At 37.7% G+C, this 57,671-nt stretch carries 56 protein-coding genes and 4 tRNA genes (1 of these 60 running past the window's edge); 34 read left to right on the top strand and 26 right to left on the bottom strand.

Going from position 1 to position 57,671, the window contains the following annotated elements:
- The 6 genes in view from ESZ26_RS10690 to ESZ26_RS10665 are tightly spaced (at most 32 nt apart) and all read right to left on the bottom strand, a layout consistent with a single transcriptional unit that may run on beyond the window.
- On the bottom strand, window positions 1-218 hold the start of the coding sequence (locus ESZ26_RS10690) for a lipoprotein intramolecular transacylase Lit (protein WP_146799617.1). It extends 526 nt beyond the left edge of the window; only the first 218 of its 744 coding nucleotides appear in the window; the start codon lies at window positions 216-218; its stop codon lies off the left edge, out of view.
- Window positions 218-922, bottom strand: a complete 705-nt coding sequence (locus tag ESZ26_RS10685; RefSeq protein WP_146799616.1) for a hypothetical protein — start codon at window positions 920-922, stop codon at window positions 218-220. Before ESZ26_RS10685 ends, ESZ26_RS10690 begins: the two co-directional genes overlap by 1 nt.
- Window positions 919-1,716 carry a hypothetical protein gene (locus ESZ26_RS10680; RefSeq protein ID WP_146799615.1) on the bottom strand — a complete coding sequence of 266 codons (798 nt, stop codon included), beginning with the start codon at window positions 1,714-1,716 and terminating at the stop codon, window positions 919-921. Before ESZ26_RS10680 ends, ESZ26_RS10685 begins: the two co-directional genes overlap by 4 nt.
- Complete coding sequence (locus tag ESZ26_RS10675) at window positions 1,716-2,090, bottom strand: cupredoxin domain-containing protein (RefSeq protein ID WP_146799671.1); 375 nt, start codon at window positions 2,088-2,090, stop codon at window positions 1,716-1,718. Before ESZ26_RS10675 ends, ESZ26_RS10680 begins: the two co-directional genes overlap by 1 nt.
- Before the next feature lie 32 nt (window positions 2,091-2,122).
- Window positions 2,123-3,538, bottom strand: coding sequence for an ATP-binding protein (locus ESZ26_RS10670; RefSeq protein ID WP_146799614.1), 1,416 nt, complete (start codon window positions 3,536-3,538; stop codon window positions 2,123-2,125).
- Window positions 3,538-4,197, bottom strand: coding sequence for a response regulator (locus ESZ26_RS10665; RefSeq protein WP_146799613.1), 660 nt, complete (start codon window positions 4,195-4,197; stop codon window positions 3,538-3,540). The genes ESZ26_RS10670 and ESZ26_RS10665 overlap by 1 nt, the downstream gene beginning before the upstream one ends.
- Window positions 4,198-4,750: 553 nt before the next feature.
- Here ESZ26_RS10665 and ESZ26_RS10660 point away from each other — a divergent pair.
- Both ESZ26_RS10660 and ESZ26_RS10655 read left to right on the top strand, forming a co-directional pair.
- Window positions 4,751-5,242 (top strand): hypothetical protein, encoded by a 492-nt coding sequence (locus ESZ26_RS10660; RefSeq protein ID WP_146799612.1) that lies wholly within the window; start codon window positions 4,751-4,753, stop codon window positions 5,240-5,242.
- Window positions 5,243-5,337: 95 nt separating this feature from the next.
- On the top strand, window positions 5,338-5,847 hold the full coding sequence (locus tag ESZ26_RS10655) for a YchJ family protein (RefSeq protein WP_146799611.1): 510 nt from the start codon (window positions 5,338-5,340) through the stop codon (window positions 5,845-5,847).
- Window positions 5,848-5,917: 70 nt separating this feature from the next.
- Here the strand turns inward: ESZ26_RS10655 and ESZ26_RS10650 are convergent, their stop codons facing one another.
- Window positions 5,918-6,463: a VC2046/SO_2500 family protein gene (locus ESZ26_RS10650; RefSeq protein ID WP_146799610.1), complete on the bottom strand. Its 546-nt coding sequence runs from the start codon at window positions 6,461-6,463 to the stop codon at window positions 5,918-5,920.
- 207 nt (window positions 6,464-6,670) lie between these two features.
- On the opposite strand from ESZ26_RS10650, the gene xthA reads away from it, so the two are divergent.
- Complete coding sequence (gene xthA / locus ESZ26_RS10645) at window positions 6,671-7,477, top strand: exodeoxyribonuclease III (protein ID WP_146799609.1); 807 nt, start codon at window positions 6,671-6,673, stop codon at window positions 7,475-7,477.
- Between the two features lie 16 nt (window positions 7,478-7,493).
- A complete protein-coding gene (gene rlmA, locus ESZ26_RS10640; protein ID WP_146799608.1) occupies window positions 7,494-8,309 on the top strand; it encodes a 23S rRNA (guanine(745)-N(1))-methyltransferase in 816 nt (271 codons plus the stop codon).
- 30 nt (window positions 8,310-8,339) lie between these two features.
- On the opposite strand, the gene yfbV is transcribed toward rlmA, so the two are convergent.
- Entirely contained in the window at window positions 8,340-8,771 is a 432-nt protein-coding gene (gene yfbV / locus ESZ26_RS10635) for a terminus macrodomain insulation protein YfbV (RefSeq protein ID WP_146799607.1), read from the bottom strand.
- Window positions 8,772-8,961: 190 nt separating this feature from the next.
- Between yfbV and ESZ26_RS10630 the strand changes: the two genes are divergently transcribed.
- The 7 genes from ESZ26_RS10630 to ESZ26_RS10600 all read left to right on the top strand — a co-directional run bounded on the left by ESZ26_RS10630 (window position 8,962) and on the right by ESZ26_RS10600 (window position 15,706).
- Window positions 8,962-10,176, top strand: a complete 1,215-nt coding sequence (locus ESZ26_RS10630; protein ID WP_146799606.1) for an acetate kinase — start codon at window positions 8,962-8,964, stop codon at window positions 10,174-10,176.
- A gap of 4 nt (window positions 10,177-10,180) precedes the next feature.
- A complete protein-coding gene (pta, locus tag ESZ26_RS10625) occupies window positions 10,181-12,304 on the top strand; it encodes a phosphate acetyltransferase (protein ID WP_146799605.1) in 2,124 nt (707 codons plus the stop codon).
- Window positions 12,305-12,849: 545 nt separating this feature from the next.
- Window positions 12,850-13,230 (top strand): ACT domain-containing protein, encoded by a 381-nt coding sequence (locus tag ESZ26_RS10620; protein WP_146799604.1) that lies wholly within the window; start codon window positions 12,850-12,852, stop codon window positions 13,228-13,230.
- A 14-nt stretch (window positions 13,231-13,244) separates the two neighbouring features.
- Window positions 13,245-13,592, top strand: coding sequence for an arsenate reductase (locus tag ESZ26_RS10615; protein WP_146799603.1), 348 nt, complete (start codon window positions 13,245-13,247; stop codon window positions 13,590-13,592).
- Entirely contained in the window at window positions 13,589-14,752 is a 1,164-nt protein-coding gene (dapE, locus tag ESZ26_RS10610) for a succinyl-diaminopimelate desuccinylase (RefSeq protein ID WP_146799602.1), read from the top strand. Before ESZ26_RS10615 ends, dapE begins: the two co-directional genes overlap by 4 nt.
- Window positions 14,753-14,757: 5 nt before the next feature.
- A complete protein-coding gene (locus ESZ26_RS10605) occupies window positions 14,758-15,450 on the top strand; it encodes a M15 family metallopeptidase (protein WP_146799601.1) in 693 nt (230 codons plus the stop codon).
- On the top strand, window positions 15,443-15,706 hold the full coding sequence (locus ESZ26_RS10600) for a hypothetical protein (RefSeq protein ID WP_146799600.1): 264 nt from the start codon (window positions 15,443-15,445) through the stop codon (window positions 15,704-15,706). The genes ESZ26_RS10605 and ESZ26_RS10600 overlap by 8 nt, the downstream gene beginning before the upstream one ends.
- A gap of 150 nt (window positions 15,707-15,856) precedes the next feature.
- On the opposite strand, the gene bamC is transcribed toward ESZ26_RS10600, so the two are convergent.
- A complete protein-coding gene (gene bamC, locus ESZ26_RS10595; protein ID WP_146799599.1) occupies window positions 15,857-16,942 on the bottom strand; it encodes an outer membrane protein assembly factor BamC in 1,086 nt (361 codons plus the stop codon).
- Window positions 16,943-17,297: 355 nt separating this feature from the next.
- On the opposite strand from bamC, the gene ESZ26_RS10590 reads away from it, so the two are divergent.
- The 4 genes from ESZ26_RS10590 to ESZ26_RS10575 all read left to right on the top strand — a co-directional run bounded on the left by ESZ26_RS10590 (window position 17,298) and on the right by ESZ26_RS10575 (window position 19,555).
- On the top strand, window positions 17,298-17,825 hold the full coding sequence (locus ESZ26_RS10590) for a glycine cleavage system transcriptional repressor (RefSeq protein ID WP_146799598.1): 528 nt from the start codon (window positions 17,298-17,300) through the stop codon (window positions 17,823-17,825).
- A 22-nt stretch (window positions 17,826-17,847) separates the two neighbouring features.
- On the top strand, window positions 17,848-18,321 hold the full coding sequence (gene bcp, locus ESZ26_RS10585) for a thioredoxin-dependent thiol peroxidase (protein WP_146799597.1): 474 nt from the start codon (window positions 17,848-17,850) through the stop codon (window positions 18,319-18,321).
- A gap of 62 nt (window positions 18,322-18,383) precedes the next feature.
- Entirely contained in the window at window positions 18,384-18,893 is a 510-nt protein-coding gene (locus ESZ26_RS10580; protein ID WP_146799596.1) for a YgjP-like metallopeptidase domain-containing protein, read from the top strand.
- Window positions 18,894-18,952: 59 nt separating this feature from the next.
- Window positions 18,953-19,555 (top strand): AAA family ATPase, encoded by a 603-nt coding sequence (locus ESZ26_RS10575; RefSeq protein ID WP_170246360.1) that lies wholly within the window; start codon window positions 18,953-18,955, stop codon window positions 19,553-19,555.
- A 21-nt stretch (window positions 19,556-19,576) separates the two neighbouring features.
- Here ESZ26_RS10575 and ESZ26_RS10570 read toward each other — a convergent pair whose 3' ends face one another.
- Complete coding sequence (locus tag ESZ26_RS10570) at window positions 19,577-20,650, bottom strand: AI-2E family transporter (RefSeq protein WP_146799594.1); 1,074 nt, start codon at window positions 20,648-20,650, stop codon at window positions 19,577-19,579.
- A 9-nt stretch (window positions 20,651-20,659) separates the two neighbouring features.
- Window positions 20,660-20,905 carry a sulfurtransferase TusA family protein gene (locus tag ESZ26_RS10565; protein ID WP_146799593.1) on the bottom strand — a complete coding sequence of 82 codons (246 nt, stop codon included), beginning with the start codon at window positions 20,903-20,905 and terminating at the stop codon, window positions 20,660-20,662.
- A 153-nt stretch (window positions 20,906-21,058) separates the two neighbouring features.
- Here ESZ26_RS10565 and ESZ26_RS10560 point away from each other — a divergent pair, with 153 nt between their 5' ends.
- The 5 genes from ESZ26_RS10560 to ESZ26_RS10540 all read left to right on the top strand — a co-directional run bounded on the left by ESZ26_RS10560 (window position 21,059) and on the right by ESZ26_RS10540 (window position 25,972).
- A complete protein-coding gene (locus tag ESZ26_RS10560) occupies window positions 21,059-21,694 on the top strand; it encodes a hypothetical protein (protein WP_146799592.1) in 636 nt (211 codons plus the stop codon).
- A 5-nt stretch (window positions 21,695-21,699) separates the two neighbouring features.
- Window positions 21,700-23,169 carry a beta-barrel assembly-enhancing protease gene (bepA, locus tag ESZ26_RS10555; protein ID WP_223271613.1) on the top strand — a complete coding sequence of 490 codons (1,470 nt, stop codon included), beginning with the start codon at window positions 21,700-21,702 and terminating at the stop codon, window positions 23,167-23,169.
- 97 nt (window positions 23,170-23,266) lie between these two features.
- Window positions 23,267-23,605 (top strand): arsenate reductase (glutaredoxin), encoded by a 339-nt coding sequence (arsC, locus tag ESZ26_RS10550; protein ID WP_146799591.1) that lies wholly within the window; start codon window positions 23,267-23,269, stop codon window positions 23,603-23,605.
- Between the two features lie 64 nt (window positions 23,606-23,669).
- Window positions 23,670-24,068, top strand: coding sequence for a DUF2069 domain-containing protein (locus tag ESZ26_RS10545; protein WP_146799590.1), 399 nt, complete (start codon window positions 23,670-23,672; stop codon window positions 24,066-24,068).
- 53 nt (window positions 24,069-24,121) lie between these two features.
- Window positions 24,122-25,972: a hypothetical protein gene (locus tag ESZ26_RS10540; protein ID WP_146799589.1), complete on the top strand. Its 1,851-nt coding sequence runs from the start codon at window positions 24,122-24,124 to the stop codon at window positions 25,970-25,972.
- Here the strand turns inward: ESZ26_RS10540 and hda are convergent.
- The gene (gene hda, locus ESZ26_RS10535; RefSeq protein WP_146799588.1) at window positions 25,964-26,680 is read right to left on the bottom strand and encodes a DnaA regulatory inactivator Hda; all 717 of its coding nucleotides are present in this window, start codon (window positions 26,678-26,680) and stop codon (window positions 25,964-25,966) included. The two genes, ESZ26_RS10540 and hda, sit on opposite strands and share 9 nt — an antisense overlap.
- Window positions 26,680-27,852, bottom strand: coding sequence for a DUF2066 domain-containing protein (locus tag ESZ26_RS10530; RefSeq protein ID WP_146799587.1), 1,173 nt, complete (start codon window positions 27,850-27,852; stop codon window positions 26,680-26,682). The genes hda and ESZ26_RS10530 overlap by 1 nt, the downstream gene beginning before the upstream one ends.
- Before the next feature lie 159 nt (window positions 27,853-28,011).
- Here ESZ26_RS10530 and purM point away from each other — a divergent pair, with 159 nt between their 5' ends.
- The 3 genes from purM to ESZ26_RS10515 are packed head-to-tail and all read left to right on the top strand — an operon-like array spanning window position 28,012 to window position 30,509.
- Window positions 28,012-29,058 (top strand): phosphoribosylformylglycinamidine cyclo-ligase, encoded by a 1,047-nt coding sequence (purM, locus tag ESZ26_RS10525; RefSeq protein WP_146799586.1) that lies wholly within the window; start codon window positions 28,012-28,014, stop codon window positions 29,056-29,058.
- 4 nt (window positions 29,059-29,062) lie between these two features.
- Window positions 29,063-29,734 carry a phosphoribosylglycinamide formyltransferase gene (purN, locus tag ESZ26_RS10520; protein WP_223271612.1) on the top strand — a complete coding sequence of 224 codons (672 nt, stop codon included), beginning with the start codon at window positions 29,063-29,065 and terminating at the stop codon, window positions 29,732-29,734.
- Window positions 29,735-29,768: 34 nt separating this feature from the next.
- A complete protein-coding gene (locus ESZ26_RS10515; protein ID WP_146799585.1) occupies window positions 29,769-30,509 on the top strand; it encodes a DUF3108 domain-containing protein in 741 nt (246 codons plus the stop codon).
- On the opposite strand, the gene ESZ26_RS10510 is transcribed toward ESZ26_RS10515, so the two are convergent.
- The gene (locus ESZ26_RS10510) at window positions 30,506-31,207 is read right to left on the bottom strand and encodes a class II glutamine amidotransferase (RefSeq protein WP_146799584.1); all 702 of its coding nucleotides are present in this window, start codon (window positions 31,205-31,207) and stop codon (window positions 30,506-30,508) included. The two genes, ESZ26_RS10515 and ESZ26_RS10510, sit on opposite strands and share 4 nt — an antisense overlap.
- A gap of 184 nt (window positions 31,208-31,391) precedes the next feature.
- Here ESZ26_RS10510 and ESZ26_RS10505 point away from each other — a divergent pair, with 184 nt between their 5' ends.
- The 5 genes from ESZ26_RS10505 to ESZ26_RS10485 all read left to right on the top strand — a co-directional run bounded on the left by ESZ26_RS10505 (window position 31,392) and on the right by ESZ26_RS10485 (window position 35,683).
- Window positions 31,392-31,595, top strand: a complete 204-nt coding sequence (locus ESZ26_RS10505; protein ID WP_146799583.1) for an antitoxin Xre/MbcA/ParS toxin-binding domain-containing protein — start codon at window positions 31,392-31,394, stop codon at window positions 31,593-31,595.
- A 73-nt stretch (window positions 31,596-31,668) separates the two neighbouring features.
- Window positions 31,669-31,941 (top strand): hypothetical protein, encoded by a 273-nt coding sequence (locus tag ESZ26_RS10500; RefSeq protein WP_146799582.1) that lies wholly within the window; start codon window positions 31,669-31,671, stop codon window positions 31,939-31,941.
- Window positions 31,942-32,085: 144 nt separating this feature from the next.
- Window positions 32,086-33,222 carry an ABC transporter substrate-binding protein gene (locus ESZ26_RS10495; protein WP_170246359.1) on the top strand — a complete coding sequence of 379 codons (1,137 nt, stop codon included), beginning with the start codon at window positions 32,086-32,088 and terminating at the stop codon, window positions 33,220-33,222.
- Window positions 33,223-33,284: 62 nt separating this feature from the next.
- Window positions 33,285-35,279, top strand: coding sequence for an EAL domain-containing protein (locus ESZ26_RS10490; protein ID WP_170246358.1), 1,995 nt, complete (start codon window positions 33,285-33,287; stop codon window positions 35,277-35,279).
- 164 nt (window positions 35,280-35,443) lie between these two features.
- A complete protein-coding gene (locus tag ESZ26_RS10485; RefSeq protein WP_146799579.1) occupies window positions 35,444-35,683 on the top strand; it encodes a DUF3108 domain-containing protein in 240 nt (79 codons plus the stop codon).
- Here the strand turns inward: ESZ26_RS10485 and ESZ26_RS10480 are convergent.
- The gene (locus ESZ26_RS10480) at window positions 35,680-36,480 is read right to left on the bottom strand and encodes a class II glutamine amidotransferase (protein WP_146799578.1); all 801 of its coding nucleotides are present in this window, start codon (window positions 36,478-36,480) and stop codon (window positions 35,680-35,682) included. The two genes, ESZ26_RS10485 and ESZ26_RS10480, sit on opposite strands and share 4 nt — an antisense overlap.
- Before the next feature lie 157 nt (window positions 36,481-36,637).
- On the opposite strand from ESZ26_RS10480, the gene fadE reads away from it, so the two are divergent.
- From fadE to ESZ26_RS10465, 3 genes are all read left to right on the top strand, one after another.
- A complete protein-coding gene (fadE, locus tag ESZ26_RS10475; RefSeq protein WP_146799577.1) occupies window positions 36,638-39,067 on the top strand; it encodes an acyl-CoA dehydrogenase FadE in 2,430 nt (809 codons plus the stop codon).
- A 213-nt stretch (window positions 39,068-39,280) separates the two neighbouring features.
- Window positions 39,281-39,994: a TetR/AcrR family transcriptional regulator gene (locus ESZ26_RS10470; protein ID WP_146799576.1), complete on the top strand. Its 714-nt coding sequence runs from the start codon at window positions 39,281-39,283 to the stop codon at window positions 39,992-39,994.
- Between the two features lie 112 nt (window positions 39,995-40,106).
- A complete protein-coding gene (locus ESZ26_RS10465) occupies window positions 40,107-41,474 on the top strand; it encodes an aldehyde dehydrogenase family protein (RefSeq protein WP_146799575.1) in 1,368 nt (455 codons plus the stop codon).
- A gap of 547 nt (window positions 41,475-42,021) precedes the next feature.
- Here ESZ26_RS10465 and ESZ26_RS10460 read toward each other — a convergent pair.
- From ESZ26_RS10460 to ESZ26_RS10420, 9 genes are all read right to left on the bottom strand, one after another.
- Window positions 42,022-43,842 carry an acyl-CoA dehydrogenase C-terminal domain-containing protein gene (locus ESZ26_RS10460; RefSeq protein ID WP_146799574.1) on the bottom strand — a complete coding sequence of 607 codons (1,821 nt, stop codon included), beginning with the start codon at window positions 43,840-43,842 and terminating at the stop codon, window positions 42,022-42,024.
- Window positions 43,843-44,354: 512 nt separating this feature from the next.
- Window positions 44,355-44,431: transfer RNA gene (locus tag ESZ26_RS10455), tRNA-Asp, on the bottom strand.
- Window positions 44,432-44,572: 141 nt separating this feature from the next.
- Window positions 44,573-44,649: transfer RNA gene (locus ESZ26_RS10450), tRNA-Asp, on the bottom strand.
- 89 nt (window positions 44,650-44,738) lie between these two features.
- Window positions 44,739-44,815: transfer RNA gene (locus ESZ26_RS10445), tRNA-Asp, on the bottom strand.
- A gap of 53 nt (window positions 44,816-44,868) precedes the next feature.
- Window positions 44,869-44,945: transfer RNA gene (locus tag ESZ26_RS10440), tRNA-Asp, on the bottom strand.
- A gap of 167 nt (window positions 44,946-45,112) precedes the next feature.
- Window positions 45,113-46,441: a TIGR03503 family protein gene (locus ESZ26_RS10435; RefSeq protein WP_146799573.1), complete on the bottom strand. Its 1,329-nt coding sequence runs from the start codon at window positions 46,439-46,441 to the stop codon at window positions 45,113-45,115.
- A complete protein-coding gene (gene dnaQ / locus ESZ26_RS10430) occupies window positions 46,429-47,154 on the bottom strand; it encodes a DNA polymerase III subunit epsilon (protein WP_146799572.1) in 726 nt (241 codons plus the stop codon). Before dnaQ ends, ESZ26_RS10435 begins: the two co-directional genes overlap by 13 nt.
- On the bottom strand, window positions 47,151-47,666 hold the full coding sequence (locus ESZ26_RS10425; RefSeq protein WP_146799571.1) for a DUF2919 family protein: 516 nt from the start codon (window positions 47,664-47,666) through the stop codon (window positions 47,151-47,153). Before ESZ26_RS10425 ends, dnaQ begins: the two co-directional genes overlap by 4 nt.
- Window positions 47,659-48,393 (bottom strand): DUF599 domain-containing protein, encoded by a 735-nt coding sequence (locus ESZ26_RS10420; protein WP_146799570.1) that lies wholly within the window; start codon window positions 48,391-48,393, stop codon window positions 47,659-47,661. Before ESZ26_RS10420 ends, ESZ26_RS10425 begins: the two co-directional genes overlap by 8 nt.
- Window positions 48,394-48,643: 250 nt before the next feature.
- On the opposite strand from ESZ26_RS10420, the gene ESZ26_RS10415 reads away from it, so the two are divergent.
- A complete protein-coding gene (locus ESZ26_RS10415) occupies window positions 48,644-51,040 on the top strand; it encodes a carbohydrate binding family 9 domain-containing protein (RefSeq protein ID WP_146799569.1) in 2,397 nt (798 codons plus the stop codon).
- Between the two features lie 171 nt (window positions 51,041-51,211).
- Window positions 51,212-53,521 carry a carbohydrate binding family 9 domain-containing protein gene (locus tag ESZ26_RS10410; protein WP_170246357.1) on the top strand — a complete coding sequence of 770 codons (2,310 nt, stop codon included), beginning with the start codon at window positions 51,212-51,214 and terminating at the stop codon, window positions 53,519-53,521.
- 310 nt (window positions 53,522-53,831) lie between these two features.
- Here ESZ26_RS10410 and ESZ26_RS10405 read toward each other — a convergent pair whose 3' ends face one another.
- Complete coding sequence (locus ESZ26_RS10405; protein WP_146799567.1) at window positions 53,832-54,884, bottom strand: hypothetical protein; 1,053 nt, start codon at window positions 54,882-54,884, stop codon at window positions 53,832-53,834.
- 79 nt (window positions 54,885-54,963) lie between these two features.
- Window positions 54,964-56,016 (bottom strand): hypothetical protein, encoded by a 1,053-nt coding sequence (locus ESZ26_RS10400; RefSeq protein ID WP_146799566.1) that lies wholly within the window; start codon window positions 56,014-56,016, stop codon window positions 54,964-54,966.
- A gap of 524 nt (window positions 56,017-56,540) precedes the next feature.
- Between ESZ26_RS10400 and cysK the strand changes: the two genes are divergently transcribed.
- Entirely contained in the window at window positions 56,541-57,509 is a 969-nt protein-coding gene (gene cysK / locus ESZ26_RS10395) for a cysteine synthase A (RefSeq protein ID WP_146799565.1), read from the top strand.
- Window positions 57,510-57,671: the final 162 nt, after the last annotated feature.

Below are 57,671 nucleotides of genomic sequence, written 5' to 3'. Positions count from 1 at the left end.
GTCTGGGCAAAGTCTCTTTTACCTTGCGTATTTTCAGGCGCATAGGTTTTTATTGTTTGCTCAATATTAAGTGGCGAATACCAAAAGCTATAAAAAAAATTAGCACTTTTATTTATCTGCCAACTTAAGCCTAGCGAAAAGAGTAATAAGAAACAACAACAACAAAGCCATAATAACGTTGCTGTATAGCGTCTACTTAGCGGTAAAGTGCTGTTCATTAGAATTCAAACTCAATAGCCGCACGTAAAATATGATCTTTGCTTTCACCATTCAATCCGGTAATAAAGCCAAGTTCCCACTTTAACTGTTTTTGTCTGTCAAAGCGTTGTATCCCCATAAACGCTGGCCCAATACCAACATAATCTTCACCTGAATATAACTCAATTGCGGGTTGAAATTGTGGTCGCCAGCGATAACGATATTGAGCACGGAATTCCATTTCTAGCTCATTTTGAATATCATTACCCCACTCGTAAATCAAAAGTGCATTAATACTTAAACTGGTCCGCCCTATTTCTTTCTCAAACAACAAGCCCGAAGTCACTTCCCAGCTATCTTTATTATGTTCTTTTTCAAATTCAAAAAGCATGCCCCAATCCGCCCAATACTGACCTTGCTCCGTTAACATCCAACGCGTTTCTATTTCGTAAGCAGACAAACCAAAATTTCCATCGATATCGCGTTCACCGACGATATAAAATTCTACCATCACATTGTCAAGTACCGATTGTCCATAGGCAAAGCGCTGCGCTAAATCATTACTCTTATCCGTTTGATGAGACAATAACCGCCATTCAACTTCTTTCTCATTGGGTAAGACATGCGGATGATATACTTTATCAACCACGACCCCATCTGCAAAGACAACCACACTGTAAAGACTGTGCAACAATAACACTAAAACATAAAATATTTTTTTCATGATATAACCTGCTTAACACGAGTGAATCGCCAAGGTTTTTCGGGGAACAGACACCAAAAAAATGCGATGAGCAAAGCGCTAAGATATAGTCCAATTTGTAACAAGGTCGGACTTGCATCGTAACCAAATAACGCTTTCAAAAAATGTCCTAATTCAGACTTTTCTCGAACAATAAAGTTAACATCAAAAATCATATGACTACTGGGTAAGAAATCAATTTGTAGTAATAAATCGCTGGTTTTATTAAATAACCCACAAGCAAAGAGGATAAAAATAACTTCTGTGCTGCGACCATAAAAACGTTCATTAAGAAATATACAGAAAAAGTACAATAATATACTGATGCTAATACAAATTCCTGTTCCTAAAACGACGCCAATAAAAAGCGCATTAGCCACATCGGTTTGCGACCAATATCCAACAAAGTAGATAAGGAAATTAGTCCCCTGTAGCATAATAACGAACGCCAGTATTGCGCCCGCATACCAAGATTGCTTATTGTTATTGGCGATATTTACGCTGGTATTTGAATGATGAATAAAATGTAAAATTAAAATATAAACAAGAATATGTATACAGGCATAGAACCATTCAAGTCCGGTATCATCAAACAACTGACTGATCTCGTCAATGTAAAGCCAAAGCAGTGACATAAAACTAACACCCACTAGCGCACCACATATCAGAGTAATACCACAGAGTTGTAACTTATTTTTAATCGATAACAACAAAGCTAACACCATAAAAATAACTAAACTGTTACTCAAAAATAAAAGCACAGTATTAATCAACATTAAGCACCTCCTACGCTATTTTTAACAATAACTTTGATTGCTTTTTTACGCTTGGGCATGGGGGTAACGATAATAGTCCCTTTGGCACTATTAGGATTAAACTCACCAAAAAAGTGATATTTACCTTCGGGTAATGGACCAATAAAAATAACGGCTCTTTTATTGGGGAAAATAACCTTTTCTCGATTTAAATCAAAACTATCAAACTCTTCAGGTGTTGTATCGCGATTATAAATTATAAGTTTAACTTTTTCGTTAGGTGGAATTTTTATAACCGCTGGAAAAAACAAGTGATCTTTCAATTCTACCACATACTCAGTTCGTTCAGCCCAAACACTTGGGCTAAAAATTAAAGAGATAAAGAGGCTAATAATGTGGGTTCTTTTTATAAAAACAGTGGCTGTTTTCACCTATTATCCTCCCGTTCTTTTTCACACTGATTTAAATATAAGTCAACCGCTTGAGTTTTTTGTGGAAAAGTTACTGACACGCTAAGTCCATTTAATTGCATAGATTTTGCTAACGTTATTGTCGCATGATGTAATTTAACAATATGCTGAACTATCGCTAACCCTAAGCCGCATCCTACCACAGTTGACTGATGGCCATCACCACCTACACGATAAAAACGGTCGAAAACTCGCTGGTATTCACTCGAGTCAATACCCGGTCCTGAGTCTTCAACAGTCAGGGTAAAACTGTGGTCATCAACCACGGTTCTGACCAAAATCTGGCCACCATTGGGGGTATATTTGCAGGCATTACCAATTAAATTTTTCACTAAGGTCAGTAAGGCAAATTCATTGGCATAAATAGTTGTGGCTTGGCTTTCTAAAGAAATATCGTGTTGGTGTTTCATTATTTCAGGGTATAAATCGCTGATCACTTGTTGCAACAATACCTGCAATTCAAGCTTAGTGACTGTCATGGTCAGTTGATCTGGGTTGGTACGATTTAACGTTAATATTTGATCAACCACATGTGCCATGCGGTCGACACTCTGCCCCAGTTGCATTAAAGAAGCCTGCCCAGTGGCGTCAAGCTTTTCACTTTGGGTCATTTGCAAATTATGAACATTAATTTTAAGTACACTTAATGGTGTTCTTAGTTCATGAGCGGCATCAGAAGCAAAATAACGCTCCCGTGAAAAAGCCGCAGATAAACGTTCAAATAAAAGATTAAGTGTTTGAATAACAGGTTGTAATTCTTTCGTTGACGTTTCACTGGTTAGTTGTGATAAATCATTAATTTTTTTTTCAGAAAGTTCTCGTCGTAAAACGGTTAACGGCTTTAAACCTTGACGAATCGCCATAAAAATAAATAAAGCAATCACAGGAATAATTAAAATAATAGGAGTCACCGCAGACAATATAACTTGTTCAGCCAGTGAAAATCTTTGCTCGAGGGGTTGAGCAATCAGCACCTTTAGCTGATTTATTTGCGTTGGTTCATCGGGTAATGTTTCGATATAGACCCGCCAGCGCTGGCCAATAAAATTAAGGTCAATAAACCCTGCCGGTAACTCAGTTATTAACTGCTCGGGGGCATTATCCGTCCGTAATAATAAGGTGTTATTCCTAAATACTTGGTAAGCGATATGGTTAGAGGGGACCACTGTTACTGCACTTAATCGATTTTCGGTAGCTTGATCAGGATAAGTCGCCGAGGTCGCTAATAACGTTTTACCAACAAGAACCAATTGCTCATCAAATAAGCTAGTTGCTTGTTCCATACTTGCTTTATAACCTTGTATGGCAGCAAAAAATGTCATCAAGGTGATAATTGACAGTAAAATAAGCACTAAGTAGCGACGAATCGACATTAAGTTTTATTAACCGTATAACCTACGCCTCTGACTGTTTTTATAAATTGTTCTGGCAATTTTTTTCTTAAGTTATGTATGTGTACCTCAACAGCATTACTGGCGACTTCTTCTCCCCATTCATATAAACGCGATTCAATTTGTTGCCGAGATTGAATTCGACCGGCATTTTCCATCAGTGCTTTTAATACCATATACTCTTTTTTTGAAGCTATTAGTTGTTCATCTTTAATAAGAATTTTATGAGCTGCGGTATCAATTGCCACGTCTGAGCAAATAATCAATGCCGACTTCGCCGTTCCTAAACGACGTTCAATGACTCGAAGACGCGCTAACAATTCGCTAATTTCAAAAGGTTTGACCAGGTAATCATCTGCGCCAATATCTAAACCCTTAACTTTATCTTCAAGAGAATCTCTTGCGGTTAGAATGATGACTGGAATACCAAGCTTACGATCGCGGGTACGCTTAAGCACTTCCAAGCCGTCGATATCAGGTAAACCCAGATCAAGAATAACCAAGTCTTGGTCAGGCACAGACAATGCTGAAATTGCGGTTTTACCATTAGTAACATGATTAACAACAAAGCCTTCATGGCGAAGTGATTGCTGTAACCCTAAAGCCAAGGGTATGTCGTCTTCAACTAACAAGATACGCATATTTTTCCTTAAATATTCAACATCACTATTGATGATTTTATATTCTTTAGCCCATTACAAAGCGTGCAGCCATACTGTATCGACGAAACTGTCATCAGTCACCCTACGGCTTATTAATGCACTTGTTGTGGTCGACTCAAAGTATTTTATCTTAAAGGTATTTTATCTTACAGGTATTTTCGGTCATCAGAAAAGTATTCGCTATAGAATAATCACTATTAGTCGCGGTTATCCATCGAGTTGCCTGTTTTATTCTTGAGTTGATTATTTTCATTGAACATTTGCTGAGCGAACATAACAAGCTTTTCTTAAGTAAAGCTTAAGGACTAACAAGATTATAAAAATTGTTTCTCTATGATGATCAATAGTATGCCACCAAGTTAATAAATAGTGAGAACATCGGGCACACTGCTAGCGCTACTTGCCAGCATTTATTGCCCGTTATCAAAGGAGATCCTTTAATAGGATCAATTAATATTAATTATAAATAGTGCTTGAATAAACACCAAAAACGATATACTGTATGTTTATACAGTATATCGAGGTTTTAAAAATGAATTCAACAAATCACATTAATACCAATACTTTAGCTTTAAAAACCACAAATTTAGCGATCAAAAAACACCGGTGGTGCGATGTTAGAAGTATTACTAATACCGTTGAACTATCTCAACAATATACTGAAATTTTCGAAAATCATGATTTAGATAACAAGTGGATCCTGATGATAAACCCTGAAGAGAAGCCACTTCAGCTATTGTCTGAACAAGGAAAGATCGATCCTAAGAAAATACTCAAAGTTAATCTTCATCAACGTAATATCTCACTAAAAACGATTAAAGATGCCTTAGAAAAAGGTCATTGTTCGGCGGTTATTTTATGTAATGCCACCTTAGATAAATCACAATTAAGCCAGTTAACTCAATTCGCAGAGAAAGGACAAACTCAATGCATTATTTTGACCAAGCAAACTCAAAACCGTTTAAGTCAGCAACGACTAAAAAATTACGTCACTCTTTCGGACTCTTCTTTATTGTTGCATTAATTGAGTTTGAAGCGATTATGGCGTTATTAAAACAGAAAATTAATTTTTGCTCTGCTAAAATAGATCAACTGCTTTTTTAGAATGATGCCGATTGTATGCAATGCCCATGTGGTTCAAGTATTAGTTTTCAACAATGTTGTTTGTTGTTAATAAATCAAGATAACAATGCTCAATCACCTGAGCAGTTGATGCGTTCTCGCTATAGTGCCTATGCAACAGAGGCGGCTGATTATATTTATCAGACTTATGCTCAAGCTAGCAGAGCTTTGCAAACAATCGCTGATATATCAGCATGGGCCAAAGAAACAAAATGGTTAAAACTGACCATTCATGCTGCCAGTGATCATACCAAGCATAATAATCAAACGGCTGTAAGCGATGGCAATAAAGAACATAACTTGCCAACTGTGTGCTTTTCAGCTTATTACCAACATCAAGGTGAATATTTTCTGATGAAGGAAACATCACGCTTTGTTGTCGAAAAGGGTCAATGGCGATATTTAGAGGGTGAAGTCAGTAACAATGAAGCGCTGATTGCGCCAAAAAGAAACCAAGCTTGCTTTTGCGATAGTAATAAAAAATTTAAACAATGCTGTGGCCGGTAAACTGAAATAGTTAATCACAAATAACGCCAACACAAACGAACGACTTTATTAGCAAGCTATTGCTATAACCTTATGCAATAGCATCAAGTAACGGCGCTTTAACGATCGTGTTATGAACAGCGTTAAGCCAACCTTTAGCATCAAATGATAACCTTGAACTGTCAGTGTCATGCTGCGTATTATTCTTTTTTTGATTAAATTTTTTCTGGCAATAAAGCGAGGTATTATTTAAGACTTCTTGTCTGATATGCTTTTTATCATCTCGAAAAGCCAGCGGTTTAGGCAACAAAGCATTTGATAAACGTAATTCTGCTAGCTTATTCTGCTGAATGAGTTCTGCTTGATCAAACATTGCCGTGCTGTGATTTTCACTCAAAGATAAAGGCGCTTTATCAGGAAGTTCAAATTCTTTGCGTAAACTTGCTTCATTAGTCGTTTTACTATCAGCGATAGATTTCGGCAAAGAAAATTGACTATGGCTTGGCACATCATCACTTAGCATTGCCAATAATAGAGAGAAGTCAGCTCGTCGAGCGCTGTGCACACTTACATTAAGTTGTTCACCTAATTGTAATTCGTGTACCAGAATTTGACTGTCAACTGACTCTGTAAGCAATGTACTTCAACTTTATTATTTTCTCTAAAGCTTATATCGGCAATACTTTAATTTAATTGAGTTTAATTTTTATTTATTTACCCATTTACCTCTCTATTAAAAATAGTTAATGTTAATAGGTCCCTAATTCACTTCACTAGCAATTAATAATAACCTTCTCTGATAACTTCTGGTAGCATGTGGAAAAAATCAATATCGAGTCTTCTTATGAAAATCATTAGCTTTAACATTAACGGCCTTCGTGCGCGTTTACACCAACTTCAAGCCATCATTGATAAGCACCAGCCTGATATTATTGGCTTACAAGAAATCAAAGTTCATAATGATGCCTTTCCCGTTGAAGCCGTTGAAGCTATGGGTTATCACGTTTATTTTCATGGTCAAAAAGCACATTATGGTGTAGCTATGTTATGTAAAAAGCCAGCCAACATTGTTAAAATGGGCTTTGCTAGCGATACTGAAGAATCTCAAAAACGTATGGTCATGGTTGAGACTACCAATGAACAAGGTGAAAAAGTAACCGTATTAAATGGTTATTTCCCGCAAGGCGATAACATTGCTCATGAAACAAAATATCCCTATAAGCGTCAATTTTATAAAGACTTGATGACCCATTTAAATGATAACCATACCCCAAATGAGCACGTTGTCATTATCGGTGATATTAATATTTCTCCTGCTGATTTAGATATTGGTATTGGTGAGCCTAACCAAAAACGTTGGTTAAAGACCGGTAAGTGTAGTTTTCAGCCAGAAGAAAGAGAATGGCTTGCGACCTTGATGGATTGGGGATTTAAAGATACTTTTAGAGAGTTACATCCTACAAAAGCGGAACGTTATTCTTGGTTTGACTATCGTTCTAAAGGTTTTGTTGATAATCGTGGTTTACGTATTGATGTTGTTCTAGCAACGCATAAAATGGCGGCAACGTGTATCGAAGCTGATATTGATTACGAACTACGTGCAATTGAAAAACCTTCAGATCACGCGCCAATTTGGTCTACTTTTAAGTAGCTGTTGAGTAAATACTATGTTCCTTGCTCAATACGTTTGCCCCATTTGCAAAATGTCATTAGTGTTAAATAGCAAAAGCTATCGTTGCCAAAGCAATCATAGCTTTGATGAAGCTAAAGAAGGTTATGTAAACTTATTACCCGTTCAACATAAACATTCAAAAGATCCTGGTGATAACAAAGCAATGGTTAACGCACGTCGTCAGTTTTTGGATAAAGGCTTTTATCAACCGCTCGCTGATGAATTACAATCTCTATATCGGCAATATGGCGATTTAACAAAGCCGGTATTTGATGCTGGCTGTGGTGAAGGTTTCTACACTCAGCAGTACGTAAAGCCTACCAACCGTGTTTATGGTATTGATATTGCAAAAAATGCCGTTAAGAATGCCGCGAAAAAATATAAAGATTGTCAATTTAGCGTTGCCACCTTGTCACAATTGCCTTTTAGTGAAAATTATTTTGCTTGGATCAATTCTATTTATGCGCCAATTCTTGAAGAAGAATTCACCCGTGTATTAGCTAACAATGGCTATTTAGTCACGGTAACTCCGGCAAAAAATCATTTAATTGAACTAAAAGCATTAATATATCGAACCGCAAAGCAGCATGACATCACTAAAAGCCCGATTGAAAATTTAACGTTAATTGCGCAAAAAGAAGTGAACTATGTGATGGAATTTACCAAAGGTGAAGACATTATTAACTTATTAGCAATGACCCCTTTTGCCTTTAAAACAACAGAAACCTTACTTAACGACTTAAAAGCTAGAAATAGCTTCAGTTGCCAAGCTGACTTTTTGATACGTCTTTATAAAAACAACGCCGGCTAAGACTTAACGGTTAACTGAAGCGTTAATCGTTTAAAAGTGAGAGTTTTGTGACTGATGACTGATATTAAGTAATTTGGCTAAATCAATAAAACGTGGTTTATGTAGCGATAACTTTATCGAGCCACCCGCCTCATTAACTCTAGCAACACTTTCTTTATACCAAGAAGCAAGCGCTACCGGTAAAAACTTATCGGCTTTAACACCGAGCATTAACAATGCCTGTAGCGGAATACTTAAAATAAATAAGCTGTAAATTAACGCTTGTGGTAATAAAGTGATCGGACCTAGGTAAAGTTGCATGATAAAAGAAAACAACGCAATACCTGGTAAATAGCGCAAAGCCAAACGGCAAATTTGAACAGCTTGGTACTCGGCAAAATAATTACCTAATTCTGCTCGCTGCGGCCAAAGTCGCATATACTCTCGACCCAGTTTAATTAGTTCTACTACACTTATATTCATAACAACACACTATAACAACTGTTATTTAAAAGATAGTAGAAAATTGTAACTAGTTTTAATGAAGTCTGCGTAACGTTAACTTCCTTAGTTCATATCAATATTTTAACGCTATATTTGGTCTATAATCATTGCAATTAACGTATTGTAATAAAACAATTAACCTCCAAATATATGAGCATTAAATAAAGCCATGAAAAAAAATCTAATTTTAGTGTTAAATTGCGGTAGTTCATCCTTAAAGTTTTCTTTGATCAGACCTGAAAACGGCGAAACATTGCTGTCAGGATTAGCTGAACGCTTATTATCTGAGCAAGCAAGCATCAAAATTAAAGTTCGGGGTCAAAAAAATCACAGGGCTTTACCTCGCCCATTCGATCATCAAACAGCGATAATGACTTTAGTTGAAACATTAGCGTTACAGCAACTGAATTTACAAATATTTGCCATAGGCCACCGAGTAGTCCATGGCGGTGAGCACTATTGTATGCCAACGTTAGTTACCGAAGAGGTAAAAAACACCATCAACAATTTATCTCAGCTTGCACCATTGCATAACCCGGCAAATTTAATCGGTATTAACGCCGCAGAAGCAGTTTTTAATGATGTACCGCAAGTCGCCGTTTTTGACACAGCTTTTCACCAAACGATGCCAGAAAAAGCTTATATTTATGGTATCCCTTACTCTCTCTATCAAGAGCATGGTATTCGGCGTTATGGCTTTCATGGTACGAGCCATTATTTTGTTGCACAACAAGCCGCCAAAATACTAGATAAAGCCATCAATAAAAGTAACTTTATCAGTGCTCATTTAGGTAATGGTTGCAGTGTTACTGCGATTAAAAATGGCGAGAGTGTCGATACCAGCTTAGGCTTAACTCCGCTCGAAGGAGTGATGATGGGCACCCGCAGTGGCGATGTAGACCCTGGCATTATTTTTCACTTAATTAATCAGTTGGGTTATACCGCAGCACAAGTGAGTCACTTATTACATAAAGAAAGTGGCCTGTTAGGCGTTTCAGGTTTAAGCAACGATTGTCGTGAAATTGAAGAGTCTTGGTTAACGAATAAAAATCCACGAGCAAAGTTAGCATTAGATATATTTTGCTACCGTGTTGCAAAGTCAATTGCTTCTTTTACTGCCAGCTTAACGTCAATCGATGCTTTAATATTTACTGGCGGTATTGGCGAGAATTCAACATTGATTAGAGCCGGTATTATTGGACAATTGAGCCTACTCAACTTTTTTGTTGCAAACGATAAAAATCAAGCATGTTGCTTTGGCAAAGCCGGCAATATAAATACTGATATCTCGCGTCCTATTTTGGTCATTCCAACGAATGAAGAGTGGGTTATTGCCGAGCAAACTTCACAACTTTTATCCAATAACACCTCAATTAAGGAATAAAGTCATGTCACATAGAATCATGTTGATCCCAGTAGGTTTTGGCGTTGGGCTTACCAGTGTTGTACAAGGCTTACTCCATGCTTGCCAGCAAAAAGGCATTAATGTTGGTCATTTTAAACCGATAAGCCAGCCCTCTCGTAATTTATTAGCCCACAAAAAAAAGGCGGATGAAGCCAAACATAACACGGAGAATATAGGGACTTCGATATCATTAGCTTATGTTGAGCAACAAATGGCTGACGGTAAGCATGATATTGTTTTAGAAAAGATTGTTGGTGATTTTAATCAATTTGAAAAAAAACATGATGTGATTATTATTGAAGGACTAAGACCAACGACGCGTCAACCTTACGCGGGGAGGATCAACCGAGATGTTGCTCAAGCCCTTTCTGCAGATATTGTCTTGGTAGCTGCGCCCGATAACGACAGCGCTGAAGAGTTTGAAGACCGTTTAGAAGTCAGTGCTGAAACCTTTGGCGGAATAAAAAACAAACGTCTTATTGGTTGTATTATCAATAAGATTAATAGTCCTGACAAAGATGAGTATGGATTATTACCACGTGAAAGTGAATTTAACAGTGAATTTGATCTCGCCTCGTTGGTTAATTTATCGATATTTAAAAATCGTCATTTTGACTTATTAGGCACCGTATTATGGGAAATGGACTTAATCGCGCCACGCGTTATGGATATTTGTAATTATCTTAATGCCGAAGTTTTAAATGCGGGTGATATGTCTCATCGCCGTATTCGTAGTATTAGTTTTTGTGCACGTAGCGTTGGTAACTTAATGAGCCATTTACAACCAAGTCGATTAATTGTTACTCCTGGTGACAGAACCGATATTATTATCGCCACTTGTTTATCGGCATTAAATGGTACGAAAGTCGGCGCGTTATTATTGACTAATGGTTACAAACCAAATGAACAAGTAATGACACTGTGTCAACAAGCCTTAGACGCCGGCCTGCCGATGCTTTCTGTACCTTGGGATACTTGGCAAACGTCTCGTCATCTAATGAACTATAACCCAGAAACCCCTGCAGATGATATTCAACGTCATGAAAAGGTAAAAGAATATATTGCTGACAACTTATCTGCAACTTGGTTACAGCAACTGTCAGAAAATGTCGCGCAAAGTAGTCAAATGTCTCCACCGGCATTTAGGCATAAACTCACTGAACTTGCTCGTAGTGCTAATAAACTGATTGTTTTGCCTGAAGGTAATGATATTAGAACCATTAAGGCTGCCGCGATATGTGTTGAACGTGGCATTGCCCGTTGTCAATTACTGGGCGATAAAGAAAGTATTTTATTGATTGCAGAGCAACAGGGTATTCAATTACCAGAAGGTTTATTAATCACTGACCCAGAATTAATTAGAGACAACTACATTGCTCCTTTAGTTGAGTTAAGAAAACACAAAGGGTTGACTGAAGTGGTCGCAAAGCAAGAGCTAAAAGATAACGTGGTCTTAGCAACAATGATGTTGCAAATGGGTGAAGTCGACGGTTTAGTCTCAGGCGCTATCAATACCACCGCGAATACCATTCGCCCCGCCCTACAACTAATTAAGACGGCGGAAGGAAGTTCATTAGTTTCATCTATCTTCTTTATGTTATTACCAGAGCAAGTGCTTGTTTATGGTGATTGTGCAATTAACCCTGAGCCTACTGCTGAGCAACTCTCTGAGATAGCGATACAATCAGCAGACTCAGCAATAAAATTTGGTATTGACCCTAAGGTAGCGATGATAAGTTACAGCACCGGCAGTTCTGGTGTTGGCGCCGATGTGGAAAAAGTCGCAAAAGCAACCAAACTCGCCCAAGCAAAACGACCTGATTTGATCATTGATGGTCCGCTACAATATGATGCCGCCATTATGGAAAATGTTGCTAAGAAGAAAGCCCCTAACAGCCCAGTTGCGGGAAAAGCCAATGTCTTCATTTTTCCTGATTTAAATACCGGCAACACCACCTACAAAGCGGTGCAACGTTCTGCACATTTAGTGAGTATTGGGCCGATGTTACAAGGAATGCGAAAACCGGTTAATGATCTGTCTCGTGGTGCTTTGGTCGATGACATCGTCTATACGATTGCCTTAACAGCCATTCAGGTAAAAGTATAGTTTACTTAGCTAAAAGGTTAACCTATTAACCTTTTAGCTTGTATTTTTATTGGGTTGAGACTGATTTTATATACAGTTGACTATTTTAATAACTATTTATAATTCACTCAATTTTTAGCCACTAGACAAAAAACAACCAGCAAAAAATATCCTTTTAAAACAATTAGGTAGCTACCAAAGCAATAGTTACCCACAATGATACCCACAGCTTTTGTGGATATCATTAATAACTACTTATGATGATTTAACAGGTTAACCAGCAAGAATACAGTAACTTTTCTACGTTTGACGCTGCTTTTACAAATAACAAGTAATTATTAGCATAAAGTACAAATAAAAGTAAATAAAAACATATTATTTATCTACAGGTAAGCGAGGTATAGCTGTTAGACACAGTCAAGCAAACTCGCTTTATTTTATTAATATCTCGTATTCATTGCTAAAGCAGGTCATTGTCGATATTTAATCTCTTTAAGATAACTATCCTTGCTTTAACAATTAGCCAGTAAACGCTATAGTGACCTTTTTCCCAAAGGTAACTTGCAATGAGTACACTTACCCTCAAATTACTTGAAGAAACGTTTGCTATTCATAGTTTAGCCAGCGATATCGAGATCCCCAAAGCAGTGTTTGCTGCACCCATCTTTTTTATTGCAAAAACCTATGAAGAAACATCCATTGTCATACCTCAAAATATCAGTATTGACAGTGATGAAGTAGAAAAAGACTGGCAAGCACTTGAAGTTGTCGGTCCATTGGATTTTACGCTGACTGGGATTTTATCGAAAATATCAACAATATTAGCTAATGAACAAATCAGTATTTTTGCTATCTCCACTTTTGATACTGATTATATTTTAGTAAAATCAAATAATGTATCTTTAGCAACCACTGCATTGATATCTAATGATTACCAAATAATTTAGTTTAAAGGACTTTTATGACCACTATTTACGGTATAAATAATTGCGACACGGTTAAAAAGGCGACAAAATGGCTTGATAAGCAAGGCATTGAGTACACTTTTTATGATTTTAAGAAACAACCATTAACGCCTGAGTTACTCAATGAATTTGTCAGCAACAGCTCTTGGGAGGTTTTACTTAATAAACGTAGTACCACCTTTAGAAACCTGCCTGAAGCGCTTAAAAACAATTTAACCGATGACGTTATTTTTCAAGCGGTTTTAGCTCAACCGACTTTACTAAAAAGACCTTTAGTGGCTCACGACAACTCCTTTCAAGTGGGTTTTAAAGAACCGCTATACCAAGCACTTTTTTTATCATGAGTAAGCTAAAAACAGAACATGACGTTATCACGTTAGCGAAAGACTTAATCGCCCGTCCTTCGGTGACCCCTGAAGATTTTGGCTGTCAAAAAATGATGTCAGAGCGTTTAGAGACTTTGGGTTTTAACAATGAAAGCATGGTTTTTGAAGATACCACCAATCTCTGGTCAAGACGTGGCACAACTAAGCCCGTATTTTGTTTTGCTGGCCATACCGATGTTGTCCCCGCTGGAAATTTAGCGCTTTGGCATACTCCCCCTTTTGAGCCAACCATTATTGATGGCATGCTATACGGACGTGGTGCTGCAGACATGAAAGGCAGTTTAGCGGCTATGCTAATTGCTACAGCACGCTTTGTAGAAGACCATCCCGATCATTACGGCTCAATAGCTTATCTTATTACCAGTGATGAAGAAGGGCCTTTTATCAATGGCACCACACGTGTTATCGATACACTTGAAGCTCGTCATGAGAAAATAGACTATTGTATTGTCGGTGAACCTACCAGCTCAGATAGTGTTGGCGATATCGTTAAAAATGGTCGTCGAGGGTCTATCTCTGGTGAATTAATCATTCACGGCAAACAAGGCCATGTTGCTTACCCTGACCATGTAAAAAACCCTATTCATTTAGCTATGCCTGCTTTAGCCGAACTTAGCCAAATGCACTGGGACGACGGTAATGCTTATTTTCCTAAAACGAGTTTTCAATTATCAAACATTGAGTCGGGCACTGGCGCAACTAATGTTGTACCCGGCCATTTAACCGCTTGGTTTAATTTACGTTTTAGTACCGAATTAAATTTTCAAAATATCATCGATAAAATTGATGCTGTCCTTATTGAACATCAATTAAGTTATGAAATAAAATGGACATTTAACGGTAAGCCCTTTATTACAGAACCTGGAACTTTACTTGACGCTGCGGTAAAAGCGATAAAAACAGTGACCGATATTGAAGCTGAATTATCAACGTCTGGCGGTACTTCAGACGGACGCTTTATTGCTCCTACGGGTGCACAAGTCATTGAACTTGGGCCATGTAATGCCACTATTCATCAGGTAAATGAGAGTGTTAGTTGCAATGATTTAATTTTACTTACTGATATTTATTATCATACACTGGTCAATGCTCTCACAAATCCAACAACCACAGCTTAACTTTCATGACTGAAATATTGACTGACAGACAATTAACCGGACTCGACGATAGCCATATTACTTGGTTAGATGAGCACACAGGAATTCATCAACAAGCGTTATCGGCATGGCAAGCTATGTCTGAAGAAGCAAAGTTGGCGGGCTTTGATCTGAAGATCGCTAGTGGTTATAGAGGCTTCACTCGACAATTAACTATTTGGAACAGAAAATTTTCAGGTCAACTTGCTATTAAAAATAATCAAGGTGAAACTCTTGATATTAATAAAATGACTGAACAAGCAATTGTTCAGGCTATTTTATATTTCTCTGCGCTGCCTGGAGCAAGTCGTCATCATTGGGGATGCGATATCGATATCTATGCTAAAAATTTATTAGCTGATAATCAAAAGCTACAGTTAGAGCCATGGGAATTTGCTGTTGATGGGCCTTTTCATCCATTAAGTCAATGGCTGAATCAACATGCTAGTCGCTTTGGTTTTTACTTTCCTTATGACAAGTTTCGCGGTGGTGTTGCTATGGAGCCTTGGCATTTATCTTATTGGCCAATAGCACAACATGGAGAAAGGTTGCTGACTGAGAACGTTATCAACTCGGTACTTTTGAGCGATGATATATTAGGAAAGAAAGAAATCATTAAAAATTTATCAACTATTTATCAACAATATATTCAAAATGTTGGGAGTATTCACTATGGATAATTGGTTAGTTATCGCTATTATTATCGCAGCTGCCGCTTTAATGATTGGTAATTTTAGTGTTGTTCAAAAAAATGCCAAAACACCTTTACGAAAGCAAAGCTTAAATGACTTACAAGAAACACTGCCGCGCAGCCATAAAAAAGCACATAAAATGCCAACTATCGTCTCAAATGAGCCAATAGAGTTGAAAGGAAAAAGTGATTTGGCGATTGAAGTCGATGAGATAGCAAAGCAATCGGCTTTAAAAAGGAACTAAGTCATAATAGAAAAAGGCTGACTTTAACCGCTACCTTTATAATTTTTCTGCATTGTTAATAGCCACTGTGGATAATTTATTTGTTAAAACAAAAACGCCGCTAAAGAAATTTAGCGGCGTTTTATTTTTAATAAGTTAGGTCAAAGCAGCTTAAAGAGCATCTCTAAAAGATAGGCCTCTTTCCATTACTGGAAAAATACGCTCTAGTACTTCAGATGGTAAAGCATTGCCATCAACATCGTAAATAGTTACCGAGGTTTTGCCTTTTTCATCACTGAGTACAAATTGATACTTAGCTTGGTCAAGTTCAATAACGGGTACGTCATCTCCCCAAATAACTGACCATAAACTATTTTCTGGCTTAACAAAATCAACAAAGTAGATTTTCTTACTTTCATTGAGATCGGTTATCTCAAAACCATAATCTACAAAAAACAATGGCATATTTGACCAAAGCATTTCAATATCGATTTCAGCGATATATGCAGGCTCTGCTTGAGCATTTTCACCGATAGTGACAAATTTTTGGTTAGCTCGCATTAAACGGTTTTCACGTTGTTGCAATCGATATTTAAAATCAACCTGAGCAACAACCTCATTGAGCATCGCCATTTCTGCACGTTGTTTATCAATGATATCCATTGTTTTACTTGCGCCTTTCTTATCAGTGCGCATGTAATCAATTAATTTAACACTTAAAGCAACACTTCGGCCATGAGGTTTACTTTCAAACTCATAGCTAAAGCGCATACTTTCACTACTATCTACCGTTTTAAATAACCAATAACCAGAAACTTCTTCTTCATGATACCAAGCCGACTCAAATACTTTTTCATCCGCATCGATAGCGGTTAACTCTACACCATCATTAGTGAGTTGCTCACGCAATGCTGCTAGTAGGAATTCTTTCAGATCGCTATCTTCTAATATTTGGTCAAACCAAATTTTAGAATTCATCGTACCTGGAACAACACGTGAAGATGAGGCGACAGGAAGTACCAGCGACGGTGCTCTGACATCTACATCTTGACCTACTGGCCCTTTATGGTTAATAGCGTCTGAGACAAAAAACTTAGTATTGACCTCAGGTTTATTCAAACCTGCCGGAATACCTAATGTTTTAGCTTCTTTAACTTTAGCGTATTCAAAATTGCCCATAGCGCTTTTGTTACTAACACTGCTACAACCTGTTACTGCGAGACTTAACAAGGAAAAATAAAATATACGACGATTCATTAACACTCCTGAGGATACAATCTGAATCTTTTAAAGTTGGTTCTTATATCGAACTGATCATAAAAGTTAACTTTGAAACCATTAAATGTAGATTAAATTTAAACAACGAAAACTTTAATCTGCTCTTTGAGTAAATTATCTGTATTAAGTTCCAATATTATCTATAGATTTTATTGATCAGCATATACAAGTATATTATCAGACAAATTAATGCGCACCATGGTACTTGGCTGTTTTTACAAACACAAGAATTCAACTCGAAAAATAACAAATAAATATTTTCTGGCTTTATTACCGGTTTTCATCTGCTTTAAATACGTTACAATAGCGAATTTTTAAACTACTTAGGCTAACTATGTCTCAATATTTAGTGCTCACAGCAATGGGTGCAGACAGAACAGGAAGTGTTAGCGAGCTGACTAAGCTGGCGAGTAAGTGTGGCTGTAATATTATTGACAGTAGAATGGCGATATTCGGCCTAGAGTTTTCTTTAATTATGTTGTTAAATGGAAGTGCTAAAGCGATTAATCAAATTGAAAATAAGTTACCCGCTATGGCGGTTAAGCTGGAATTAACCACCATGATGAAAAGAACCTCTGGCTATAAAAAGAGAGAGTTCACTCATCATTATCAAGTAGATTATGCTGGCATCGACCAACCCGGCTTATTAAAAGCGGTGACCGCGTTTTTTGCCACCCGCAATATTGATTTATCATCGTTAAAATCAGAAATTGATCCGGTCACTAATCAAATGCGCGCGACCATATTAATTGCCTTAACCGAAGACACAAGTATTGAACAGCTTGAAAGTGACTATTTTGAACTCTGCGAACAAGTTGGTGTGCAGGGTTGTATTAAAAAAGTTAATTCAAACCTTATATAAACTACATACAAGCAGGATACCGATGAAAACTATAACTGTTGGCGAAACCGCACCACTCTTTACTTTACTTGATGAGAATAGCGATAAAGTCGCTTTAGCTGATTATATTGGTAAAAAACAAGTACTGGTCTATTTTTATCCCAAAGCCATGACCCCCGGCTGTACTGTGCAAGCACAAGGGCTAAGAGACAGTAAAAGCGAACTTGAACAATTAAATACAGTAGTCTTTGGCATTAGTCCCGACGAGCCAAAGAAGCTGGTTAAGTTTTGTCTGCGCGATGCATTAAACTTCACGCTACTGTCAGATGTTGATCACAGCGTTGCTGATGCTTTTGGCGTCTGGGGATTAAAGAAGTTTATGGGTAAAGAATACGACGGTATCCATCGCTTAAGTTTTTTAATTGGCTTAGATGGTAAAATTAGCCACGTATTTAATAAGTTTAAAACGAAGAACCATCATGAAGTTGTTTTAGACGTTTTAAACACTAAAGACTAACCTTTAACAGCAACGGCTCGCTTATAGTTGCTATAAGCGAGCCACATAAATAGAATTCAATAATGTCCATATCCTTAAAATATCTTTCAGCCTATTCTTTAGATATTCAAAATAAAGTGCAAGCAATGATAACCACTAAAAAGTTATCCACTTATTTATTAGCAAAATATCCAACAACTCACCAAATATATAACGATAAAGCCCTGCGTAACTACGTGATGGAAATTAAAAATCAGTACTTAAAGAAATCTGAACCCTTAAGCCAAATAAAGTATGACGACAAGATTCATGTTATCAACAACGCACTAGGCTTACACACTTATGTATCAAGGGTGCAAGGCAGTAAGCTAAAAAGTAAAAATGAAATACGCATTGGCGCTTTATTTAAAAAAACCCCAGAAACATTTTTACAAATGATCGTTGTTCACGAACTTGCGCACTTAAAAGAAAAAGAGCATAACAAAAATTTCTACAAACTTTGTCAGCATATGCAAGCAGATTACCACCAAGTAGAGCTAGATTTACGCATTTACTTGACCCAAGTAGAGTTATTTGGCGATATTTACAATTAAGCTTGAAGCCTATTTTTACGCAGGCTACAGTAATCAAAATATCCTTATAATAAATGCTAATGAATATTACTCATGTAAAAAAACGTATCGTACTTACCGGCGGTCCTGGCGGCGGTAAAACCACTGCGATTGATCTCATTCGGCGTGAGTTTTCAGGAAAAATAGCAACTGTCCCTGAAGCAGCAACAATGATTTTTAGCGGTGGTATTGACCGTTCCGACAATAATCAGGTACTAAAAACACAACAAACCGCTATTTTTAATTTACAAAAGCATTTAGAAGATATTCAGCGAGCGACTTTTGAGCACAGTATTATTTTATGTGATCGGGGTTCTTTAGACGGCCTGGCTTATTGGCCAGGTAATGCTGATGAGTTTTTCCAAGCGATGGATACCACGTTTACCGATGAGCTAGCACGTTACGATGCAGTCATTTTTTTTGAAAGTGCCGCAAAATCAGGCGAAAGTATCAAAAGTAATAACCCCATTCGCAATGAATCAGAAAAAGCGGCTATCATCCTTGACAATAAACTACAGGCTATTTGGTCACAACATCCTAACTTCTACTTAATTCACAGTGCGGAGTCTTTTATCAATAAGGTCATGTTTGGTATCACCACCATTGAAAAAATTATCGAGCAGTATCAAAAAGACTCACGGTAAGGCTTAAGTTAGTTGACCTTTTTAGGCAGTGCCCTGTTCAGGGAAGTCACTACTTGACGGCCAAGCATTTAAAACAGCTTTTACTAAGGTTGCCAGGGGAATAGCAAAGAAGATCCCCCAAAAACCCCACATACCGCCAAATAAAATAACCGCAACAATAATCGTTACTGGATGTAAATTTACCGCTTCTGAAAATAATAACGGCACAATAATATTGCCGTCAATCGCTTGAATAATGCCGTAAGCTATCATCACATAACCGAACTCACTACCCGTGCCAAATTGGAATAAAGCCACCAATAAAACAGGAAAAGTGACTATGGTAGCGCCAACGTAGGGCACAAGTACTGACAAGCCCACTAAAACACCAAGCAGTACCGCATAATTTAGGCCGAGAACGATAAAAGCTATGGTTGAAGCGGCACCAACAATAAGGATTTCAATCACTTTACCGCGAATATAATTCATTATTTGTTGATACATCTCATCGCCTACTTTGGTCGCCATTAAACGTTCTTTAGGCAGAAATGAGGTAAAACTTGAAATTAATACTTTTTTATCTTTTAGAAAAAAGAACACCATTAATGGCACTAAAATTAAATAAATCATCAAAGCAACAATATCGGAAATAGAATTAAGAGAAGCTTTTAAGGCCACTTGTCCCCATTCGATTAACTTATCATTGACCGCAGAAATTAATGTTTCAATTTGTCCGGCATTAATTAAATCAGGATATAATTCAGGAAGGGTCAGTAAATAGGTTTGTCCATGAGACACCATTTGCGGCACTTCTTGCAATAAATTACTGCTTTGTTGCCAAATAACAGGCATTAGCCCAAGAATACCGACTAAAGAGATACCAATAAAGGCCACCACCACAATACTCACAGCAAGCGTTCTTGATAAGCCAATATGTACTAAACGATAGACAGGTAAATCTAATAAAAAAGCGATCGCAATAGCAACAAAGACCGGCATAAGTAGGTTGTTGAATAAAAAGACAAAAAGAAAGGCACACAACAGAATAACTAATAAAGTCACTGCATTTGGATCAGAAAACTTACGCTTATACCATTGAGAAAATAATGAAACCATTTATATAACTTACCTGTTGGGTGAAAGGGGTTGATGGGCTTTACTGATAAAAAGTTCAAGGGTGTTTTTTTCAAGCCAAGACTCTTTGTAGTGATAACCTTGTTTCGTTAATAGTTTAGGAATATCCTTAATAGAGCCTGGATCAGAAATTTTCAACAAGCAAAAATCAGCACTCGACATTTTTTTTAACAGTAATCGCAATTGTACTAATGGCACAGGACATTTTTCTGCACTGGCATCATATTCATAGATCATCACTACATACCACTTAAAAAATCATCAGTTAACAATAATTGTCACCAATAACAGTAAACAAACCTTTTGTTTGATTATCTAATTTGCGACAATTGATTACAATGTTATTGTATTATTTATTTTGATTTGATGGCAAATAACTACTGAGGTGAAATGAAAGAATTACCGATAACATCTAGTTTAAAAGAAATTACTGCCCATAAAAAGAAACTTAATTGGGGTGATGTTCCTGCTATCTATCATATGGCGGCATCTTCGATTAGTGATATGGATGGAATTTTAACTCATGGTTTTGACAGCGCCTATAAACAAATATTTAATAAAAGTAACTGGAACTATGCTGTTTTAGAGGCAACTATTGATGATAGTGGCAAGACTAACGCTACCCAAAAGCCTAAAATAGCCTTACGTCATTGCTATGATGAACAAAATTATGAACTTCACTGTTATCCGATAGTCAAAGGTGAACGACTCTATACACCGTTATCACAAAGTCCCTGGTGTCCGTTTGTACAATGGTCACCTGAAAGTATGCAAATGCTATTTAGGATCAGTAGCCTGGTTTCCTTTATCGTTTTTACTTTTAAAAGTGGTGATCCAGCAGATTTAGCGTTAATAAAATACTCACATAAACGTGTGCAAGAGTTAATAGCTCAACTGAGTCAATCATTTGAAATAGTCGATGTGGTGGGTTATTCCATTGCAGATTTTTGTAAAGAGTTATATCGAGGAAAACCAAACTTCACTATAACTGATTTACTTGATACACAGGATCAAAATACGGAATAATTAATTTGCCTTATAAACATAAGCTTAAAATAAAATCATTATTATTTACCTGCGCATTAACAACATTAGTTGCTAGCCCTTACGGCTTTTCCCAAGAAAATAATAAAAACAAACTTCCTGAAATTGGCACGGCTGGATTTAGTGTTTTATCTGTGGATAAAGAACGCCAAATAGGCAAGGCGATGATGCGGCAAATTCGCGCTTCTCAGCCGTTGGTCAATGACCCTGTTTTGATTGAATATATTAACGATTTAGGCAACCGTTTAGTCAAGAATGCCCAGGATGTAAATTACAGCTTCGAATTTTTTATCATTAGAAATAAAGAAATCAATGCCTTTGCCTTTTTTGGTGGTCATGTTGGTATTCACAGTGGCTTAATTACCCTCGCCGATACCGAGAGTGAATTAGCCTCGGTAATTGGTCATGAAATATCTCATGTAACCCAACGTCACTTAGCACGCAGACTTGAGGCTCAAAGCAGAAATCAACCGCTAACCACTGCAGCAATGATTTCAGGGGTGTTACTTGCATTAGTTAATCCATCTGTAGGTATGGCCGCATTAACCACAACAATGGCGGCATCAAAGCAATCAAGTATTAACTTTACCCGTGGTAATGAGCAAGAAGCCGATCGTGTTGGTATTGCCTTGCTCGCGCAAAGCGGTTTTGACCCGCAAGGTGCACCCGACTTTTTTGGCAAGATGGCAGTAAAATATCGCTATACTTCAAAGCCTCCAGCTATGCTGTTAACTCATCCTGTACCTGAATCTCGCATTGCCGAAGCACGGGTAAGAGCTCATGGCTTAGAAACGCGTCCATCGGCACCTAGCTTAAATTTTGCGCTCGCAAAAGCGCGTATTCAAGCACGCTATGAATCGACGGCCGAAGAAAATATTGCCATTTTCGAAGATAGTATAAAAAAACAAAATTACACTTACAAAGCCGCTGTTAACTATGGTTTAGCCTTATCATTATTTGAGAATAGAGAATATCAAGCCGCTAAAAAAATACTTGAGAGCTTGCTCAGCGAAGATAAAAACAATCTCTTTTATGCCGATGCTTTAACCGATGTTTATATTAAAACAAAAGAGCTAGATAAAGCACTTGTGATGCTCAGTGCCCTTAACTTACTGATGCCAAACAACCAAGTTGTTACCTTAAATTTTGCCAACGCTCTCGTTGAGAGTAGTCAATATTCAGAAGCTGAAGTACTTCTGCAAGACTACCTACTAGTTAAACCAGGTAATTTTATCGCTTATGATATATTGACGACCGTCTATGAAAAACAAGATAAAAAAGCATTGATGCATGCAACTAAAGGCGAAATTTTTGCACTTTTAGGGGCATACTCCCGTGCGGTTGACGAATTACAGACGGGTTACAATTTTACTGACAATCAACCCATAGTCGAAAAACGTATTAAAGCACGTATAATACAGTTTCAAGATCAAGAACAAAAACTTAAAAGACTATAACCAGTAATACATAAACGTTTTAAATAGGTCGATTAATGACCTACTTAAAAATTAACCCGTAAAATCATTTAATTTTAGCACCTATTGAGATCTAAACATGTTAACGATTTATCACAATCCTCGCTGTTCGAAAAGCCGCCAGACCTTAGCGTTGATTGAAGAAAATAACCAAGAGGTTTGCATTGTAGAATATTTAAAAAATCCACTGGATGAAAACACTATCCAGTCACTTTTATCACGTTTAAATGTTTCACCTATTGAAATGATGCGCACTAAAGAAAGTGAATTTAAAGCACAAGCATTAGCTCAAGCAACCGACAAGCAGCTCATTGAAGCCATGGTAAACACCCCAAAACTCATTGAGCGCCCGATTGTTACTACGCAAACGCATGCCATCATTGGTCGTCCTCCTGAAAACGTACTAACACTCTTTTAATTTAAGTTTTACATTTAATTCAACAGGTTAGTAATAAAACTTGCTCGCCAACAGGATAGATTTCATGACAAAGACACAAAAATTTTCAACATCAACATTTAAAAAGATAACCTTAATCGGCTATTTTTCTTTATTATTTTTTATGCCGCTTTGGCTACTCTATTTAAACCCTTCACAGGGTTTATCACCGATATTAAGCTTATGTTTATTCACTGTACCCCTGTTATTTCCTTTAAGAGGTTTGCTGGCAGGTAATCCTTATACCTATGCTTGGTCAAGCTTTGTCGTTATGATTTATTTCCTACACAGTTTAACTACGCTATGGGTATCTCCAGCGGATATAGTCTGGGCTTCATTAGAGCTAATATTTGCAACAATGATGTTTATTGGTGGTAGTTATTACGCAAAATATAGAGGTCAAGAGCTAGGCTTGAGTATTAGAAAAGCTAAAGATAAAGCGTAACGCTTCAATAAGACTTTTATAACGTAACCACCATTAATGGTTAAGGGCTGAAAATGAAAAATAATCTGCGGATATTACTGCTAATACCTATTTTATTTGCTTGTAACAATAATGGTGAAGTCACTAAAATCATCACAGTCGGCGATGAAGTAAAAATTGCTCAGGCGGTCGAATTAATCTTGCTCGCTCCGACGAATAATATTACTAACATTATTTGGACGCAAACAGCTGGCGACCCGGTGGTATTTTTAGCTTACACCAGCAAGGTTATCGCTTTCACACCTAACACCGCAGGCACATATAGCTTTAATGTTTCATTCACACTTAAAGATGGTAATAAAGAAACCCTTAGCCATTCTATAAGTGTAACCGATGAACAAGGACATATTTCCGCGCGTTTAGGTCATGCGGTGTTAGAAGGTAGTAAAGTGTCTTTGCGCGCTTCATTAACAAGTGAGCTTTCAGCCGATACGTTAGTTTGGCAGCAAACCTCTGGTCCAGAGGTTAATTTTACCGCTGAAGATACCCGCGGTGATTATGCGGTATTCTTTAATGCGCCAGAAGTCACTAGAGATACCGTATTAGAATTCACCGCATCCTCAGGAAGCCGTTCCGACAAAGTAGCGATACTTGTTGAAAATGCTGAAGCTATAACAACATCAGACAGTACCGCTTATACTGAACGTTTGGCCCGGGTATTCCCCTTTGTTGCAGACTCTTCTTATGCCGATGTACTGGTCGATTGTGTCTATAGCAACAAAATTAACTTTGCTCAAACATGTACATTTAATACCTTGCCATTAATTGCTCATCATACAACCACACCGACGGTTGATGACATAATGGACAGAGTGATTGTTTCCCATCATTGGATGGGAGAAAGATTTCGCGAATTCCTTGAAAATTTCGATCCCCATAATGATTTCAAAAACTTACTAAGAGCAAATACTGCCATTGTTATTTCCTCTGATATTAGGCCCTCATACTACTGGGTGGTCAGTGGTGCTATCCATTTAGATGCTAATTACTTTTGGCAAACCCCTGATGAGCGAGATACCATAAATCAAGCACCAGATTATAGAACATCCTTTGGTAGTGAGCTTAATTTTGCCATGCCGTGGCGTTATGTAAAAAACAATAATTACACCAGCACTTTTATTGCTGAGAATGTCAGAGTTACTCGACAACCGACAGATGTTTTATATAGTTTAACGTCTTTGATGTACCACGAACTTGCTCATGCCAATGATATTTTCCCGAGCAGTAGTTGGTCAACTTTAAATAGAAACCAAACAATTTTATCAACCGCACAACAAATAGCTAACGATACCGGTTTTAAATCTGATCAGCTGAGTAACACCCTACCCTTGCTGGGTGAAGAAATGTACGCCTTAGCTCAGGTGCGTTTTCATGGTGTTGATGCATCAAGCACAGAAAAGTCTTATCAACCGAATGATATTAAAACGTTTTTTAGTAGCGAAGATGCACCTCAATTTTATAATTATTCAAGTATTCGCGAAGATTACGCCATGCTATTTGATGGTTTTATGATGAAAGCTCGTTTTGATATTAGTCGAGATGTCGCTATAACTAACGCCCCTAAAACGGCTAATGAAAATTATATCGTTAATTGGGGACAGCGTGGCCGTATTGGTGAAGCAAACATTAAACCTCGGGTATTATATGCGGTAAGTCATATATTGCCGGAGGTAAATGACATTGAAAACTTAGTGAATAATTTGCCAAGCCCAATCATGATGAATGCTGGCGAAAGTTGGGCTGATAATTTAAATATAAGCCCGATTAAAATAGAGCAATCAGCACTACAAAAAATTTCTGCTCACCGTAAAGATAGACGCTTTATTCAGTATGAATTTTATGAAAAGCCCAGCCCTTTAAAATAAAATGGCTTTAATAAATGGAATGGTGATTTTTCGTTGCTCTCTTATTGACGCTTCATCTAGCTCAGCTAAAGCTAAGATCAAGTGACTCATTTCACGTGATAAATGGCTAAGTAAATATTTAGCCACTTCATCGCTTAATAACAAACCTCGTTGTTGTGCTCTAAATTTTAACGCGATTAACTTTTCTTCATCATCAAGGGGTTTGATTTGTTCGGTCATTCCCCAAGATAATCGCGAGACCAAATCGGCTAAGCTAAGCTTCAATTGTGAAACACTTTGATCACCGGTAATAATCAAGCGCTTATTATGCTCAATAACACGATTAAATAAATCAAAAACCGCCTGTTGCCACAGCTTGTCTCCGGCAATTAATTGCACATCATCTAAGCAAATCAAATCAATATTTTCTAAACCATCGAGCACTTCAACCGACAGCTGTTTTAATTCAGAAAACGATAAACAAACTGATGATAAACCGAGTTTTTCAGCAAAAGTACAACTGGCGTGTAACAAATGTGACTTACCAACACCTGACAAGCCAAATAAGTAAAAGCTATTGACGTGCGGTGACTCAACCGAATGCTGACTGGCTTTAATAAATGACTTTAACTGCTCAGTTGCCGAGTAATTAGCAATACTTTGAAAACTTGAAAACGTTTCATCATCAGGTAATTGAACTGACAAGGTTAATTGAGAAGTGACTTTCACTAGGGTTTCCAATAAAAAACAGGCACAGCACCGAGCACTTTTTCGGCAAGTGGGTCAACAAAGAGGTCTAATTGTTTATTCAACTTTATTGAAGCCAGAAATGCATGCCCAGAGCTCTTTAAGACTAATTCAAAACGGCGGTTATCGCCTGAGGCACTGAGTAACTTTACCGCTTTAACCGATGATAATTGTTCGAGGAATCGTTCTAATTCAATAAAGCTTTTCAGTGATGATATATTGGCAACATCAATAATATAGTCATTATCAATATCATTGTTTAAGGCATATTTTTGGTAAATTTTATCACTAATCAATGAAAGCGCTGTTGTTAATAGCTCATCTGGGGTATTACCGTAGCTGACTTCACCAAAGATTTGTCCGGTGATTATATCACGATTATAGCCTTGGGCATCAGCGATAAAACTCCAGTCTAATGCATATTGCTGACGTTCTTTTTGGCATAAAAAGCAATCAACCAACTGTTCATCACTTTCTAGTTGAGGTAATAAACTACTATTTGATAAACGAATTATTATTATAGATTCTGGGTTATAGCGCTGCGATGCCATTTGTACTTGTTTGGCAAAACGCCCCCAAACATCAAAAGTAGAGATAGTATTTACATCAGTTAAATCCATTAACGGCATTAATATAGGTAACCCTCTTAATGCTGAAAATTGTTCAACACTGTTAGGAAAATTATAACTCACTTGTGGGGAAGCATTATTGGAAAAAGACGCGTGAGTGCTATTAGAAATAGTTGTGCGACGTAAACCATTTTCTTCAACGAGCCATAATAAAATTTGTGGCCGTAAGCTTCCCCAAATAGGGGCGTTAGCATCGTCAAACAACTGATTAATTTTGTTTTCATCAAAAGTAACTAAAAGTTCAATCTGCTCGGCATTACGTTGATAGCGGTATTTTACAACATAGCCACTGACATTTTTAAGGCCATTTTTTATGGTTGAATGGGATAACAGCGCTTGTTGTCCACCCACTTTTAGCACGACTGCACTCATTGCTTGTTGCAAGGCAAGTTTTCGCTCTGAGTCGGTTTGTGAGTTAACGATAACCTTTGCGTTGTATAAGTTTTTAACTTCAACAGCCGAAGCGGTTATTGAAGTTAAGAAATGACTTAAAACAACAACTAATACAATAAGATATCTAAGCATATTTTTTAAGTTGATTATTTTTATGTATAAGATCTTATCATAGTGTTAATCATTTTAAACACTAATAAAAAATAATTTATTATAAAGATTTTCACCACGCCATTGCGCTGGTAGAATGCGCCATTAAAGTTCTTATGCTAATTAATTGAGGTTTCCCCCGTGAGCGAACAAAAACAGTCTCTAAGCTATAAAGATGCTGGCGTTGATATAGATGCAGGTAACGCCCTAGTAGAAAACATTAAAGGTGCAGTAAAACGTACAACTCGTCCTGAAGTGATGAGTGGCTTAGGTGGTTTTGGCTCAGTATGCCGATTCCCAACCGGTTACAAAGAACCTGTAATGGTAGCGGGAACAGATGGTGTAGGTACAAAATTACGCTTAGCAATTGATTTAAACAAACACGATACCGTGGGTATTGATTTAGTTGCTATGTGTGTCAATGATTTAATCGTTCAAGGTGCTGAACCTTTGTTCTTTTTAGATTATTACGCGACAGATAAACTTGATGTTGATGTAGCTTCAGCAGTTGTTGCTGGTATTGCCGACGGTTGTGTATTATCAAACTGTGCTTTAGTTGGTGGTGAAACTGCTGAAATGCCAGGTATGTACCATAAGGGTGATTATGATATTGCTGGTTTTTGTGTCGGTATTGCTGAAAAATCACGTTTGATTGATGGTACAAAAGTAGCTTCAGGCGATCAATTAATTGCTTTAGCTTCTTCGGGCGCACATTCAAACGGCTTTTCATTAATTCGTAAAGTATTAGAAGTTAATAAGACAGATACCAACGAATTATTAAATGGTAAGTCAATCGGGGATCATTTAATTGAACCGACTAAGATTTATGTTAAATCTGTTTTAGAGTTACATAAGCAAGTTGATATTCACGCCTTATCCCATATCACTGGTGGTGGTTTTTGGGAAAATATTCCTCGTGTATTACCCGAAAGCGCTCAAGCCATTATTGACGGTAACAGCTGGGAATGGCCGGCAATTTTTAACTGGTTACAAGATAATGGCAACATTACTACTCACGAAATGTACCGTACCTTTAACTGTGGTGTTGGTATGATCATTGTTGTACCTGCTGAAGATCTTGCAAAAAGTATAGAAATTTTATCGGCTCACGGTGAAAATGCATGGCACATTGGTGAAATCGCTGATATGCAAGCAGGCGCTGAAAAAGTTGTGATTAATAAAGGTTAATTCTATGCCATCAAGTAACATGCAAGACAGTAATTTGACCAGCAATATTGTTGTGCTAATTTCTGGTGGCGGCACAAATTTACAGGCGATTATAGACGCCTGTAAAGCTGCGGATTATCCAGGGAAAGTCGTTGGGGTTATTTCAAATAAAGCCGATGTATATGGTCTAACTCGCGCTAAAAATGCTGGTATAGCCCATTGCGTACTTTCTCATAAAGATTTCAGCAGTAGAGAAATTTACGACCAAGCATTAATCAAGCAAATTGATTTATACCAAGCTGACGTTGTTGTTCTGGCTGGCTTTATGAGAATATTAACACCTGAATTTGTGCAACACTACCAAGGTAAGTTAATCAATATTCATCCGTCTTTATTACCTAAATACCAAGGTTTACATACCCATCAACGTGCGATTGATGCGGGCGATACTGACCATGGTGTTAGTGTACATTATGTCACGGAAGAACTAGATGGTGGCCCAGTAATATTACAAGCAAAAGTACCTATCTTTGCAGGTGATACTGCTGAGGAGCTTGCCCTTAGAGTTCATGAACAAGAGCATAGAATTTACCCGCTAGTGGTAAAATGGTGTTGTAATCAGCGTATTTCTATGCACAATGATACAGTACTTTTTGAAGGTAAAGCACTCCCTGCTTCTGGCTATGCGAGTGAATAAATAAAATAATAAATGATGAATTATAGGTAATTAAATGCTGAATAAATTATGTTGTATTGCTCTGGTATTAGCCTCACAGAGTAGTTTAGTTTTCGCCAATGAAGCAAAAACCAGCCAAAAAGAGCAACATGTTATTCAGCCTTTTACCGCTAAATATAATTTGATACGTTCCGCGGATATCGTCGGTAGTGCGACAAGATCATTAGAATACTTAACACCTGAACAAGCTAAATACAGTTATACAACAGATATTGAGTGGTTAATATTTTCAGATAACCGTCAAGAAGTCTCACTGGTTAAACTTGGTGATCATAAAGTGACGCCCGAGCAATATAATTTCCAACGAGAAGGCACCGGACCTGATAAAGAATGCGCTTGGCAATTCAATATCCCAAAGAATATTGCCACAAACCTCAAAGACGAGACAGAGCTCAATATTAATTTCCCTATTAATATTCAAGATAAACTCAGCTACCACTTACAAAATCGCTTAAATTTAATTAAAAACCCTGAGCAAAAACTATTTGTTTATCCGGTGATAAGTCATACAGGTAAAATTAAAAATTACGTTTATCAATACGATGGTCAAGATGAATTAATGCTACCTTTTGGTATGATAAAAGCCGTTAGATTAAAAAGAGAAGTCATTGAAAAGAAAAAAGTCACTTATGCTTGGTTCGCCCCAGAGTTAAATTACTTGTTGGTTAAAATACAACAAATAAAATCTGATGTTGAACAGTTCGATGCACAATTGACTTCACTTGAACAACATTAGTTTTCAACCTTCAAAACTTCTTGCCCTGAAGCAATAGACTCTCCCAGACAAAATAAGTGCCACTGTCCTTTGGTCATTTTGTGCCAGCTTTCATTATTGGTTAATGGCTGAGTGGCAATGACCGTGACCACATCACTTTCTGTGGTTTCTTCGGTGAAATTAATCACCACTTCCGCATCAATCAAACGGGCTTTACCAAACGGAGCTCTGCGTGTTATCCAATGTAAGTTATTTGCACAGTAGGCAAATAAATACTGACCATTGGTAATGTTGACATTGAAAACACCCAATGCATTTATTTTGACACTCAACTTGGCAATAAATGTAAACAACACGGTTGCTGTTGGTTCCTTATCCGCGAACTTAAAATGAAGTTGATCTAAGATCCAACAGAACGCGTGTTCGCTGTCGGTAGCTCCAACAGGGATATGTAACTGTACAGGCAGCTCACCCTGGACATTTTTTAATTGTCCATTATGGGCATAAGTCCAATTTCTCCCCCACATTTGACGGGTAAACGGGTGAGTATTCTCCAAAGAGATACCACCAGAGTTTGCTTGTCGAATATGGCAAATAACCGCTTCACTCTTTATCGGATAATTTGTCACTAATTCGGCAATCGGTGATTGTGAACTTGGTAAAGGGTCTTTAAAACTTCGACAGCCTTTACCCTCATAAAAAGTAATGCCCCAACCCAACTCTCAGTTCGTAATAATGGACAGAACATGTGGGATATCAACCACTCTGTCCATATAAAGAGCCCTACCGCCGTGTTTGCAACACCTATCTTATGTCCATATGAAAAGAATGTGACAAGCATTTAAAGTAGTATTACACTGTTTAATTACTGTATAAGCTTATCAAACATCAGGAGCTAATAAGATGAACGACGAAGACCGACTAGCCGCAATAACCAAAGCAGCGATTGAGTTCTTCAAGGGCGATGACGAAGCAGCTAAACGCTGGTTGAATAATCAAGTTCGCAGCCTTGGTCACAAACGGCCTCTTGATATGGCTCATACCGAGGAAGATACTGAAACGGTCTTAAACCTCATTAATTGCCTAGAACACGGCATGTTTTTATAGCCACAAAGCTGCTCTTTTATTTAAAAAAACATTGTCTGTGAGCTTCAGATTATCGTGGATCTGATAGCGTGAATTGAAGAAAAAAGTAGCTAATGGCAAGATGAAAATTAACCGAAGCACAGTTGATAAAGAGGCTAATCTTTCGGTGGGGATTTTGCGAAATCATGAAGACGTTGTTCTAGCTATTAAGAGTGCTTCAAGTTTAGGTAATAGTGGAATAGTAGGTACTTTGGAGCCTAATGACGCAGCTAGAAGCTATGAAAGGAAAGGTAAAAAACTAAAATTAGAAGTACGTGAGCAAGCTCGGTTACAGACAAAGCACTATGATAATGCTAAGAGGGAATAACTAAAAAATTGGCTAACAAGCGAATTTATGCACTGATCTTATCACTTACCGAGAATTGCTGATTATGGGTTGATTATATAGGATAGAGTGTTTATATTATTTATAATCTACATCTGTTTTAAACAAATGGAGTTGGCATCAACAATGTTAAAATACGTCGCCCAAAAGCTCGCATTCATTTGCATGGGATTATCTATTAGTATTGTTTCTGTTTGTGTATTTGCAGAAAAACAGCAAGTACTCCGTTTACTGGTTTGGGAAGGTTATGCACCCGAAATACAACGTGAAAAATTTAGACGACTCATATCTAAAAAGTATTCTATTGATATCATATTAAAGGTAAATTATATCGTAGATGCAGAAGATGGCTTTGCTGCCCTACGATTAAAAAAAGCCGATATTGTTAGTCCCGCTCATAATCGTATCAACGATAAACGTTTTAAAATGATTGATTCAGGACTATTGCTTCCGCTAAACCTTGATAATTTACCAAATTACCAACAACTTAACCCCTCCTTTAAATATTCAAAGTATTTGGTTAAAGATGGTGTTCATTATGGTTTGCCCTTTGCATGGGGACCTTATGGACTGGTGTATAACACAGCGTATTTTGATGAGCCACCTCAAAGCTGGAACATACTTTGGGATCCTAAATATAAGGGGCAATATAGTGTTGCTGATTACGGTGAGATTAATGTTTATCTTACGGCTTTAGCCATGGGTTATAACAAAAATGCCCTAAGTGATTTTGATCAGTTAAATAATAAAGCATTCCAAGCAAAATTGACTTCATTGATAGCCAACGCAAAATCTCTATGGGAAGGTGTTGATACTGCAGATGATTTAATGCAAAACAAATTAGCGTCTTCCTGGGGGTTTTCTTTACCAGAGTTAAAAAAGCGCGGTGAAACTTGGAAATGGGCTTACCCTAGAGAAGGTGTTCCAGGCTGGATTGATAATCACGTATTAAGTCAAGAGCTCGCAGATAAGCCAGAATTGAAACGTATTGCAGAGGAATGGATAAATTTCACTATCAGTGCTGAATTCCAGAACAGTGTACTAGTTGAAGCATTAGGTACTAACCCCGTTAATATGATGACAGTCGAAAAGGCTACTGAGGCCCAAAAGCGAGGGTTCTACGCCACTTCTCTCAGTGAATCAAAAGCTCTAATCGTGCTCATGCCCCAGCTTGATCGGCGAACTCGCAATGGAATCGACAATATATGGAATACAGCATTAAAGCACTTGTCAGAAAGTACAAAAAGTACAAACACCCAATGAGACAAAGTAGCCGGCCTTTTACCGATAGTTTGTCATACACGCTGGCTAAAAATAGTGTTTTAGTGACACTGTTAGTTGGCTTTTCTCTTAGTTGCATTCAGATTGCTGTTGATTTTGTGCGTGAACAAAATGAGATACAACAGTTTGCCTCGGAAATTCTGGCGGCTAATCAGTTTGCTGCGGCTGATGCTTCTTTTCACCTTGACGCACCTGCCGCTGAAGAAGTAGCTAAAGGTATTCTTCAGTATCATTCTATAACATCGGTCACTATTACTAATGAACGTGATGAAGTGCTGACTCAACTGGCTTCTGAAAACACTGAGAGAACAAACCTTACTAAGGGGTTTGAAATCTTTGGGGAAATTAAAGGTTTTAACCAACCTTTATATTTTAAAAGTGGTGAGAATATCGGTAATTTGAGAATTTATATTGATCCAGCTTTAGCCTCAGACAGATTTATTGATCGTTCTATATTGGTTCTTTTGTCTGGATTAGTGCGAAATATTCTTTTGGCTTTTATCCTTGTCTTTTTGTTTTATCGAACCACAACAAAAAAAGTTATTGCTATAGGCGCAGCGCTCAATGATTTTGATCTAAACAATCCCAAACAGAATCGTATTCCCCCAGTTAATAAGAAGAAAAAAAATGAACTTGATGATTTAGGCGACTCCATCAACCGATTATTAGACATTATTTATAGAGATATAAAAAAGCGTGAACAAAGGGAAAAAGCGCTTCATGTCAGTCAAAAAGAACTTACCTACCAAGCTAATCATGACTTACTGAGCGGTCTAGTCAATCGAAGAGGTTTTGAGCTTCATTTATTTCAAGCAATGCAAAGTAGACAGGCTGAAAATGCTGAACATATATTTTGTTACCTCGATCTAGATCAGTTCAAGGTTATCAATGACACCTGTGGTCATATCGCCGGTGATGAATTGTTGCGTCAAATAAGTCAGATACTAAAAATGCATATTCGTAGCCAAGACGTATTAGCCCGTTTAGGTGGGGATGAGTTTGGTATTTTGATGCTAAATTGTAATATTAAAAACGCCAAAGAGGTTGCTCAAAAACTGATTGATAAAGTTAATCAGCATAGGTTTTTATGGGAAGATAAACCTTTTGCTATTAGTGTCAGTATCGGTATTGCACCCATTGGTGAAAGTATTAATAACACCAATGACTTACTCAGAAACGCAGATATTGCATGTTACGCTGCAAAAGATGCTGGTCGTGATTGTTTCCGTATCTACACTGAGAGTGTTTCTGATATAGCCAAGGTCCATGGAGATATGCAGTGGGTGACTAAAATCAATTCGGCACTAGAAAATGATAGATTTTGTTTGTACGCCCAAGTTATCCAACCCAATAAACCAACTGATAGAAATGGACTTCACTATGAGGTGCTTTTGCGTATGGTTGATGAATCTGGTTCGCTTATTTCGCCCAATGCTTTTCTGCCTGCAGCTGAACGTTATCACTTGATGACAAAAATCGACAAGTGGGTGATCGAAAACCAATTTAATTATCTATCCAAACATCCAGAACATTTGGCCGCACTTGAACTGTGTTCAATTAATTTATCTGGACCATCACTTACGGCGTCTGGCTTTCTAAAGACTGTGATTGATTATCTTGATCATTACCAAATTCCGGCAAAGAAGATATGTTTTGAAATCACAGAAACGGCGGCTATCTCTAACCTCACCGATGCGACAACCTTTATCGAAGCAATGCACAGTAAGGGTTGTAGTTTTGCACTCGATGACTTTGGCACTGGATTGTCCTCATTCGCTTACTTAAAATATTTACCAGTCGATTTTTTAAAGATTGATGGTTTATTTGTTAAAGGAATAGTGGACGACCCCATCGATTATGCCATGGTAAAATCAATTCACGAAGTGGGTCGTGTGATGGGTAAAAAGACAGTAGCTGAATTTGTTGAAAACACTGAGATTGGATTAAAACTGAAGGAAATAGGCATTGATTATTCGCAAGGTTATGGCATCGCTGAACCTTGCCCAATTAATGAGCTGAAAATAACGGAGCATTCATAACCTCTATAATTGAATGAGATGGGTATTATTAGTTTGACTGTCTTTGGTTGAGCTTTCAGTTGTTCCTTCACAGTCATCTCTGACTAAAGATAGTAATTCTCGTAAAAATAATTCATCTGTAAAATCAACGGGGTAATCCAGAGCAAAAACTATTTGTTTATCCGGTGATAAGTCATACAGGTAAAATTAAAAATTACGTTTATCAATACGATGGTCAAGATGAATTAATGCTACCTTTTGGTATGATAAAAGCCGTTAGATTAAAAAGAGAAGTCATTGAAAAGAAAAAAGTCACTTATGCTTGGTTCGCCCCAGAGTTAAATTACTTGTTGGTTAAAATACAACAAATAAAATCTGATGTTGAACAGTTTGATGCACAACTGACTTCACTTGAAGAATATTAACTTTCCGCCATCAATACCTCTTGTCCTGAAGCAATAGACTCTCCCAGACAAAATAAGTGCCACTGTCCTTTGGTCATTTTGTGCCAGCTTTCATTATTGGTTAATGGCTGAGTGGCAATGACCGTGACCACATCACTTTCTGTGGTTTCTTCGGTGAAATTAATCACCACTTCCGCATCAATCAAACGGGCTTTACCAAACGGAGCTCTGCGTGTTATCCAATGTAAGTTATTTGCACAGTAGGCAAATAAATACTGACCATTGGTAATGTTGACATTGAAAACACCCAATGCATTTATTTTGACACTCAACTTGGCAATAAATGTAAACAACACAGTTGCTGTTGGTTCTTTATCCGCGAACTTAAAATGAAGTTGGTCTAAGATCCAACAGAACGCGTGTTCGCTGTCGGTAGCTCCAACAGGGAAATGTAACTGTACAGGCAGCTCACCCTGGACATTTTTTAATTGTCCATTATGGGCATAAGTCCAATTTCTCCCCCACATTTGACGGGTAAACGGGTGAGTATTCTCCAAAGAGATACCACCAGAGTTTGCTTGTCGAATATGGCAAATAACCGCTTCACTCTTTATCGGATAATTTGTCACTAATTCGGCAATCGGTGATTGTGAACTTGGTAAAGGGTCTTTAAAACTTCGACAGCCTTTACCCTCATAAAAAGTAATGCCCCAACCATCTTTATGCGGCCCAGTATTACCACCACGCTGCATTAAGCCACTAAAGCTAAAGCAAATATCAGTGGGTACGTTCGCACTCATCGCCAGTAGTTCACACATAAATTAATTTCCGAATAGATAATTAGCTTTATTATCCTATAAATAAGGTAACAACGATAAATATATTTGTAATTTATTGCACATAGATTTAAGCTAAAATTATGGTCAGACCTCTTTGCTTTTATCTTTAGGCTTTTATTTTTAAAAAGGAAAATTAATGGAACAGTTTACATGGTTTATTTATGCCGTTATTTTAACCGGATTTATGGCATACACCCGTGCTGCGCTCTCAACTTTCACCTTAAGTTTTGCTGCATTAATGGCCGTGGGTACTATCTTTGACGCGCTGTCATTTTTCAGTTGGATAATATTTTTAATCATTGCATTACCTTTGAATATATCTGACTTTAGAAAGCAGTATATTACTCAACCTTTGCTGAAAATCTTTAGATCTATTATGCCGCAAATGTCTAGCACTGAACAAGAAGCTATCGACGCTGGCACTACGTGGTTTGAGGCAGAACTGTTTCGTGGTAATCCTGATTGGAAAAAACTTCATAATTATGAAGCACCACGGTTAAGCGTTGAGGAACAAAGCTTCTTAAATGGCCCGGTCGAAGAAGTCTGTAAAATGACCAATGACTGGCAAACGACCCATGTTGATGCTGATTTATCAGCAGAGGTTTGGCAGTTTTTGAAAGATAATAAATTCTTCGCAATGATTATCAAAAAGAAATATGGTGGCTTAGAATTTTGTGCTTATGCACAGTCGCGAGTTTTACAAAAATTATCCGGGGTAAGTGCTGTTTTAGCTAGCACAGTTGGGGTTCCTAACTCTTTAGGTCCAGGTGAATTATTACAACTTTATGGCACAAAAGAACAACAAGACTACTACCTTCCTCGTTTAGCGGTTGGTGATGAAATTCCTTGTTTTGCATTGACCAGCCCAGAAGCAGGCTCAGATGCGGGAGCGATCCCCGATGAAGGCATTATTTGTCACGGTGAATTTGCAGGTAAAGAAGTTCTTGGCATGAGATTAACCTGGGACAAACGCTACATCACACTCGCGCCCATTGCTACGGTACTTGGTTTAGCTTTTAAACTAAAAGACCCTGACCATTTACTGGGTGAAACGGTTGATTTAGGCATTACCTGTGCATTGATCCCTACAGATATAGACGGCGTTATCACTGGCCGTCGACATTTTCCACTTAACGTGCCCTTTCAAAATGGTCCAACGCAAGGTATGGATGTTTTTGTGCCACTTGATTATATTATTGGTGGCGCAGAAATGGCTGGTCAAGGCTGGCGTATGCTTATGGAATGTTTGTCTGTTGGGCGTGCTATTACACTCCCTTCAAATAGTGCCGGTGGTATAAAGTCACTCGCACTTGCTACGGGTGCTTACAGCAGGATTCGCCGTCAGTTCAAAATCCCTATTGGTAAAATGGAAGGTATTGAAGAACCCCTTGCTCGCATCGGCGGCAATGCTTACTTAATGGATGCGGTAACAACTATGTCCACTGGTGCTATCGATTTAGGAGAGAAACCTTCGGTAATTTCAGCGATTATAAAATACCATTTAACTGAAAAAATGCGTATTTGTGTCAACGATGCGATGGATATTCATGGCGGTAAAGGTATTTGCATGGGCGAAGGTAATTACCTTGCTCGCGCCTATCAAGGTGCACCAATTGCGATAACCGTTGAAGGTGCGAATATTTTAACGCGTAGTTTAATTATTTATGGACAGGGAGCTATTCGTTGTCATCCCTATGTTTTAGCGGAATTAGCAGCGGCAAACCAAACCGATGACATAACTGCATTAAAAGAATTTGATCACGCCTTATTTGGCCATATAGGCTTCGCAATCAGCAATGTTGTCCGCAGCCTTTGGTTTTCATTAACCGGCGCACGGGTACTCAAGACACCTTTTCGAGATGAAACCTCTCGCTACTACCAGTTACTCACTCGTTTTAGTAGTAACTTAGCCATGCTATCAGACATATCTATGCTGACATTGGGTGGTGATTTGAAACGTAAAGAAAGAATTTCAGCGCGTTTAGGCGATGTACTTAGCCATTTATATTTGTCTTCGGCAACCTTAAAACGTTATAACGACGAGGGTCGTCAGCAAGATGACTTACCACTTTTACAATGGGCTGTTGAAGATAGCTTGTATGAAACACAGCAAGCAATTGACGCCTTGATCAGTAACTTCCCGAATAAAATAGTGGCACTTTTCCTAAGGGCAATGATTTTTCCAGTGGGAACATGGTTGAAAAAACCTTCAGACATTACCGACCATAAAGTTGCACAGATATTACAAACGCCCGGTAAAACTCGAGAACGTTTAGGACAAGGTCAATATTTAAGCCGAGACCCAAAAAATGTTTTAGGTCAACTTGAGCAAACGTTAGATGACATTATTGCTTGTGAACCGATATTTAAGAAGGTTTGCCAGGCTATTGGTGCAGATCTACCTTTTTATGCGCTCGATGAAGTTGCTAAAAAAGGCTTAGCCGTTAATGCGATAAATGAATTAGAGGCCGAGTTATTATGCAAAGCCGAATTGGGCAGAAAAGCCGCCATCAATGTAGATGATTTTGACTCTGACGAGCTAAGAGCACAGACCGCTAGTCATTAATTTATTATCATACGATAAACTTACCTACAAGGATGTAGGTATCAATAATTTTTAAAACAATATCATCATAAATGAGCCTAGCAATCGCCTTGGGCTCATTGATGCTATCGTTAATTTCTTCTAATCCTAGTGCTCATATATTACTTTTAGTAACAAAAAATGATGACATTTTTCTTACCTAGATTGAAATACCATCAAAAATAAGTTAACTTTATGTTAATTAGCATTATACGACCCAATAATATGTTTTCGACTAAGGAAAGCCCAGCGGTAAAACGACGTAGCAAAGGTGAACAAACACGTTTACTGATATTACAATCTGCCATTGAAGTATTAGCAAAAAATGGTATAAAAGGCACTACTCATCGTGCCATCGCTAATCATGCGAAGATTCAACTCTCTCTTACCACTTATTATTTTAAAGATATACAAGAGTTAGTACATCAAGCATTTATCCTGTGTTCGTCACAAATCACCGCGAAAACAAGCTTAGCTTGGCAGCCTGCTGTCGAATTACTTGCCAATGTAAATAAAACAAGTTTACGTAAAATAAGTGAAAAAGAAAGTTTACGTAATCAACTCGCCATTATGGCGACCCAGTGTTTAGTAAAAAGAATAGTCGATTCGTCGGTAGAACTGGCTGTTCAACAATTACTCTTTACCGAAGTGCGCGTAAACCCTCAATTAGCCTCCTTAACTGAAATACACCGCGCCGCCTCGTTAAAACCCATCATTGAGCTATGCGAATTTTTTAATTCACACGACCCTCATATTGATGCTGATATAATGGCTACGGTCTTTACTCAAATCGAATATCGCAATATAAATGTGCCGGTCGAGCAATTAGATACCGATAACATTCTAGCCATCGTTACCCGGGTTATTGGCTATGCAATGAACTTAAAGAGTTTGGCACTTAGCTCTTAACAGATAATTTTCTGATTATTTTGTAGAAGAGTTGTAATTGTTGTAAATTAGTTTTTATATCTGGTCGTACCAATCAAACTATAAGACTCAATTACAACAATAAGGTTTAACTATGCCCTACCAAACATTACTCACAAAACACCGTCAGTATTTTGATACTAATGTCACTCGAGATATTTTATGGCGTAAACAGCAACTACAAGCGATAAAAAACCTTGTTATTGAAAACGAAAAAGAGATTTTACAGGCTTTACAAGATGATCTTGCAAAACCGACACTAGAAGCTTGGATCACTGAAATATCGTATATCACCAGTGATGTTGACCACACATATAAACATCTAAAAAAATGGGCAAAACCAAGCCGTGTTAGCACACCGATAGTAGTACAACCGGGTAAGTCATTTATTAAACCCGAACCACAAGGCACCGTATTAATTATTGGCGCATGGAATTATCCTTTGCAATTAGTTTTAGCCCCCTTAATTGCCGTTATTGCTGCAGGGAATTGTGCCATTATCAAGCCTTCAGAACTTGCTCCTGCTATCTCTGGGCTTATCAATAAACTTGTCCCTAAATATTTAGATAATAACGCCATTAGTGTAGTAGAAGGCGGTGTTACAGAAACAACAGCGTTACTTGCCTTAAATTTTGATCACATTATGTATACCGGCAATGGCCAAGTCGCTCGAATTGTTATGGCTGCAGCAGCAAAACACTTAACGCCGATAACATTAGAGCTTGGTGGTAAGAGTCCCGTTTATATCGATGAAAGTGCAGATTTAAAGATAACAGCAAAGCGTATCGCTTGGGGAAAGTGGATGAATGCAGGACAAACTTGTATTGCACCTGACTACTTATTAGTAAAAGAAAATCTCATTGAGCCATTAACACTTGCCCTAAAAGCCCAAATAACTGCTATGTTTGGTAAAAACCCTCAAACCAGCAAAAGTTACGGCCGTATAATTAACCAACGCCATTGTCAGCGTATAGCCTCTTATTTTAATGATGGTGAAATTGTGGTCGGTGGTGAAAGCGATATTGAACGCTGTTATATCGCACCTACCATTATGATTAATCCCGCTTTAGATAGCCCATTAATGACAGATGAAATTTTTGGCGCCATCTTACCTATCGTCACTGTTGAAAGTTTTGATAAGGCAAAATTATTTGTTAAACAAAGAGAAAAGCCACTTTCTGCTTATATTTTTAGCCGTGACTCAGTGCAAATCGAACAATGGATAAATGAAATAAGTTCAGGTAGCCAGTGTATTAATGACGTGATCATGTTTAATGCAGTGCCAGATTTACCTTTTGGTGGTACGGGCCCTAGCGGCATTGGCCAATATAGTGGTAAAGCCGGCTTTGACAATTTCAGCCATCTTAAGTCAGTACTCAAACGCCCTTTTATCAAAGATATCCCGGTACGTTTTGCACCTTATTCTCAATGGAAACTTAAATTTTTACGTTTTATTCGATAAAACCCGCCTAAAAATTGGCTACGAGGATGAAAGATTGCTCATCCTCGACTTATATATTTATACTATCTAGCCAAGAGAAATAAAAGAACGCTAGTGAAATGTAATCATTGACTGAGGGTAAAAGTAATCAAAAAAAGCGCTTTTATCTGCTATGACCAAGTAAAAATAGCCTGTTTAATTAGCATTGTCTGACAATACCCCTCTGCCACAATAATGGTATAAACAAAAAGTATCAGCCATTGTTTATACCTCGATAAAACTAGATGACTCTGTTATCTATATAGCCAAATTAATTTATCTTACTATTATTTGCTGCTTAGTAAGCTCGTGTGTCAATCAAAAGACAAGATTAGCGGACATTAATCCTAATACATCAAAAATACTCTTGGAAAATGAATATCTAAGAATTGTTGAATATACGCTTACAAAACATTGATCGATGATGATCTCTACCCTAAGAGATATTTATATTTCATTCAAACGATAAAAACCTTTTACAGAAAACTGTAAAAGGTTTTTTATTAACGGTTATCTTAAAAGTCAGTGTTTATAAAAACGACAATAACTCTTCATCTAACTGCATTAACGTTTTAGGGTCTGCCATCATAGTTGTCGCTAGCGATTTAGTTCTTGGCAACATACGTTGAAAGTAAAACTCTGCAGTTTTAATTTTTGCACGGTAGAAATCTCTATTTTCGACATCTGTCGCTAGTTTTTCGTAAGCGGCTTGCGCCATTTGAGCCCAAAAATAAGCCATAACAATGTAACCAGAGTACATTAAGTAATCAACCGAAGCAGAGCCTACCACATCGCGATTTTTCTTTGCTTTTAATGATAAACTCAAGGTGTTTTTCTGCCAGCCAGCAACAGCTTTACTCAATGGCCAAATAAATTGATTCATTTGGCGTTTATGAGGGTTACTTGAAATCATACTTTTGTCTTTACAAAAGCTTAAAATTTCCATGGTAAAGTGTTTTAAATACTTACCGCGATTTAATAAGATTTTACGCCCTAATAAATCAAGTGCTTGGATACCCGTTGTTCCTTCATACAAAGTAGCAATACGTGTATCACGAACAATTTGTTCCATGCCCCATTCTTTAATAAAGCCATGTCCGCCAAATATTTGTAAGCCATGATTAGCACTTTCTGAACCTAGTTCGGTTAGGAATGCTTTTAAAATTGGGGTAATAAAACCTAAACGATTATCAGCTTTACGGCGCTCTTTATCGTCTTTTAGCATTTGGATATCGTCAACTATCTTCGCCGTATAATAAATCATGGCACGGCCACCTTCAGTGATCGCTTTTTGCGTCATAAGCATTTTACGAACATCAGGGTGAACAATAATCGGGTCGGCAACCAATTCTGGTTTTTTAGCACCGGTAAGCGAACGCATAGATAAACGTTCTTTTGCGTAAATCAACGAGTTTTGATAAGCGAGTTCAGCAGCACAGATACCTTGTAAAGCGGTACCAACACGTGCGGTATTCATAAAGGTAAACATACATTCTAAACCTTTATTTTCTTTGCCGATAAGTACACCTTTTGCACCATCAAAGTTTAAAACAGCAGTAGCTGAGCCTTTGATACCCATTTTATCTTCAATAGAACCACAAACCACATTGTTGCTTTCACCAATGTTACCTTGTTCGTCGACTTGCATTTTAGGAACGATAAACAATGAAATACCACGAGTACCTTTTGGTGCATTGGGTAATCTAGCTAAAACGATATGCACTATATTTTCAGTTAAGTCATGCTCACCGGCTGAAATAAATATTTTAGTACCACTGATACTAAATGTACCATCATCATTTAACTCAGCTTTTGTTTTAACTTGGCCTAAATCTGTACCACATTGTGGTTCAGTTAAACACATAGTGCCGGTCCAAGTACCTTCGGTAAGCTTAGTTAAGTATAGTTGTTTCTGTTCTTCAGTACCGTGTAATTGTACCGTATCCATAGCACCGTGGCTTAAACCAGGATACATAGCCCACGACCAGTTTGCCGTGCCCATCATCTCTGATTTTACCATACCTAGCGAAGCAGGAAGACCTTGGCCTCCATGTTCAACGGGGTGAGATAAACTCTGCCATCCACCGTCAACATATTTCTGATAAGCTTCTTTAAAGCCAGTAGGTGTGGTTACTTTACCATTATCAAAAGTACAGCCTTCTTTATCGCCACTTTGGTTTATTGGTAATAATTCATTTTCACAGAATTTTGCACACTCTTGGAATATCGCATCAACCAAGTCAGGTGTCGCTTCTTCAAATTCTGGATACTGCTTATAATGGTCATAATAATTAAAGACATCTTCAAATAAAAACTTCATGTCTGTGATCGGTGCTTTATAACTGAGCATGTATCTCTCCGGTGCTTTTTAAACTATTTATTTAACTTCTTTCGAATATAACAGAAAAACAACTGGTCATACCACTGTTTTTTGTTAATAAATATTTATATCTTTATAAATAGAACTTAAGTGTAGAAGACAACTGAATTTATAGAAGACAACTGAATTTATAGAAGAGAATAAAGTCGTTAAATTTTGATTAACAATATAAGTTTGATTTTTTTATATAAGCAATAAATAGGATATTAAAAATAATATTAGCGCCGTGGTCGAGACTCAAACGCGCGACAATACATTGGGCATAATAGGCCGCTTTATTTATGAAAAACTTACCGACTGAACGACCATAGATGATGTTTTTTTGTTGGTATGATTTGAGGTCTTGAGGTCTTGAGGTCTTGAGGTCTTGAGGTCTTGAGGTCTTGAGGTCTTGAGGTCTTGAGGTCTTGAGGTCTTGAGGTCTTGATACTTTTGAATATCAATATCTTTTATGTGGATATAAAAGACTGTAAAAACAATGTTGGCGGAGTGGACGGGACTCGAACCCGCGACCCCCGGCGTGACAGGCCGGTATTCTAACCAACTGAACTACCACTCCGCTGTATTGCTTTCTTCAAGTTTTACTACCTAAGTAGACGGTACTCAAACCCATGGTGTTACTTTTGAATGTTATAATAAAAGATGTCACGCCTTTTATCTTTAGGCCATTCAAACCTTAACGCTATTCTTAAAACAATGTTGGCGGAGTGGACGGGACTCGAACCCGCGACCCCCGGCGTGACAGGCCGGTATTCTAACCAACTGAACTACCACTCCGCTATATTGCTTTTGAATGTTATAATAAAAGATGTCACGCCTTTTATCATTAGGTCATTCAAACCTTAATGCTATTCTTAAAACAATGTTGGCGGAGTGGACGGGACTCGAACCCGCGACCCCCGGCGTGACAGGCCGGTATTCTAACCAACTGAACTACCACTCCGCTATATTGTTTTTAAGCGTTTAGTAAAACTAGGTGCTTAACCTTTGATTAATTGGCGGAGTGGACGGGACTCGAACCCGCGACCCCCGGCGTGACAGGCCGGTATTCTAACCAACTGAACTACCACTCCGCTGTATAATCAACACATTCGTCAACAAGTCGTTGAATGCGGCGGAGATAATACGGTTAAGATGCGGAGCAGTCAACCACTTTTTTAATATAATTAACTGTATGCACGTTTGATGAACAATACGGAGGAATTCCATTCAAAAATAGCTTTATTTAAATGGATTATCATCATTCTTTCTGCTTTTTTCGACGAGATATAAAGTAGAAAAGTAACGCAAGTAAGACTATTCCAAGGTTTGCAACCGCAATAATAATATAAGTTTGCAGATCTTTTTCACTTTTTGCCATTTCTTGTGCGACTTTAGCTTCTTGCAACTCTATTGCTAATTGTCTAGATTTCTCCTCTGCGAGTAGAATTTTATCAGTTGTAACGACATCGACTGTTTTTGAATGAGGTAAAGCTATTTCACCCTTAGCATTTATGGTCGGCATTACTAAGCCATCTTTGCTTTCTGCATTAAAAGTAAATTGTTCTAACACTAAACGGAATTCTCGGCCGTTAATTGTTTTCCCAAAAACACTCACTTGTATACGATGAACACCTGACTCCGTGTAAGCGAGTTGGTAGGTACGCACATTACCTTTTCCTTCCATAATAGAAAATGGCACTTCTTGACGGTCTGGAAAAATAACTTTGCCTTGAAACAAAACGCTATCAGCATCGACATAAGTAGGGTCAATAGCAAAGGAGACTTGATGAAACTGTCCAACTTCCATCACGCGTTCAACAGAAATAGAAATCGGCGTTTTTTGTAAAATAATGGGTTTTTGTCTTAACTGCCGAGTAGCCATAGGCATGATAACGGAATAGATAGGTAGCCATTCACCTGGAGCAAAAACAAGTTCAAACTCACCGGTAAACATACCATCATTTGCATGTTCATCTAACTCGCGGCCATCATCACGAAATTGCGCCATTTTAATGGGTTCGGCACCAAAATTATCATAAGCAGAATTATTGGTACTGAAAAAGTCTACATTTAGCTTAATAACGTCACGAAAGAGTGGATCGTCAATAGCTTGAGCTCCGTTATAAAGGTGCCCTTCAATTTTTAGGGTTTCTCCCGAGAGGATAACCTCAGGTAAGGGATCAACTTTAATAGTGACTTCGGTGACAACCATAATATGACTTTGCGGTAAAATATCACCAATAGCTTGCCAAGGCCCCGGCATTGGATTTTTAATGGTGATCAAATCAAAGGTACGATCATCAAACCATGTCACTGTATCTTTAGGTAAATTGTTAATTTTAATTTTTGTGCCATCAGGACGCACAAGTATGATGGGGGGCGTGCCACTTTTTCGATAAAATAACAGTGTTATTTCTTCAAGCTGCGCATCTATTTTAAAACGATTGTCAAAATAAGGAATGGCATTGGTAATATTATCTGATTGATAATAATCAACTTTGGTTTGTTGCCCATAACTCGGTAGAGATATCGACATAGAGACTATTAGTATCACGATAAAAAGTATTTTTTCACCTATTGGGGCCATATTGGCTCACTCCCTTTTTCAGCAACAATCGCTAATCTTTCATTATGCTTGATGAGTTCATCGGCAGAAGCTTGAATAATCTTTAATTTTGTTCGTTGAGCGGGTAAACGACGAATAGCGTTACTATCGCCTGATTCACTGCCCGCTGATAAATTCAACACTGACTGCTTACGCGTCATCTCTACATAAACAAACGCCAAAAGTTGAGCATCAATTAATGCACCGTGATAAGTACGGTCGACTAATTTATCAACACGGTAATAACGCGCTAGGTAATCAAGGGTTTTTGGAGAACCAAATTCATCTTTTGAAACATGTAAAGTATCGATTACGGTACACATATCACGAGTGTTGGGAATATTTCGCTTTAATAAAGCAAATTCATTATCCATAAAGCCAATATCGAATTTAGCGTTATGAATAACAAGGCGTGCACCTTTAATAAATTCAACAAAGTCATCGGCAACTTGACTAAATAAAGGCTTATCACGAAGAAACTCATTGGTTAACCCGTGAATATTGATAACTTCCTGGTCCATTTCAAATAATGGATTAATATAAACATGAAAACTACGACCGGTTAACTGTCGGTTGATCATTTCAACACAGCCTACTTCAACAATGCGGTGCCCTTCCCTTGGATTAATACCTGTTGTTTCTGTATCTAGTATAATTAATCGTTCATCTTGTTGTACGGCTTGTTCGTTATTCATTGTGGTTTAATCACCTTTTTTTTCTTTTCAGGAAGTGGCTCTGGAAACTCAGCAAGATTAATCCTAAATTTTTTACTGAGATTTAACATGATTATAAGCACTCCGACAATAATAGCTTGAGTAATTAACCATGTTAACGACAATAAATGCCAATAAAAAAAGCCAACTAAACAAATAATCAGATCAAAAAGTAAGGCAAAAGTAAGAATACCTTTACCGTGCTGCCACGATTTTTTAACCCAACCATTCGCATTTGGCCGGCGTAAGCTCAAGACAAGGACAATAAAAATACCCAAAGCACCGGAGCCTAAACTTAAATAAAACAATGAAGTTTCAGGGTATATCCATTGAATGATGCCAACACGGTCTTGCATATTGGTTACCGACATTAGCCAAACGACATAACCCCGTAGAATAAAAATCAAGGCTAAGTAAACCCACTTGGATATTTTTAAACAATCAAAGTTGTCAAAATCTTGCACCGAATAAGCTGAATAATTATGTTTACTCATCAATATTTTGACCACGTTTTTTTGTATGCTCGATCCTTAGATGCTCTTGTGCTGCGGTAATAGCTTTTACTGCTCGGGATCTAAACTCACGATAAAATAAGGTATAAACAACAAGTAAACTGGCAAAAATAAATAACGCAGGATGAAAAAACCAACACATTGCCGCAATAGAGAAATAATAAGAACGTAAGCCATAATTATAAGAATGTGCGGCTTGGTCTTGTACTATCGCCATTTGTTTTGCATAAGCACGTAAGTTTTCATTTTCTCCTAACTCATCATAAGGTGCAGCACCAATCATGACATTTAAAAAACCGTACTGTCGCATAGACCAAGTAAATTGAAAAAATGACATAATAAAAATAAAAGCTAAAACGCCTAATTTGAGTTGTATCGCCGCATGATTAGGAAAATCAGCATAAGGAATTGAACCTATTACCGCCTCTAAACGTTCAACTTGGGCAAATAAGGTTAATACCCCCGCTAAAACCAGTAAAGTCGTTGAAGCAAAAAAAGCAATATTTCGCTCCAAATTTGCTAACAGTGCAGCTTCGCCAACACGAATATCTCGCGTCATCAGCTCATTCATCCAATGTATTCTATGTTGATGAAGACATCTGGCGATGCAATTAGTGTTTTTTGCTTTGACACGAGCAAACCAAGTATAACCAATCCAACAAGTTACAAAGCATAGAAAGGCAAGAATATCGAGTAAAGTAAGTGGCATAATAGTGAAAAATTAGATAACAGGCTTACCATTATGCAGGAGAATATTTATAGATTCGAGCTAAATTTATCACGATTAGCTAAGCAAAAAATGTTAGAAAAAACCATTAATCTTATTCCTTACACCAGTTGTCGTAATTCCTTTGACAGAAAGTATAACTTTGTTCACCATCGCCATCAAATCTATCACTTAAGTTTACTGTCAATATTGAAAATAAGCTTACTGTAAACACTTTCCTTTTGGAGCATCAATGTTCACTGTCAAATTCAGCCATATTTTGACTATTTCCGCTTTATTATTATCTTGTCATTATAAAGCTAACGCACAACAGCCAAGCCAGATCCCAAGGATCTCAGGTAAAATAACCATAGATGCTAATTTAGATGAAAAACAATGGCGCCATGCAAAGAAAATATTAATCAATAACATTACTCGCCCTTACGATAATATTCCCAGCCAAGTTCATACCGAAGCGTTATTGATGGAAGATGGTGGCACTTTCTACATTGCTTTCATTGCTGAAGATCCTAACCCAAGTCAAATCCGAGCGTTTTACCGCGACAGAGATCAGTCATGGGGTGATGATGTCGTCGGCATAAAGATTGACACTTATAACGACCAGCGTTCAGCTTATCGATTTTTAGTCAATCCTTTAGGCTCTCAAATCGACGGTGTCGAAAATGAAATAACCAAAAGTGAAAGTGATTCATGGGATGGTATTTGGGACAGTGCCGGAAAAATTAACGATAAAGGTTATATTGTAGAAATGGCTTTACCCCTTCGTATGCTCAACTTTACCGAAAAGTCGTCGTTGCAAGATTGGGGGATTGAATTAATGCGCTTTTATCCAAGAAATGAGTTTTTTCGTTTTTCAAACGTCCGACTTGAACGAGATAACGACTGTGAATTATGCCAACTGCACACTGTCGAAGGTTTTATTGGCGCAAAACAAGGTGATAATTTAACCGTTACTCCATCACTCGTTACCGGTGTTAATGAAGAGAGAGCAGGTAATGATGAGTGGCAAAGTAAAACTAACACAGAAGCTAGCTTAGATGTTCGCTGGGGTATAACACCTGACTGGGTATTGAATGCCACCCTTAACCCAGATTTTTCAACGGTTGAAACTGATAATGCTCAGTTAAATATCAATAATAATTTTGCGCTGTTTACCCAAGAAAAAAGACCTTTTTTTCTAGATAATGCTGATTACTTTGACTCAAATTATAATCTAATTTATACCCGAAATATTAACGCGCCAAACTATGGTGCTAAATTAACGGGGCGAGAAAACGATCATTCCTTTGGTTTATTTGTCACCGATGACGACAGTACCAATATTTTAATCCCAGGTAATAGAGGCTCTTCTATAGCAAGTATCGAAGGCGAATCAAAAGCAAGCGCCTTTCGCTATCGCTATAACTTCAATGAAGATATAACTTTGGGGACAGTAAGTACCATACGTACCGCTGAAGATTATCAAAATATAGTTCACAGTATCGGCACTCAAATTAGGTTTTCAACAGCTGATGTCTTTAAGTTTCAAGCGCTTTATTCAACCACAGAATACCCTGATGATTTATTTGAACAATTTTGTGATGCCGATGATACCGACGGCTCAAGTGAGTCAGAAAATTGCCATGTACCACCGGAAAACATTGACTGTGGCTATAGTCATTGTGATTACAATGAGCAGGTTTTACGCACCTTAAAAGATGATAAGTTTAGCGGTAGTGCCTTTAAAACCAGTTATTCTCATAATGACCGAGACTGGTATTACCGCGTAACATACGATCAGCAAAATTCTGGTTTTCGTGGCGATTTAGGCTTTATTCCTAATGTTGACTATAACCGTTTCTCCATCGGTGGTGATAGAAAATGGTATGCACAACCAGGCGAGTGGTGGACGAAGTTTAAAATATATTCTGATTGGGATATCACCCATAACGACAATAATGAATTGATTGAGAAAGAATTTGATATTAACGCTCAGCTAAATTCAAGTATGAATTCATACTTTCGCTTTTCTTATTCAAACCGTGATTTAGTGGGGTTAAGAAAAGATAAAAGTATTTTAGCCATTGACGGTAACACCACCTTGTTTACCGAAAATCAATTTTCACTCTATGGTGAAGTTAATCCGATGCTGGGTTTATACTTTAACAGTAACTTTAAATACGGTGATGCCATTGATTATAGAAACAACCGTCTGGGTCGTACTAAACAATGGAGCTCAAAGGTAACCTTGAATGTTGATAAGCATCTGGAATTAAATATCAAACATACCTTTAATCAATTAGATGCCGCTAATCATAACGTCGATGCGACCAGTAACAACGTCTTTACCGCACGATTGACCGACTTTAGAGCAACCTATCAATTTAATGTTTTAAGTTTTTTACGTTTTAGTTTTATTTATAATAATACCAACAGAAATATTAACAATTATACATATACCGATCCCGAAGATATTACCCAGAGCAGAAAAAACGTCTCCACTGAATTGTTGTACGCCTACAAGTTAAATTCGCAAACAGTGTTTTATCTAGGCTATTCTGATAGACACTACACCGAAGAAGACTTTAGCGACTTAAATCAAAATAAACGTAATCTCTTTATGAAGTTTAGTTATGCTTGGATGAAGTAAAAATAAAGAAAAATCCCATCAGTTTTTAGGTAAAGTCGCCAAATGGCGACTTTTTTATTGTTGGCTAATAATAGAACTAAGCTAACTAATGATTGTTTTAACTGCATTTTTTTGACACAATTTATCCAGAGTCACTATATAAAAATAATAAAATGTAACCCTGGAGAAAAAATGTTGTTGTTAAGAAGTAGCTACAAAGCCATAGTAGCTAGTATATTCTTACTGTTTTCACAGAATAGTTTTGCTGAACAAAAGAGCCAAGAACAAATAATCAATAAAATCGAGCATTTATCGATACCTTATGCTAAAACAAAAGTCACTATAGATGGCGACATCAACGATGACGAATGGTCTCAGGCATTGTCGATAGAGCTAAACATTGTTAATGACCCTTGGCATAACAAGCCTAGCCCAGTTAAGACTACCGCAAAAATATTTGAAAATGGCGATACCATTTATATCTCTTTTATTGCCCAAGATCCCAACCCAGAAGAAATAATTGCTTATTTGGGTGACCGAGATACACGTCTCCAAGATGATGTAGTCGGTATAAAACTCGATACCTACAACAATCGACGATTAAGTTATGAACTCTTTGTTAATCCTTACGGCTCGCAAATTGATAGAATAAAAAACGAACTCACTGGCGATGTCAATTCAGCTTGGGATGGTATGTGGCAATCGTTTGGTAAAAGAACAGCGACCGGCTATCAAGTTGAAATGGCTGTGCCCTACCATGCATTAAACTTTGCCGATACCGATGAAGAAAAAACCTGGGCAATTGAGTTTATTCGTCTCTACCCACGAGACTCTCGCCTGCGTATATCTCATATTCCGCTCGACCGAGACAATGATTGTTGGTTATGTCAAATCCCAGAAGCAAAAGGTTTTAAACACGCTAAAACAGGTAACAACCTAACAATCACACCAGCAGTAGTAGCAAGTAAAAATGATACACGTGATATTTACAACCCACAAGATGAATGGCATAACGATAACGACACCGAAGCTGGCGTCGATTTACGCTGGGGTATTAATGCCAACACGCTATTAAACGTTACGGTAAACCCAGACTTTTCAACGGTTGAATCTGATGCGGGCCAACTTAGCGTTAATAAAACCTATTCCTTATTTTATCAAGAAGCGCGCCCTTTCTTTGTAGAAAACTCAGATTATTTTTCTTCAAATTTTAATTTAGTTTATACCAGAAATATTGCCGACCCTGACTATGGCGCCAAATTAACCGGTACTAATGACAACCACACTTATGGTGCTTTTATTAGTCATGACACAGAAACTAACTTCATTGTACCTGGTAATACTGGCTCACGTTTAAGGTCGTTGAATGAAGAAAGCCACTCTGGCGCGTTTAAATATCGCTACGACTTTTCTGAAGACTTCTCTTTAGGTGCTATTAGTACCTTAAGAAAGTCAGATAGTTATCAAAATACCGTTGCTGGTATCAATACCAAATATAAAATGGATGACTCAAATGCTATTCTTGCACAAGTTGTTCATTCAAACAGTGACGATTCCATACAAGAGTCGGCTGATCTTGCCGATCAAGCGGTCAAACTGAGTTATGAACATAACTCTGAGTATTGGTCGGTAAACGTTGAACACCAAAAAATAGGTAAAGATTTCCGCGCTGATTTAGGTTTTATGCCAAAGGCTGATTATCAAGATGAAAAACTTTTAGTTGACCGTTACTTTTATAGTGAAGGCGACAGTTTTTGGCAAGAAGCAAAATTGTCAGGTCAATGGCAGATTAAACATAATGAAAATGGTGAGTTACTGGAAAAAAGTTTAACCTCAAGTTTTACGATTGACGGCCCTAAACTTTCAAGATTTGATATTATGTTCACTTATGCAGATAAAATAGGGCTGCGTGAAAATGAGTTAGCTCAATTGAATGGAGGTTCAGCGGCAATTGAGTTTGATGACTCTATTGATGGTAATACCGACCGTTTTACCGAAAAACTGCTGACAATGTTTGCTTATATGAAACCGACAAGATATCTATATGGCGAACTTTATTTTTCTTTTGGTAAAAAAATAGATTACCAAAATAATCGCCTTGCTGATTATCAAGAAATTTATGCTAATACCCGCCTAAACCCAACTAGCCATTTAGAAATTGATTTTTCTTATACTTATGAAACTCTCGATACGAGTCAAGGTAATGTATACGATGCGAACTTAGTTGAATTAAGAGTATCTTACCAATTTGACGTAAACAGTTATCTTAAATTAAATGTTGTTTACTACGATGTTGATAAAAACCTCGCTAACAACCCATTAGCCTACTCTAAAACCAATAGTGATATATCAACACAATTAATTTATAGCTATAAGCTTAATCCACAAACGGTATTTTTCTTAGGCTATTCTGACAACAGTTATCAAGATGACGACTTGACTAAGTTAAGGCGTGGCGAACGTACTTTATTTACTAAAGTCAGTTACGCTTGGATGCCTTAGCGCTTTATTTATCGATAAATAAGTTTAGTTTGATAATCACTTATCAAACTAAACTTTGTTGTACACTGCGACTTTACACTATGACTATGAAAGTTTATCTCTAGCATATTAACGCTATTAAACGTTTACTCATCAAAGTATCGTTTATCACTTAAATGACTATCTATTTATCTGCCTTGTGCCATGCTCTGCTATCTTTTGTAAGTGCAGCAAGCGCTGTTGTGCTTGGTTGGCAGGTCGCTTAGCGGCTTAATAAAACCGGTCAATAAAGCAGGTCAATAAAGCCAGTCAATAAAGTAAATTAAACGATTTATTTGCCTTGTGCCATGTTCTGCAAGAGTAGCAAGCGCTGTTGTTCTTGGTTGGAAGGTTGATAAGGCAGATTGCTTAGACTAGTCACTGCAAAATCTTTTATTTTATACTCATCAATTGAACTATCACCGTACTTTGTTGGTTGTCCGGGAGCGGGCGACATTAATTCGATTGAGAAAGTTGATAAGTAAAATGGTGCTTGCCTGCCTTTTAATACGGACTGATGAGCTTTTAAATAAAGATGACTATTGCCCTTATTGAGCGTTTCTTTGCTAACTAGATGAGCAATAGGTTGGTAATTTGCATCAAATAAATTTGCGCGCATTCTATATAACCCTTGCTCTCTGGTAGTTATATTAGCTTTTAACACCATATCAGCATTTTCATTAAACGCCGGTTCAAAACCTTCTAAGGTAGCAACTGAATCAACATATTTAAGTGCTAGGGTAATATTAATATTCTTGCCGTTAATTTTCGCCTTAATCGATGCTTGCAGTTGTCTTGGCAAATCTCTTTCACCGTCAAATTGTGAGTGCCAGTTTTCTTCACCCTGTTCAAATTGACTGGTCAATAACACTTTACCCGTGCTGATATCGACAAGTTGCAGCTCTGCTGCAGTAATATTTTCACCGGTTAGCGTCGCAAAAACGACTTCAGGGTAGGTATAGCGATATTTTGATAGTGCAGCACTGACTTGAGTACCCTCATCGTCAACGAGCATGGATTGTGGATTAAAAAAGTTTGGCGCTAAGCGGTCAAAATCTTTATCGGTCAAGGGTTGAGAATATGATGGGAAAGTTAATTCTGCCGCATACGCTTGTGCAACTAATGCTGCCGAGTCGTTTGAAGTGATTTTATTAACCGTAGCCACTAGCGGCGTATTATTGTTAGGCTGTTTTTTTGGCAGACTCGTTGTCTTTATCTGTATTTTTTTTATCAAGGGCTCATTAACAATCGTTACTTGTTGGGGTATTGATGGCCAAAAAAGCCAAACAACAATAGCGATTGCACTGATAGCCGCGACTTGCTTTAAAAATGATTTATTTTTCATAACTGATTTACTTTTTTGTCAAGACTCTGTTGGTTTTTCTTGGTTAACACCGAAAAACCAACAGCCTTACCGATATTATTTAGTTAGGAAGCGCATCATAAATGAGCGTTGACATACTGTCATCAGTGGAATTTTCAACATAGAGATAGTTACTTTTCCAAAGCCACCAGCCAGTCGTTTTAGTGTAAGTATCAAAATAAATACTTTCTCCTGACAATAGGTTTTTCTGGTTACTTGCTGCGGTCACTTTACCTTGTTGTTGCGGCTCAAGTAATGAACCATGACTATAGGCTTTACCCATAAGCATAGGATAATGGTATGGCATAAAACCATTAACAGCATTACCTTGCTGTGTTATTTTACCATTTATCGCGATATCTGTACTACAGCTACCGTATCTTGCTTGGCGATTAGCCCCACAAGACGAGTGCGTGCCAACAACACCGTCATCATTACCTTGAATGAATGGGCTAGTAACCCCCAAGTATTCACTTGCATCACCAACAAAGCGTAAACGAGGGATCCTCGCATCAGGTAATGGTGCAAGTTGTCTGGCGTTATTGACTTTTAAGTCATTAAGTACGCCCATTTCATCGCCAAGATCGCCGCCAAGCCAAGCTTCTAATGCTGCCTCGATGAGAAAAGACCAGGTTTCTGTACCTTCAGCAACACTTACCGCTACATCAGCAAGTTCACTGCCACCGCCAGCGCCGGCTATGTCAAAAGTTGCAACAATATTCAATGGTGCTAACCCAGCATTTTCTAACCAAGTTTCTTGGTTATCTATAATATAACGTGCTACTAAATCACCGGTCGAATGTGTTACAAATATACAGCCTGGTGAGCAGAAATTGCTTTCAGAAAATGATTTTAGCTTTGGCCAAAGATAATCAGTTGCTATTTTGCCTTCTATTCGTTCGTATGAAGGCCAGTCAATGCGAGCATCACTGAGATCATTCCAATAGCCTTGCCAGTAGTTTTGGCCACTCGCCGTAACATCACCGTCAACGATAAGTTGTTGCGGCTGAAAGCCATGGATAAGTACTATCTTATATTCTTTACTATATGAAGCTGCTGAGCAGAATGTCAGGCAGACTCCAGCAACAACCGTTAAACTTTTGATTATATTCATTATTTCCCCAAATATTTTTTAATATTATTTTATAATTATTTTTTACGTCTTATTTTTATTGGTCACACAACTCATCGGACGTTCGACCAGTTGAAATGATAATAGTCCAGTGACCATTTAATAGTCAATGGCTAATTATTTATAATTTTGATATTAAAAATAACGACGCTACTCACTGTGGCGATAAAATTAAAATATATCCTGTAGAAACGATGGGGCAATTTACCTAAGCGTCTAACATTGTTAGCGCTTAGCAGAAAGCAGCACTGCTATAATATAAAAATCAACTTAAGACCAACTGATTTTTTATAATTAACCTATCATTAACGTTCGATTGCGCAGATAATAAAATAGATTATTATCAAAAAGAACAATAATTACCGCTGCTAACATACTAATTTAACTAAAAAAGCATTTCTATATTCTTTTTTTGTATATAAGTTAACAAAATATCACTTCTTTTATTTCTATAAAGCGCTAACCTTGTGCTATTAAAGTAAATAAAGCTTTATCAAGGAGCTAACATGACTACAATATTTGAAGATAACTCAACGACTATCGGCAAAACGCCCTTAGTAAAACTTAACCGTGTAACAACCGGTAATGTTTTTGCAAAAATAGAATCAAGAAATCCAAGTGCGAGTATTAAATGTCGTATTGGCGCAAACATGATCTGGGATGCAGAAAAAAAAGGTTTGTTAACGCCTGGCAAAGTAATTGTTGAGCCAACGAGTGGTAATACCGGTATAGCCCTTGCTTTTGTTGCAGCTGCTCGAGGTTATGGCATTACCTTAACTATGCCCCATACCATGAGTTTAGAACGCAGAAAGTTATTAGCCGCTTTAGGCGCTAAACTTGAATTGACCGATGGCGCTAAAGGTATGAACGGTGCTATAGCTAAAGCGCAAGAAATTAAAGATTCAGACCCAGAAAAGTATGTTTTATTAGGTCAATTCGACAATCCTGCCAATCCTGAAATTCATGAAAAAACCACAGGTCCAGAAATCTGGGCAGATACCGATGGTAATATAGACATTTTTGTTGCCGGTGTTGGTACAGGTGGCACAATTACCGGTGTCAGTCGTTATATCAAAAATATCGCAGGCAAAAATATTATCTCAGTTGCTGTTGAGCCTACTGACTCACCCGTTATTAGCCAAAAAATGGCCGGTGAAGCATTAACACCTGGACCACATAAAATTCAAGGAATAGGCGCTGGTTTTATTCCTGGCAACTTAGACTTAACCATGATTGATGCTGTTGAGAAAGTCACTAACGATGAAGCGATGGCAATGTGTCACCGTCTGATGAAAGAAGAAGGTATCCTTGCGGGTATTTCTTCAGGTGCTGCGGTTGTTGCCGCTAAACGTTTAGCAGAAAAGCCTGAAAACAAAGATAAAAATATCGTTGTTATTTTAGCAAGTTCAGCTGAACGTTACTTATCAAGCCCACTGTTTAGCGATGAGTTCACTGATAAAGAACTGGTACAATAGTACTGACATCATCAAAATAAAAAGACGCTAAGGCGTAATGCCGTTCACTTAAGGTGAACGGCATTTTTACTTTTAACAGGATATCTATTCTTTGAGCACTTCAGCATTCTCGGATATTGCCGCTCTCGCCTACTGGGTAAAACGAATTGCTTGGCTGACTTT

The organism is Colwellia hornerae (assembly GCF_007954355.1).
Taxonomy (GTDB): domain Bacteria; phylum Pseudomonadota; class Gammaproteobacteria; order Enterobacterales; family Alteromonadaceae; genus Colwellia_A; species Colwellia_A hornerae.
This window is presented reverse-complemented; position numbering and strand designations above follow the sequence as displayed.

Bases quoted from the DNA above. Each gene is read 5' to 3' on its own strand.
- ESZ26_RS10685 (WP_146799616.1), bottom strand. From the start codon at position 922: ATGAAAAAAATATTTTATGTTTTAGTGTTATTGTTGCACAGTCTTTAC.
- ESZ26_RS10680 (WP_146799615.1), bottom strand. From the start codon at position 1,716: ATGTTGATTAATACTGTGCTTTTATTTTTGAGTAACAGTTTAGTTATT.
- ESZ26_RS10670 (WP_146799614.1), bottom strand. From the start codon at position 3,538: ATGTCGATTCGTCGCTACTTAGTGCTTATTTTACTGTCAATTATCACC.
- ESZ26_RS10665 (WP_146799613.1), bottom strand. From the start codon at position 4,197: ATGCGTATCTTGTTAGTTGAAGACGACATACCCTTGGCTTTAGGGTTA.
- ESZ26_RS10660 (WP_146799612.1), top strand. From the start codon at position 4,751: ATGAATTCAACAAATCACATTAATACCAATACTTTAGCTTTAAAAACC.
- ESZ26_RS10655 (WP_146799611.1), top strand. From the start codon at position 5,338: ATGCAATGCCCATGTGGTTCAAGTATTAGTTTTCAACAATGTTGTTTG.
- xthA (WP_146799609.1), top strand. From the start codon at position 6,671: ATGAAAATCATTAGCTTTAACATTAACGGCCTTCGTGCGCGTTTACAC.
- rlmA (WP_146799608.1), top strand. From the start codon at position 7,494: ATGTTCCTTGCTCAATACGTTTGCCCCATTTGCAAAATGTCATTAGTG.
- yfbV (WP_146799607.1), bottom strand. From the start codon at position 8,771: ATGAATATAAGTGTAGTAGAACTAATTAAACTGGGTCGAGAGTATATG.
- ESZ26_RS10630 (WP_146799606.1), top strand. From the start codon at position 8,962: ATGAAAAAAAATCTAATTTTAGTGTTAAATTGCGGTAGTTCATCCTTA.
- pta (WP_146799605.1), top strand. From the start codon at position 10,181: ATGTCACATAGAATCATGTTGATCCCAGTAGGTTTTGGCGTTGGGCTT.
- ESZ26_RS10620 (WP_146799604.1), top strand. From the start codon at position 12,850: ATGAGTACACTTACCCTCAAATTACTTGAAGAAACGTTTGCTATTCAT.
- ESZ26_RS10615 (WP_146799603.1), top strand. From the start codon at position 13,245: ATGACCACTATTTACGGTATAAATAATTGCGACACGGTTAAAAAGGCG.
- dapE (WP_146799602.1), top strand. From the start codon at position 13,589: ATGAGTAAGCTAAAAACAGAACATGACGTTATCACGTTAGCGAAAGAC.
- ESZ26_RS10605 (WP_146799601.1), top strand. From the start codon at position 14,758: ATGACTGAAATATTGACTGACAGACAATTAACCGGACTCGACGATAGC.
- ESZ26_RS10600 (WP_146799600.1), top strand. From the start codon at position 15,443: ATGGATAATTGGTTAGTTATCGCTATTATTATCGCAGCTGCCGCTTTA.
- bamC (WP_146799599.1), bottom strand. From the start codon at position 16,942: ATGAATCGTCGTATATTTTATTTTTCCTTGTTAAGTCTCGCAGTAACA.
- ESZ26_RS10590 (WP_146799598.1), top strand. From the start codon at position 17,298: ATGTCTCAATATTTAGTGCTCACAGCAATGGGTGCAGACAGAACAGGA.
- bcp (WP_146799597.1), top strand. From the start codon at position 17,848: ATGAAAACTATAACTGTTGGCGAAACCGCACCACTCTTTACTTTACTT.
- ESZ26_RS10580 (WP_146799596.1), top strand. From the start codon at position 18,384: ATGTCCATATCCTTAAAATATCTTTCAGCCTATTCTTTAGATATTCAA.
- ESZ26_RS10575 (WP_170246360.1), top strand. From the start codon at position 18,953: ATGAATATTACTCATGTAAAAAAACGTATCGTACTTACCGGCGGTCCT.
- ESZ26_RS10570 (WP_146799594.1), bottom strand. From the start codon at position 20,650: ATGGTTTCATTATTTTCTCAATGGTATAAGCGTAAGTTTTCTGATCCA.
- ESZ26_RS10565 (WP_146799593.1), bottom strand. From the start codon at position 20,905: ATGATCTATGAATATGATGCCAGTGCAGAAAAATGTCCTGTGCCATTA.
- ESZ26_RS10560 (WP_146799592.1), top strand. From the start codon at position 21,059: ATGAAAGAATTACCGATAACATCTAGTTTAAAAGAAATTACTGCCCAT.
- arsC (WP_146799591.1), top strand. From the start codon at position 23,267: ATGTTAACGATTTATCACAATCCTCGCTGTTCGAAAAGCCGCCAGACC.
- ESZ26_RS10545 (WP_146799590.1), top strand. From the start codon at position 23,670: ATGACAAAGACACAAAAATTTTCAACATCAACATTTAAAAAGATAACC.
- ESZ26_RS10540 (WP_146799589.1), top strand. From the start codon at position 24,122: ATGAAAAATAATCTGCGGATATTACTGCTAATACCTATTTTATTTGCT.
- ESZ26_RS10530 (WP_146799587.1), bottom strand. From the start codon at position 27,852: ATGCTTAGATATCTTATTGTATTAGTTGTTGTTTTAAGTCATTTCTTA.
- purN (WP_223271612.1), top strand. From the start codon at position 29,063: ATGCCATCAAGTAACATGCAAGACAGTAATTTGACCAGCAATATTGTT.
- ESZ26_RS10515 (WP_146799585.1), top strand. From the start codon at position 29,769: ATGCTGAATAAATTATGTTGTATTGCTCTGGTATTAGCCTCACAGAGT.
- ESZ26_RS10505 (WP_146799583.1), top strand. From the start codon at position 31,392: ATGAACGACGAAGACCGACTAGCCGCAATAACCAAAGCAGCGATTGAG.
- ESZ26_RS10495 (WP_170246359.1), top strand. From the start codon at position 32,086: ATGTTAAAATACGTCGCCCAAAAGCTCGCATTCATTTGCATGGGATTA.
- ESZ26_RS10480 (WP_146799578.1), bottom strand. From the start codon at position 36,480: ATGTGTGAACTACTGGCGATGAGTGCGAACGTACCCACTGATATTTGC.
- fadE (WP_146799577.1), top strand. From the start codon at position 36,638: ATGGAACAGTTTACATGGTTTATTTATGCCGTTATTTTAACCGGATTT.
- ESZ26_RS10470 (WP_146799576.1), top strand. From the start codon at position 39,281: ATGTTAATTAGCATTATACGACCCAATAATATGTTTTCGACTAAGGAA.
- ESZ26_RS10465 (WP_146799575.1), top strand. From the start codon at position 40,107: ATGCCCTACCAAACATTACTCACAAAACACCGTCAGTATTTTGATACT.
- ESZ26_RS10460 (WP_146799574.1), bottom strand. From the start codon at position 43,842: ATGCTCAGTTATAAAGCACCGATCACAGACATGAAGTTTTTATTTGAA.
- ESZ26_RS10435 (WP_146799573.1), bottom strand. From the start codon at position 46,441: ATGGCCCCAATAGGTGAAAAAATACTTTTTATCGTGATACTAATAGTC.
- dnaQ (WP_146799572.1), bottom strand. From the start codon at position 47,154: ATGAATAACGAACAAGCCGTACAACAAGATGAACGATTAATTATACTA.
- ESZ26_RS10425 (WP_146799571.1), bottom strand. From the start codon at position 47,666: ATGAGTAAACATAATTATTCAGCTTATTCGGTGCAAGATTTTGACAAC.
- ESZ26_RS10420 (WP_146799570.1), bottom strand. From the start codon at position 48,393: ATGCCACTTACTTTACTCGATATTCTTGCCTTTCTATGCTTTGTAACT.
- ESZ26_RS10415 (WP_146799569.1), top strand. From the start codon at position 48,644: ATGTTCACTGTCAAATTCAGCCATATTTTGACTATTTCCGCTTTATTA.
- ESZ26_RS10410 (WP_170246357.1), top strand. From the start codon at position 51,212: ATGTTGTTGTTAAGAAGTAGCTACAAAGCCATAGTAGCTAGTATATTC.
- ESZ26_RS10405 (WP_146799567.1), bottom strand. From the start codon at position 54,884: ATGAAAAATAAATCATTTTTAAAGCAAGTCGCGGCTATCAGTGCAATC.
- ESZ26_RS10400 (WP_146799566.1), bottom strand. From the start codon at position 56,016: ATGAATATAATCAAAAGTTTAACGGTTGTTGCTGGAGTCTGCCTGACA.
- cysK (WP_146799565.1), top strand. From the start codon at position 56,541: ATGACTACAATATTTGAAGATAACTCAACGACTATCGGCAAAACGCCC.